The sequence below is a fragment of the Xanthomonas hortorum genome, assembly GCF_040279205.1.
In the GTDB taxonomy this organism is placed as follows: domain Bacteria; phylum Pseudomonadota; class Gammaproteobacteria; order Xanthomonadales; family Xanthomonadaceae; genus Xanthomonas; species Xanthomonas hortorum_F.
The window spans coordinates 1-43,450 of the sequence record NZ_JBEOLS010000044.1; the positions used below are offsets into that span (position 1 = coordinate 1).

The 43,450-nt window shown below is 63.8% G+C and carries 30 protein-coding genes and 1 pseudogene; 27 read left to right on the top strand and 4 right to left on the bottom strand.

The annotated features are described in order from the left end of the window. Positions 1–183 precede the first annotated feature (183 nt). Positions 184–1,041, bottom strand: a complete 858-nt coding sequence (locus ABS769_RS15825) for a 2OG-Fe(II) oxygenase (protein ID WP_317062317.1) — start codon at positions 1,039–1,041, stop codon at positions 184–186. A 187-nt stretch (positions 1,042–1,228) separates the two neighbouring features. On the opposite strand from ABS769_RS15825, the gene ABS769_RS15830 reads away from it, so the two are divergent. The 26 genes from ABS769_RS15830 to ABS769_RS15955 all read left to right on the top strand — a co-directional run bounded on the left by ABS769_RS15830 (position 1,229) and on the right by ABS769_RS15955 (position 37,177). Beyond that, positions 1,229–2,707: a hypothetical protein gene (locus ABS769_RS15830; protein ID WP_043889440.1), complete on the top strand. Its 1,479-nt coding sequence runs from the start codon at positions 1,229–1,231 to the stop codon at positions 2,705–2,707. Positions 2,708–2,785: 78 nt separating this feature from the next. After that, a complete protein-coding gene (locus ABS769_RS15835) occupies positions 2,786–5,455 on the top strand; it encodes a TonB-dependent receptor domain-containing protein (protein ID WP_317062316.1) in 2,670 nt (889 codons plus the stop codon). A gap of 158 nt (positions 5,456–5,613) precedes the next feature. Further along, a complete protein-coding gene (locus ABS769_RS15840) occupies positions 5,614–6,429 on the top strand; it encodes a type II secretion system protein N (RefSeq protein ID WP_317062315.1) in 816 nt (271 codons plus the stop codon). Then, positions 6,426–8,522: a type II secretion system secretin GspD gene (gene gspD, locus ABS769_RS15845; RefSeq protein WP_317062314.1), complete on the top strand. Its 2,097-nt coding sequence runs from the start codon at positions 6,426–6,428 to the stop codon at positions 8,520–8,522. The genes ABS769_RS15840 and gspD overlap by 4 nt, the downstream gene beginning before the upstream one ends. A 4-nt stretch (positions 8,523–8,526) precedes the next feature. Beyond that, complete coding sequence (gene gspE, locus ABS769_RS15850; RefSeq protein ID WP_317062313.1) at positions 8,527–10,014, top strand: type II secretion system ATPase GspE; 1,488 nt, start codon at positions 8,527–8,529, stop codon at positions 10,012–10,014. Further along, positions 10,001–11,197, top strand: coding sequence for a type II secretion system inner membrane protein GspF (gene gspF / locus ABS769_RS15855; RefSeq protein ID WP_317062312.1), 1,197 nt, complete (start codon positions 10,001–10,003; stop codon positions 11,195–11,197). The genes gspE and gspF overlap by 14 nt, the downstream gene beginning before the upstream one ends. Positions 11,198–11,225: 28 nt before the next feature. Then, positions 11,226–11,690, top strand: coding sequence for a type II secretion system major pseudopilin GspG (gene gspG / locus ABS769_RS15860; protein ID WP_317062311.1), 465 nt, complete (start codon positions 11,226–11,228; stop codon positions 11,688–11,690). 51 nt (positions 11,691–11,741) lie between these two features. Continuing rightward, complete coding sequence (locus ABS769_RS15865) at positions 11,742–12,200, top strand: GspH/FimT family pseudopilin (RefSeq protein ID WP_430544175.1); 459 nt, start codon at positions 11,742–11,744, stop codon at positions 12,198–12,200. After that, entirely contained in the window at positions 12,184–12,564 is a 381-nt protein-coding gene (gene gspI / locus ABS769_RS15870) for a type II secretion system minor pseudopilin GspI (protein ID WP_317062309.1), read from the top strand. The genes ABS769_RS15865 and gspI overlap by 17 nt, the downstream gene beginning before the upstream one ends. Then, on the top strand, positions 12,561–13,184 hold the full coding sequence (gene gspJ / locus ABS769_RS15875; protein WP_317062308.1) for a type II secretion system minor pseudopilin GspJ: 624 nt from the start codon (positions 12,561–12,563) through the stop codon (positions 13,182–13,184). Before gspI ends, gspJ begins: the two co-directional genes overlap by 4 nt. Then, positions 13,181–14,173 (top strand): type II secretion system minor pseudopilin GspK, encoded by a 993-nt coding sequence (gspK, locus tag ABS769_RS15880; protein ID WP_317062307.1) that lies wholly within the window; start codon positions 13,181–13,183, stop codon positions 14,171–14,173. The genes gspJ and gspK overlap by 4 nt, the downstream gene beginning before the upstream one ends. Further along, complete coding sequence (gene gspL / locus ABS769_RS15885) at positions 14,170–15,258, top strand: type II secretion system protein GspL (RefSeq protein ID WP_317062306.1); 1,089 nt, start codon at positions 14,170–14,172, stop codon at positions 15,256–15,258. Before gspK ends, gspL begins: the two co-directional genes overlap by 4 nt. Continuing rightward, positions 15,255–15,731: a type II secretion system protein GspM gene (gene gspM / locus ABS769_RS15890; RefSeq protein ID WP_317062304.1), complete on the top strand. Its 477-nt coding sequence runs from the start codon at positions 15,255–15,257 to the stop codon at positions 15,729–15,731. The genes gspL and gspM overlap by 4 nt, the downstream gene beginning before the upstream one ends. 32 nt (positions 15,732–15,763) lie before the next feature. After that, complete coding sequence (gspN, locus tag ABS769_RS15895; RefSeq protein ID WP_317062320.1) at positions 15,764–16,447, top strand: type II secretion system protein N; 684 nt, start codon at positions 15,764–15,766, stop codon at positions 16,445–16,447. Between the two features lie 725 nt (positions 16,448–17,172). Continuing rightward, complete coding sequence (locus tag ABS769_RS15900) at positions 17,173–19,881, top strand: TonB-dependent receptor (protein WP_317062302.1); 2,709 nt, start codon at positions 17,173–17,175, stop codon at positions 19,879–19,881. 198 nt (positions 19,882–20,079) lie between these two features. After that, positions 20,080–22,971: a beta-galactosidase GalA gene (galA, locus tag ABS769_RS15905; RefSeq protein ID WP_317062301.1), complete on the top strand. Its 2,892-nt coding sequence runs from the start codon at positions 20,080–20,082 to the stop codon at positions 22,969–22,971. Next, positions 22,968–25,391: an alpha-N-acetylglucosaminidase gene (locus tag ABS769_RS15910; RefSeq protein WP_350498200.1), complete on the top strand. Its 2,424-nt coding sequence runs from the start codon at positions 22,968–22,970 to the stop codon at positions 25,389–25,391. Before galA ends, ABS769_RS15910 begins: the two co-directional genes overlap by 4 nt. Continuing rightward, complete coding sequence (locus ABS769_RS15915; protein ID WP_317062299.1) at positions 25,388–25,516, top strand: hypothetical protein; 129 nt, start codon at positions 25,388–25,390, stop codon at positions 25,514–25,516. The genes ABS769_RS15910 and ABS769_RS15915 overlap by 4 nt, the downstream gene beginning before the upstream one ends. Beyond that, positions 25,513–26,685, top strand: coding sequence for an acyltransferase family protein (locus tag ABS769_RS15920; RefSeq protein ID WP_317062298.1), 1,173 nt, complete (start codon positions 25,513–25,515; stop codon positions 26,683–26,685). Before ABS769_RS15915 ends, ABS769_RS15920 begins: the two co-directional genes overlap by 4 nt. Positions 26,686–26,942: 257 nt before the next feature. Continuing rightward, on the top strand, positions 26,943–27,665 hold the full coding sequence (locus ABS769_RS15925) for a GntR family transcriptional regulator (RefSeq protein WP_172839323.1): 723 nt from the start codon (positions 26,943–26,945) through the stop codon (positions 27,663–27,665). A gap of 45 nt (positions 27,666–27,710) precedes the next feature. Beyond that, a complete protein-coding gene (locus ABS769_RS15930; protein WP_317062297.1) occupies positions 27,711–28,985 on the top strand; it encodes a sugar MFS transporter in 1,275 nt (424 codons plus the stop codon). Between the two features lie 40 nt (positions 28,986–29,025). Then, a complete protein-coding gene (locus ABS769_RS15935; protein ID WP_043889880.1) occupies positions 29,026–30,093 on the top strand; it encodes a LacI family DNA-binding transcriptional regulator in 1,068 nt (355 codons plus the stop codon). 5 nt (positions 30,094–30,098) lie between these two features. Continuing rightward, positions 30,099–31,127 (top strand): SIS domain-containing protein, encoded by a 1,029-nt coding sequence (locus tag ABS769_RS15940; protein WP_317062296.1) that lies wholly within the window; start codon positions 30,099–30,101, stop codon positions 31,125–31,127. A 2-nt stretch (positions 31,128–31,129) separates the two neighbouring features. Then, entirely contained in the window at positions 31,130–32,284 is a 1,155-nt protein-coding gene (gene nagA / locus ABS769_RS15945) for an N-acetylglucosamine-6-phosphate deacetylase (protein WP_317062295.1), read from the top strand. A 218-nt stretch (positions 32,285–32,502) separates the two neighbouring features. After that, a complete protein-coding gene (locus tag ABS769_RS15950) occupies positions 32,503–33,882 on the top strand; it encodes a S41 family peptidase (protein ID WP_317062294.1) in 1,380 nt (459 codons plus the stop codon). A 631-nt stretch (positions 33,883–34,513) separates the two neighbouring features. Beyond that, positions 34,514–37,177, top strand: coding sequence for a TonB-dependent receptor (locus tag ABS769_RS15955; protein ID WP_317062293.1), 2,664 nt, complete (start codon positions 34,514–34,516; stop codon positions 37,175–37,177). Positions 37,178–37,436: 259 nt separating this feature from the next. Here the strand turns inward: ABS769_RS15955 and ABS769_RS15960 are convergent, their stop codons facing one another. The 3 genes from ABS769_RS15960 to ABS769_RS15970 all read right to left on the bottom strand — a co-directional run bounded on the left by ABS769_RS15960 (position 37,437) and on the right by ABS769_RS15970 (position 42,780). Beyond that, complete coding sequence (locus tag ABS769_RS15960) at positions 37,437–38,675, bottom strand: multifunctional CCA addition/repair protein (RefSeq protein ID WP_317062292.1); 1,239 nt, start codon at positions 38,673–38,675, stop codon at positions 37,437–37,439. 783 nt (positions 38,676–39,458) lie between these two features. Continuing rightward, a complete protein-coding gene (locus ABS769_RS15965; protein WP_317062319.1) occupies positions 39,459–41,432 on the bottom strand; it encodes a transglycosylase SLT domain-containing protein in 1,974 nt (657 codons plus the stop codon). Positions 41,433–41,880: 448 nt separating this feature from the next. Next, positions 41,881–42,780 carry a hypothetical protein gene (locus ABS769_RS15970; protein WP_317062291.1) on the bottom strand — a complete coding sequence of 300 codons (900 nt, stop codon included), beginning with the start codon at positions 42,778–42,780 and terminating at the stop codon, positions 41,881–41,883. Between the two features lie 121 nt (positions 42,781–42,901). Here ABS769_RS15970 and ABS769_RS15975 point away from each other — a divergent pair. Then, positions 42,902–43,336, top strand: a pseudogene (locus ABS769_RS15975) (TonB-dependent receptor domain-containing protein); the annotation flags it as partial. Positions 43,337–43,450: the final 114 nt, after the last annotated feature.

The window sequence follows — 43,450 nt, forward strand, 5'->3', positions numbered from 1 at the left end:
GTCGCGGGACACGCCGCAAGTACGTCCATGTAGGCTCTTACGCGGCATCCATGCCGCGTAAGGTCCCGCGACGGTGGGCGGGCAAGGGCCAGTCGAGATGGTCGGTGTGCATGTTTTCAAGCAACCAGCAAACTGTCTGGTGCGGTGTCCCGCAAGCGGTGAGGGCACCGCGCGCTCGACTGACTAGGGCAAACGCACCGCGCGTTCGCGCAACCACTTGGTTGCGACCCACTTTTCGCCGGCCAATACTGGTGCGCCGGCATGCAGGCTGCGCGTCATCGGATGCGGGCGGTCGTAGCTGAAAAATACTGCGTTGCCTTTGACTGCGGCCACGTCCAGATGTGCATCGGGAAAGCGCGTGGCGCCGCCGCGTTCGGGCGTGTTGAGATACATCACCAGCGATGCGAGGCGTTGACCGCCGGCCTGCAACAACACCGGCGTGCCGGCGGCGGTTGGGTCGAAATAATCGTAGTGCGGCTGATATTCCGCGCCGGTGGCGTAGCGCAAGACCTGTAATCCTTCGCCGTGGTCTACCGGCCAATCGAGCAGGCGTGCGATGCGCGCTTCGATGCGCTGGCATAACGCGTCCTGGCCCAGTTGCAGACACATGCTGTGACTGGTGCGCGCGGCGTGCACGATCTGCGCGCCATTGTCGTTGTCCACCGTGCGCGAGCGTGCCAGGCGTGGTTGTGCCAGTGCGATCAAGGCATCGCATTCGGCATCGGACAGAAAATCACCCAGCACCACCACGCGCGGCAGCAGCAGGCTGACCAGTACACGCACTTGGCGGTCGCCCAGATCCAGCAGCGAGGCATCGTTGTCCTGCAACAGCGCAGGCACGCGCACCGGTACCGGCAGGCTGTTTGTCACTGCATGTTGCTGGATGTGCTCACGCAGCAATGCTTCTACCGCGTCGATGGCGTCCTGCTCGTTCCAGCCCTGATCCAGTAGCGGTTGTAGCGCTTGCTCGGGCGGTTGGCCAGCCATTGCATGCGCAATGATCCAATCACCCAGGGCGGCGGGAATAGTGGTCGATGTCATCACCCTACAGTGCATGCCAACGTGTGGCAGCTTTATGTCAAATGTGTCGCGGTAAGACAAATGCAACACATAGCCCCTATAAAAGTGACGGGGATCTTGAACGTGCTCGCCACTGCAGTGCGCGGAACGCCACCAATTCTTGACGACTCCTCTTCATACCGGACCTTTTGACCTGGAGATCAGCCGCATGGCCGTTCGCAACAGCAGCAAGACATTATTGATGACGTTTGGTACCGCACTGGCGCTGTCCGCCTGCGGTGGTGGTGCCGATCGCGTCGCTTCGCCTGGCGAGGGCGCGTTTCCGCCCGCACCGACACCCGCTCCTGCACCGACCCCGGCGCCCACGCCGGCACCGACGCCTGCGCCGGCACCGACCGGCCCGGCTGCGGATTGCCCGACCGGTTTTTCCAATGTCGGCACCATCGCCAACAACACGCTGCGCGCCTGCCAGTTGCCGGACACCATCACCGGCAATCTGGTTGTACCGGCACGTGCAGGAACTGCGTATTCGATCAGTGGCCGCGTCAACGTGGGGACCGACCGCGGCGGCAATGCCATTGCACCGGCTGCCGGCAGCGCGCAGGGCATCTTGACGATCGAGCCGGGCACGACCTTGTACGGCTCGTCGGGTAGCGATTACATCGTGGTCAATCGCGGCTCGCAGATCTTTGCCGAAGGCAGCGCGACCGCACCGATCGTGTTCACCGCGCGTCAGGCGCTGGACGGCACCGTCACCGCCAACACCATCGGCCTGTGGGGCGGCATTGTGGTGTTGGGCCGCGCGGCCATCAACAACTGCCCGGGCACCACCGTGTCAGGTACGCCGGAATGCCAGGCGCAGGTGGAAGGCACCAACGCGTTCTACGGTGGTAATAGCGTCACCGACAACAGCGGTTCCATGCGCTATCTGCGCGTGATGTATTCGGGCTTCGAAATCTCGCCCAACAACGAGCTGCAGGGCATCACCCTGGCCGGTGTGGGTAACGGCACGCGTCTGGATTACGTGCAGATCCACAACAGCTCCGACGACGGCATCGAATGGTTCGGTGGGTCGGTCAATGGCAGCCATGTGGTGATCACCGGTGCCGACGATGATTCGCTGGATACCGATGCCGGTTGGAACGGCGCCTTGCAGTTCGGCATCGTGGTGCAGCGCGCCGGTGGCGGCGATCGCATGAACGAGTGGAGCAGCCTGCGTCGCCAGCCGTATTCGCGTCCGAAGGTGGCCAACTTCACCTACGTGGGCAATGCGCGCGCCGGTGCGGCGATCATGCTCAACCAGGGCACGCAGGCCGCGTTCTACAACTCGGTGTTCACGCGTCCGGCGGGTGGCACCGGCGATGGCCTGGTGTGCTTCAACCTGGCCGATGCCGACACGCTCGGTACCTTCAATTCGGTGTTCTTCGCCTGCCCGACTGCGTTCGGCAGCGATGCGCGTGCGGCCACCCAGTTTGCGGCCGGTACCAACAACGTTGCCAACGGTGTATCCACGTTGCAGAACACCTTCGTCAATGGCGCCAACGAGACTGCCGTGCCGGCGTTCCAGGGCTTGAACGGGGTGAGCAGCTTCTTCCAGCAGGTGAACTACATCGGTGGCGTGCGTGATGCCAACGACACCTGGTGGCAGGGCTGGACCTGCGGTCTGACCGCCGATCGTCCCTGCTGAGGCACAGCATCACGCGGCGGCCCGACGGTCGCCGCGTGATGCGTCCAGCTTCATCTTTCAGTTGCCAGGGCTCCCACGATGCGAACCTCCGCTGTCGCCCGTCTTTCGCGGACGGGCCTGTCTCTTTCCATTTCCACCTTGCTGTTTTCCGGCGCTGCGCTTGCTCAGTCGACCACCACCGATGCCGGCTCCGCCAGCGGCAGCGCCAGTACCAGTACCAGTACCAGCACCACCAGTGCGCCCAAGCAACTCGACCAGGTCGTTGTGCGTGGCGAGTACATTCCCGAACCGATGCTGCAGACCTCGGAGGTGGCATCGTTCGTCACCCGTGAGGACATGGAGCGCACCGGCGACAGCAGCGCGGCGGTGGCGCTGACGCGTGTCACCGGGCTGAGCCTGTCGCGCGGCAAGTATGTGTATGTGCGCGGCCTGGGCGAACGCTATTCGTCGGCATTGTTCAACGGCTCGCCCTTGCCCAGCCCCGAGCCGATGCAGCGCGTGGTGCCGCTGGATCTGTTTCCCAGCGATGTGCTGGCCAGCGTGACCGTGCAGAAAACCTATTCGGCCGATTATCCGGGCGAATTCGGCGGCGGCGTGATCGATCTGCAATCGATGACGGTGCCGGATAAACCGTTTCTCTCGCTTACGGTGGGCGGCGGCGTCAATAGCGTCAGCACCGGCGAAAAAGGCCTGACCTATTACGGCTCCGGCGATGACGAGTGGGGCTACGACGACGGCACCCGCAAGCAGCCTGCCGCGTTGCGCGATGCGATCCAGAGCGGCCGGCGCGTCGACCTGGGCAGTTTCTCGCGCGAGGACATCCGCAGCATCGGCCGCAGCTTGAACAATGCCAACCTGTACGTGCTGCAGGAAAAGGACAGCATCGCCCCGGACGTCAATGTCGGCGGCAGCGCCGGCTACAGCATGGATGTGGGCGAAGCCAAGCTGGGCATCATTGCGGTAGCCAGCTACGACAACGAATGGCGCACGCGTACCGGCAAGCAGCAGGACGGCATCTTTGTCGGCGATACGGTCGAGTTCAATTCCAACTACGACTTCGCCACCACCCGCAACAACGTGCGCACCAACGGCATGCTGGGCCTGGGTTGGGAATACGGCCGCCACACCATCGGCTGGACCACCTTGTATGTGCACGACGCCTTGAAGGTGGCGCGTAGCCGTGCCGGCCGCGATGAGCTGGCCGGGTTCGATGTGCGCGACGACAACACCGAATGGTACGAGCGCCAGCTGATCAACAACCAGTTGCGCGGTACGCATGCCTTCGGCGAATACGATGATCTCAAGATCGAATGGCGTGCCGCAGTGGCCAATGCCAGCCGCGATGTGCCGTACGAAACCGGCATTCGTTACGAGTTGCTGGATGGCTACTGGGCGCACGATGCATCGCGCGTGCAGAACTACACCCGTTTCAGCAAGGTCGACGACAAGGTGGCCAGCGGTGGCGTGGATGTGACCTGGCGCCTGCCGATCGAGCACGACCTGACCGTCAAGGGTGGTCTGGCTTATCTGGACAACGACCGCACGGCGTGGAGCCGCGAATTCCGCTTCCTGGCGCTGGATGGCCCGCTGCCGTTCTACAACCAGTTCCAGCGTGTGGATTACCTGATCTCCGATTTCAACCTCAGCAACGATCTGCTGCGCCTGCGCGAGACCACCGGCAGCTTCGGTGCGGCCGCGTACGATGCGACCTTGAAGGTCAAGGCGGCGTATCTGCAGGCCGAAGGCGAGATCGTGCCGACGCTGCGCGCCACCGTCGGTGTGCGTTACGAAGACGCCACCCAGGCGGTGCATCCGTACGACATCTTCACTGGCGTGCGCCAGGACAGCGTGGCACCGCTGGAGAACAGCTACGCGCTGCCATCGGCCACGGTGACCTGGAACTTTGCCGAGAACCAGCAGCTGCGCTTTGGTGCGTCCAAGACCATCGCGCGCCCGCAGTTTCGCGAGATGGCGCCGCAGCAGTATCTGGACCCGGATATCGACCGCCAGTTCTTCGGCAACCCGTTCCTGGTCGATAGCGAGCTGGTCAACCTGGACGCGCGCTACGAGTGGTTCTTCGAGCCGGGCGAGTATTTCACCGTCGGCGCGTTCTACAAGAGCATCGACAAGCCGATCGAAGCCATCGTCAACGATGCGCCCGGCGGCGGCATCGTGCAGAGCTTCATCAATGCGCCCAAAGCCACGCTGTACGGCGTCGAGCTGGAAGCAAAGAAGTATCTGGACCTGCCGATCGCGGGCGACTGGTGGGGCGACAACCGGGTGTTCGTGTCTGGCAACTACACGCGCACCAAGTCGGAGGTGAGTGCCAGCGATGGCGACACCGTGCAGCCGTTCGGCTTCACCGCGCCGGTGCAGGCGACCTTGTTCATCCGCGATGGCTCGGCCTTGCAGGGGCAGTCCGACGACATCGCCAACCTGCAGATCGGTGTGGAAAGCGAAAGCACCCACAGCCAGGCCACGTTGATCGCCAACTATGTCGGCGAGCGGGTGTCGGCGCGTGGCCGCCCGGGACAACCGGATTACATCGACAAGCCGGGCACCTCGCTGGATCTGGTGATCAAGAAGGGTCTGGTGTGGTCGGGCAATACGCTGTCGCTGAACTTTGCGGCACGCAATCTGCTCAAGACCAAGTATCAGGAATACCAGAGCCTGGGCAGCAACCGGGTGGACCTGTACGAGTACCAGCCCGGCGTGACGTATGACCTGAGTGTGACAGCGCGCTTCTGATCCAACGCGTGCTGCTGTCACGCAAACGCCCGCTATGCATCGCATGGCGGGCGTTTTGCGTTTGATGGTGTGTCGCCGTGTGTCGGCATGTGTCATCGGTTTCTTCGAACTGACACATTGCTGCCGCATTCTGTCATCCGACCGCAATCCTGAGACGGATGTCCGCTTTGCAGCGCGCTTTGCCCTCCTTGAAACCCGTGATGACGCTGCGTGGTGTTCGCACTGCGGTGGCCTGCGTGCTGCTTGCGGTGTTGGCGCTGCAGTGCGCGCGCTTGCTGTGGGTGTTGATCACACCGATCGGGCCGTTGGGCACTGGCCAGGTCGCCACGGTAACTAATGCGGATCTGCCCGCACTGCGCCGCGATGTGTTCTATCGCAGTGTGCCCGAGAGCAACAGCGACGGCATCGTGTTGCATGGGGTACGCGCAGGCGGTACGCAAGCGGCCGCGTTTTTGAGCAATGGCGATGGCAAGCAAGGCGCGTATCGCGTTGGCGATGCCGTGGTGCCTGGCGTGGTGGTGCACGCGATCGCGAGCGATCACGTGTTGCTGCGTGCAAGCAACGGCGTGCGGCGTCTGGCGTTGGTGGAATCCACGGCGGCGGCGTCGAGTGCATCGCCTGCAGCGAGCGCGACAGCGGCGACAAACGCGGTACCTGCGGTGATGTCGAATGTCGGCACAGTGGCTGGCGTGGCCGCAGCCACGGCCGTTGACCCGCAACAACTGCTGACGACCGCCGGCCTGCGTGCAAGTACGGATGGCAGCGGCTTCACCGTGATGCCGCGCGGCGATGGCGCATTGCTGCGCCAGGCCGGCCTGGCACCGGGCGATGTGCTGACTCAAATCAATGGCCGCACGCTCGATGCCGAACACCTGCGCGAGCTGCAGGACGAACTGCGCGATGGCCAGGCGGCCACGCTGACCTACCGCCGCGACGGCCAGACCCACACCATGACCTTGAAGCGCCCGCAATGACTGCTGTTCGCCCTATATGGCTGCTTTCAGCCACGTTGTTGTTCGCACTGCCGGCCGTGCCGATGGTGTCGCTGCATGCCGCCGATGCGCCGGCCGTGCGTTTACAAGATGTGGACCTGCGCGCCTTCATCCAGGATGTGTCGCGTGCCACCGGCATCACCTTTATCGTGGACACGCGCGTGCAGGGCACCGTCAATGTGGCGCGTGCGCAGGCGATGTCGGAAGAGGATTTGCTTGGCATGCTGCTGGCGGTGTTGCGTGCCAATGGCTTGATCGCGGTGTCCAGTGGTCCTTCGACCTATCGCATCATTCCCGACGACACCGCAGCGCAACAGCCTGGCAGCGCAGCCAACGGCAACCTGGGATTTGCCACGCAGGTGTTCACCCTGCAGCGCGTGGATGCACGCAGCGCCGCGGAGATCCTCAAGCCGTTGATTGGGCGCGGAGGCGTGATCATGGCGATGCCGCAAGGCAATAGCCTGCTGATTGCCGACTACGCCGACAATCTGCGCCGCGTGCGTGGCCTGGTCGCGCAGATCGACACCGACCGCGCGGCGATCGACACGGTGACCTTGCGCAATAGCTCGGCGCAGGAACTGGCGCGCACGCTGACCTCGCTGTTCGGGCAGGCTGGCGAGCGCAGCAATGTGCTGTCGGTGTTGCCGGTGGAAAGCAGTAATTCGCTGATCGTGCGCGGCGATCCGGCGCTGGTGCAGCGCGTGGTGCGCACCGCGGTGGATCTGGACGGACGCGCAGAGCGCCGCGGCGATGTCAGCGTGGTGCGTCTGCAACACGCCAGTGCCGAGCAATTGCTGCCCGTGTTGCAGCAGCTGGTCGGGCAGACGCCAGGCAATGACGCGCAGCCTGGGCAGGATGCGCGCCCGACTGCCGTGGATGTGGCAGCCGCTGCCGGTGGTGCACAGACGCAGGTGATTGCACCGGCTGCCGGCAAGCGCCCGGTGATCGTGCGTTACCCAGGCTCCAATGCCTTGATCATCAATGCCGACCCGGAAACCCAGCGCGCCTTGATGGATGTGATCCGGCAACTGGACGTGCATCGCGAGCAGGTCCTGGTCGAAGCGATTGTGGTAGAGATCTCCGACACCGCCGCCAAGCGCCTGGGCGTGCAGCTGCTGCTGGCCGGTCGCAATGGCACCGTGCCGTTGATCGCCACGCAATACAGTGGTGCAGCGCCGGGCATCGTGCCGCTGGCCGCTGCGGCTGCCGGCACGCGCAGCAACAATGGCGAGGAAGATTCGGTGCTGGAGCAGGCGCGCAATGTGGCCGCGCAATCGTTGCTGGGGTTGAGCGGTGGATTGATCGGCCTGGCCGGGCAAAGCAATGATGCGGTGTTCGGCATGATCATCGATGCGGTCAAGAGCGACACCGGCTCCAACCTGTTGTCCACACCGTCGATCATGACGCTGGACAACGAGCAGGCGCGCATCCTGGTCGGCCAAGAAGTGCCGATCACCACCGGCGAAGTGCTGGGCGCGGCCAACGACAACCCGTTCCGCACCATCCAGCGCCAGGACGTGGGCGTGCAGCTGGAAGTGCGCCCGCAGATCAATACCGCCGGCGGCATCACCCTGGCGATCAAGCAGGAAGTCTCGGCGATTGCCGGGCCGGTCAGCACGCAGTCGTCGGAGCTGGTATTCAACAAGCGCCAGATCGAAACCCGCGTGGTGGTGGAAAACGGCGCCATCGTCGCGCTGGGTGGACTGCTCGATCAGAACGACCGCCAGACGGTGGAAAAGGTGCCGTTGCTCGGCGATGTGCCCGGCCTGGGCGCATTGTTCAGGCATAAATCGCGCAATCGCGACAAGACCAATCTGATGGTGTTCATTCGCCCGACCATCATCCGCGATGCGGCCGATGCGCAGCGCATGACCGCGCCGCGCTACAACTATCTGCGCGACCGCCAGTTGGCCGACGGCGATCCGGAAGCCGCGCTCGATGCACTGGTGCGCGACTATCTGCGTGCACCGCCGCCGCAGTTGCCGGCCGGGCCATCATCGGTGGCGCCAGCACCGCCACCAGCACCAGCACTAGCACCCACGCCTGCGCCCAGCGCACGTCCTTTGCAGCGCTGATGCCATGAACACCGCGCGCGCCAGCATTTCCTACGCGTTTGCCAAGCGCCACGGCGTGGTGCTGCTCGGTAGCGACAGCGCTGCGCAGATCGGCCTGCGCGAAGGTGGCGATGTGCAGGCCTTGATCGAGCTGCGGCGTGCGCTCGGGCTGCCGTTGCAGGTACGCACCTTGGCGCCATCGGTGTTTGACCGACATGTGTCGGAGATCTACGCCGATGCCGGCATGGAGCAGGGCGTGCAGGTGGAGGCGCTGGATCTGCACGGCAGCCTGGATTCGTTGATCGACGATATCCCCACTGCCGATCTGCTCGACAGCCAGGACGATGCGCCGATCATCCGTTTGATCAACGGCATCATTGCCGAAGCCGCGCGCCTGGGCGCCTCGGACGTGCATCTGGAATCGTACGAATCGCGCTTGCGCGTGCGCTTGCGCGTGGATGGCGTGATGCGCGAAGCGGCCACGCTGCCCGGACGCATCGCCCCGCTGCTGGTGTCGCGCGTGAAGGTGATGGCACGCCTGGATATCGCCGAAAAACGCATTCCGCAAGATGGCCGCGTTTCTTTGGTGATGGGCGCCAAAGCGTTGGATGTACGTGTCTCCACACTGCCTACGCGCAGCAGCGAGCGCGTGGTGCTGCGCATCCTGGACAAGGAGCAGGGCACGCTGTCGTTGGCGCAGTTGGGCATGCCGCCGGCGGTAATGCACACCGTGCAGCGCGCCTTGCAGGTGCCCAACGGCATCGTGCTGGTCACTGGCCCGACCGGCTCGGGCAAGACCACCACGCTGTATGCGGCGCTGAGCCTGCTCAACGATGGCTCGCGCAATATCCTCACGGTGGAAGACCCGGTGGAATACGCCATTGATGGTGTTGGCCAGACCCAGGTCAACGCGCGCGTGGGCATGACGTTTGCGGCCGGCTTGCGCGCAATCCTGCGGCAGGACCCGGACGTGGTGATGATCGGCGAGATCCGCGATACCGAGACCGCGCAGATTGCCGTGCAGGCCAGCCTCACCGGCCACCTGGTGCTGTCCACCGTGCACACCAACGATGCGGTGGGCGCAGTCACGCGGCTGCGCGACATGGGCATCGAACCGTTCCTGCTCGCGTCGAGCCTGCGGCTGATTCTGGCGCAGCGCCTGGTCCGTCGCCTGTGCACGCAGTGCCGCACACCGCGCCCGCTGGATGCCAACACGCGGCAGATGTTGCAGGCGCCTGACGATGCAACCATCTATGGCGCCGTGGGCTGCGCGGCCTGCCACCACAGCGGTTATGCCGGGCGCGTGGGCATCTACGAAGCCATCGCGGTGGACGACGCGATGCGCCGCCTGATCGGCGACAACGCCGACGAAGATGCCCTGGCTGCAGCGGCCTTCGCACGCGCAGCGCGCCTGGGCGATGCCGCGCGCGCGGCGGTGCTGCAAGGCCTCACCACGCTGGAAGAAGCGCTGCGCGTCACCCGCCAACAGGACGATGCGCATGCCACGGTTTGATTACACCGTGCTCGATCTGCACGGACACAGCCGCCAGGGCGTGATCAGCGCGGATACGGTGCAGGCTGCGCGTGCGCAACTGGAGCAGCGGCAGTGGGTGCCGGTACGCGTGGAGGCGGCGGTGGCGCCCAGCAGCGTGCGTCCGGCGCGTTTCAGCGGCAAGGATCTGGTGCTGTTCACCCGGCAACTTGCCACGCTGGTGGAAACCGCACCGCTGGAAGAAGCGCTGCGCACCATCGGCACGCAATCCGAGCGGCGCGGCGTGCGCCGGGTGACCAGCCAGACGCACGGGCTGGTGGTCGAAGGCTTTCGCCTGTCCGATGCGATGACACGCCAGGGCAACGCGTTTCCGCCGTTGTATCGCGCGATGGTGGCCGCGGGCGAAAGCGCCGGTGCGTTGCCGCAGGTGCTGGAGCGGTTGGCGGATCTGTTGGAGCGGCAGGCGCAGGTGCGCAGCAAGCTGCAGTCTGCATTGGTCTATCCGGCGGCGTTGGCGTTGACCGCCGGTGCGGTGGTGATCGTGCTGATGACCTTCGTGGTGCCCAAGGTGGTGGACCAGTTCGATTCGATGGGGCGTGCGTTACCGTTGCTGACGCGCATGGTGATTGGCGTGTCGAACTTTCTGTTGCATGCGGGCATTCCGTTGCTGGTGGCATTGGTCATTGCGGTGATCGCGGCGCTGCGGCTGCTCAAGCGCCCGGAGCTGCGCCTGGCCGCCGACCGCGCGGTGCTGCGTGCGCCCTTGCTCGGCCGGTTGATCCGCGATCTGCATGCCGCACGCATGGCGCGCACCCTGGCCATCATGGTCAACAGCGGGCTGCCGTTGATGGAAGGTTTGATGATCGCCGCGCGCACCGTCGACAACCGCGCATTGCGGCTGGCCACCGACAACATGGTCACCGCGATTCGTGAGGGCGGCAGCCTGGCCGCGGCGATGAAGCGGGCGGGCGTGTTTCCACCGACGCTGTTGTACATGGCCTCCAGCGGCGAAAACAGCGGGCGCCTGGCGCCGATGCTGGAACGCGCCGCCGATTATCTGGAGCGCGAATTCGAGTCGTTCACCACCGCGGCGATGAGCCTGCTGGAGCCGGCCATCATTGTGCTGCTTGGCGGCGTGGTGGCGGTGATCGTGCTGTCGATCCTGCTGCCCATCCTGCAATTCAACACCCTCGCGCTTGGTTGAGCGCGGCCGCCTATCCTTGGAGATCCTCATGCAGTCCATCCATCCTCGCGCACGCTTCGGCTCGCTCACATCGTGCGGGCGCATGCGCGGCTTCACCCTGGTCGAGTTGATGGTGGTGATCGTCATCATCGGCCTGCTTGCCACCGTGGTGATGATCAACGTGATGCCCAGCCAGGACCGCGCCATGGTGGAAAAAGCGCGTGCCGACGTGGCGGTGCTGGAGCAGGCGCTGGAAACCTATCGCCTGGACAACCTCGGCTACCCGAGCACCGAGCAGGGCTTGCAGGCACTGCTCAACGCGCCGAGCGGATTGACCCGGCCGGAGCGGTATCGCCAGGGTGGCTATATCCGTCGCCTGCCGGAAGATCCGTGGGGCCATGCGTATCAGTACCGTCGCCCGGGCCGTAGTGGTGGCTTCGATGTGTACTCGTTCGGCGCCGATGGCGTGGAAGGCGGCGACGCCGACAATGCCGATATCGGCAACTGGCGCTGAGTTGCAACGGTGCTCGCGCAAACGGCCACTGCAAGACAATCACCGGTGCGCATGTCGCCTGCGCGCACGCGCGGCTTCACCTTGCTCGAACTGCTCGCGGTGCTGGTGATCACCGCACTCGCCAGCACCTTGGTGGTGATGACCTTGCCCGATACACGGCGCGATCTGCACGACCAGGCCGATGCGTTGGCCAGCGCCCTGCTGCACGCACGCGACGAGGCGATCCTGAGCCTGCGCATGGTCGAGGTGACTGTCGATGCGGGTGGATATGCATTCCGACGTCAGGCGCAGCAGCGTTGGGTGCCACTGGATGAAAAACCTTTCGCCGCACTGCGTTGGCCAGCTGGCGTGCAGACCGCGTTGCCGGTTGGCGGCACCCAAGTGAGCGTGCGTTTCGATCCTACCGGCGCGGCCACGCCGCAACGCATCGCGCTGGCCCAAGGCCAACAACAGGTGCAGGTCCTGGTGGATGCAGCCGGCGTGGTGCGGGTCGATGCGCCACAACGCTAATCGCCATGACAGCGCTGGATTCTCGCTGCTCGAACTGATGGTCGCGCTGGCGATCTTCGGCATGGCCGTGGTTGGCTTGCTGAATTTGTCCGGCGAAAGCACGCGCACTGCCGTGGTGCTGGAAGAGCGTGCGTTGGCTGCGGTGGTTGCAGAGAATCAGGCAATCGAAGCGATGCTCGCGCCCACGGCCACAGCGCTGGCACCGGCGAATGGGCAAGAGACCTTGGGTGGCCGCAGGTGGGACTGGCAGCGAAAGTCGATGCCGGCCGGCGGCGCAGGCATTGTGCGGATCCAGGTGCAGGTGCGGGCCGCAGCCCAGGCGCAGGAAATCGCCAGCCTCAGCGTCTTGCGGAGCGCCGAATGATCCGCGCACGTCGTGCCGCACTGTGCACCCGTGGCAGTGCCGGCTTCACCTTGATCGAGCTGCTGGTCGCACTGGCGGTGTTCGCACTGGTGGCGGTCGCGGCAGTGGTGGTGATGCGACAGAGCATCGATCAGCGCGATGCGGTACGTGCGCGCCTGCAGCAGATTCGCGAGTTTCAACTTGCGCATGGTCTGCTGCGTAGCGATTTGCAGCAGGCCGCTGTGCGGCGCACGCGTAACAGCGAGGGCAGTGCTGCACGCACCGCGTTCGTCGCAAGTCCGCCCGGTGCGCCCGGGCCCTTGTTCGGTTTTGTGCGGCGCGGTTGGAGCAACCCGGATCAGGCGCCGCGTGCGTCGTTGCAGTATGTGGAGTACCGCGTGGTCGATGGACGCCTCGAGCGCAGTGCACGCCCCGCACTCGATGGCGCAGTTGCCGGCACGCCGCAGGTGGTGCTGCGTGGCGTGCGCTCGGCGGTGGTGGGGTTTCACTATCGCGCGCAGTGGAGCGATGGCTGGAGCGGCGGGCTCGAGGCACTGCCGGATGCGATCTCGCTGGAGCTGGACCTGGAGCAATGGGGCCGCGTGCGTCAGCTGTTCGTGCTGCCGGAGGGGCGCGGGTGAAAGCTTTGAACGCAGGTACGCAGCAACGCGGCGTCGCACTGCTGACGGTGTTGCTGCTGGTCGCAGTGATGACGCTGCTGATGGTGGCGGTGCTGGACGATCTGCGCTTCGGTCTGCGTCGTAGCGGCAATGGCGAGGCGATGACGCAGGCGCAGTGGTACGCGCTGGGCACCGAAACCATTGCGCGGCAACGTCTGCAGGCATTGGCCAGGCGCGACCCGATGCGCACCACGCTGGAGGGCGGCTGGAACGATCAACCGATCACCTTCCCGCTGGACGACGGCGCGGTGAGCGTGCGTCTGCGCGACCGCGGCGGCTGCTTCAATCTCAACAGTGTGGTCGCCGGTGCTCCCGAGCAATGGCAACGCAACGACGAGGGCGCACGCCAATACATCGCGTTGCTGCAGGTACTCGGCATCGCGCCGCAACAGGCGCAGGCCTTGAGCGATGCGCTGGTGGACTGGATCGACAGCGACAGCCGGCCCGGTGCGCAAGGCGCTGAAGACGATCGCTATCTGCAATCGGCGGCGCCGCTACGCACCGCTGCAACCTTGTTGGCGGGCGTCAGCGAACTGCGCGCCATCGTCGGCTATACCCCGCAGGTCATCGCGCAGTTGCGGCCGTATGTCTGCGCATGGCCGGAAGGGCGCTTGTCGCCGATCAATATCAATACGCTAGGCCTGGACGATGCGCCGGTGCTGGTGGCGCTGACCGAAGGCGCGCTGGAATTGCCGGCTGCGCGACGCGTGATTGCCGCGCGGCCTGCCGGAGGATGGCGCGATGCCAGGACGTTCCTGAGCCTGCCTGCGCTGATCCAGGCCGAGCCTTCCAATGCAGTGCTGGAACAGATCGAACTACGCACCCGTTATTTCTCCCTCTACAGCCAGGTCGACCATGCAGGCGCGCAGGTGATGCTGGATGCCTTGCTGCAACAAGACCCTGCGGGGCGCGTGCGGCTGGTGGCACGCCAATGGAGTTCCGACGAATGAGTACCACCTTGCTGTTGCTGACCACCGATGCCACTGCGCAGGCTATCGCCGTGCGTGTGGATGCGCATGGCCAGGTGCTGTCGCAACGCGCAGCCAGCGCGCCGTTCGAAGCGTCTGCACGCTGCGTGCTGCTGGTGCCGGGCGTGGACGTGCAGTTGCGCTGGCTGAAATTGCCTGGCCGCAGCACCGCGCAATCGATAGCCGCCGCACGCCTGCAACTGGCCGACCATCTGGCCGTGGAGACGCAGACCTTGCATGTGGTGATCGCCAAGACTGCCGAAGCCGATGGTACGCGCCTGGTGGCTGCGGTGGAGAGCGCGGTGATGCAGCAGTGGCTGGCGCGCGCAGCGCAGCTAGGCGTCGTCCCCGATGCCGTGGTGCCCGACTGTCTGCTGCTGGAACCTGGCGCTGACGGTGCGGCGGCAGTGATGGACTGGGATGGCCGTTGGCTGATCCGTGCCGCAGGCCTGGCCTGCAGCCTAGAGCCCGAGGTTGCACGCATGCTGCTGGGCGAGCGCGCACCGGTACAGCCACCAACGCCTGATCCTGCGCTGGCGATCGCCTGCTTTGCGCGATGCGCCACACACGCGCCGATCAATCTGCTGCAGCAGGCATTCGCCGCAAAGCCGGCCACCGCGCAGATGGTCACGCCGCGTCGTCTTGCGGCATTGGCCGCGCTGGTGTTGCTGTCGCCACTGCTGCTGATGCTGGCGCAGACACTGCGCTACGAGATCGGCGTGCGCATGCTGCAGTCGCGCGCCGCCGCACAGTTGGGCGTGCACGACACAGCGGCGATACCGGCAGCGCTGCAGGCACGTCGGCATGCGGGTGCGGCGGTCGATACCCTGGCGGTGCAGCTCGGCACCTTGTTCGCCGCAGTCGATGCGATTCCCGCTGCCGAACTGGATCAGCTCGACTATCAATCCGCACAGCCGTTGCGGGCCACACTGCTGCATACCGATGCCGCCAGCGTGCAGCAGTTTTCCGCGCGGCTGGCAGAGGCCGGATGGAAAGTGCAACCAGGCACCAGCCAGAGCGAAGACGATCGCATGCGCACGCCGTTCGTAATGGAGCCGCTGCGATGAATGGAGGTTTGCAACGCGGCCAGCAATGGTGGCAGACACGTGCGCCACGCGAACGGGTGATGCTGGGCGTGATGTGCGCCGCAGTGGCCGCGTTCGTCGGGTGGTATGCGCTCTACATGCCACTGCGGCACTGGCGTGCGCAGGCACAAGCGCGCTATGCAAATGCGGCGCAGTTGGTACTCGATGCGTCTGCGCAGAAGTCGGCAACCAAGCGCCCCACCGCACCGGGCAAAGCCGCGCTGGCGGACATCATCGCAAGCAGCGCACGCGATGCCGGTGTCGGCATCACCTCGCAACAGCGCAGCGCTTCGGGCCGGTTGGAGGTGCAGATCGATGCGGTGAGCGCCACCACCTTGTTCGCCTGGCTGGAACGGCTGCGGCAAGCGCATGGCCTGGCACCGACGCAGCTGAGCATCGTGCGCGACCAGGGCCAACTGCGCGTACGCTGCCGATTTGCGGAGCCCGCACCGTGACGCGCACGCGTTGGATCCTGGTATTTCTGCTGATGCTGTTGGTCGCGCTACTGGCATGGCTGCCACTGCGCCTGGTGCTGCCACGCGAGGGGCTGCCGTTTTCGGTGCTGGAAGTGGATGGGCCGGTGTGGGCCGGTAAGTTGCGGCAGGTGCAATGGCAGGGCATCGCATTCGGCGATGTCGCGGTGCGGCCACGCGTCTGGCCGTTGTTGCGTGGCGAGCGCCAGGTGCACCTGCAGGCCACGCAGCTGCAAGTTCTGCTGGTGGATGGCACGCAACACGGCATTCGCGATGCGCAGGGGCAGTTGTTGGTACGCCAGCCTGCTGGGATGACCTTGATCGATCTGGCATTGGAACTGCAGCAGGTCGAGCTGCTGTTCGATGCCACCCGCTGCGTGCACGCACGCGGGCGGGTCAGCCTGCAACTGCTGCCGAGTGGGGCGGGCGAGCTGCCGGGCCTGCCGCCGCTGCGGTTATCCGGGCAACCGGTGTGCGTGGATGACACGGCGGTGCTGACACTGCTGCCGGACGCCGCGCTGCCTGCAGGCGTGCAGGCAAACGCGCAGCTGCAACTGTGGCGCGACGGACGCTGGCAGCTGCAGTCGCGCGTCGATCCCGGTCAGGACGCGGTGTTGGGCGTGGGCCTGCAACTGCTGGGCTTTGCCGCCACGCCTGAGCGCACGTTGTTGCGCATCGATCAGGGGCAATTGCGCTGAGCGCGGCTTTGCGGGCTGCGCGCCAGGTAGGCTGTCTTCTGCACCATTAGCGTGCATGCGTGATGGCTTGTTGCTTCGTCCAGGCCGATTTGATGGCGCGCATAGCTAGCCTGCTGACAACGTTGTCGGCGTAGCGCCGCCTGTAGTCATTGCAACAGTCAGCTGGTTGCGTTGGTGAGACATTGACGCCGCTTTCGACACGCAGGAACGCCTGAATATGGACTGTGACGCAGCTTCCAGCGAATGCGGTACGTCTGGCACAGTCGCCTGGAACAAAATTGGTCTGGTAATAGCGAATTGGTCATTGACTGGTCCTGTGACAACGATACCCGGGATGCACCCGAATGATCCTGAGCGCATCCACAAAAACCCCTGGGTAAAGGACTTGGCTCTAGTCACGAGGAGCGATCAAACGCTTTCGACAGTGACTGTTGACAGAATCTTTTAAAGACCATAAGAATCAAATCCACTGAATTGGTATTTGCCAGTCAGGGCCGTTGATCAGCAATAGCACGCGATGTCCGTCCTGGGAGGGAGGCGGCATCGGCACCCACGGGGGGCCGTACGGGGTGTTTCTCAAACAACAGATCGCAGGCGGTCCCGTATGTCCGGGACTGGGGGCCTGTGCGCGTGTGGGTGGGTTGCCCAACGCCGGGATCTATCATCGCTGATCGATCGGAATGCCAGTCGCGTCGTCGTCCAGCCATTCCACCTCAGGATCTCCCATGTCACCTGTCTCGCGTGCCTCGTTGCGTTGTTGTTCGCCTTCCTCGCTGTCCATCGCCATCGCGCTGTCGCTGCTTGCCTGCGGCGCCAGCGCGCAGGCGCAGGAGTCGCCGCCTGCAGACGCTGCGCAGATTTCCCAGCTCGATACGGTCAAGGTCACCAGTTCGTACCAGAAGAGCCTGATCACCGCGATGGACAACAAGCGCGACGACGTGCGCATGACCGATGGCATCTCGGCGCAGGACATCGGCAAGTTCCCTGCCGAGAACATCGCCGAGGCGATCCAGCGCATTCCCGGCGTGCAGATCTCCACCATCAACGGGCGCGGTTCCACCATCAGCGTGCGTGGCCTGGGGCCGCAGTATTCGGCCACCATCATCAACGGTCAGGTGATCAAGAGCGCCGATTTCACCGATGGCTTCCGCTACGACATCATCCAGCCGGAAGTGGCCGCCGGGATCGAGGTGATCAAGTCGCCGTCGGCCGACATGGATGCCGGTGGCTTGTCCGGCACGGTCAACATCAACACTACCAAACCGCTGGACTACAAGCAGACCAAGCTGCTGTTTTCGGCCAAGGCGCAATACGCTGAATTTGCCGGCGGTGCGCCCACGCCCAAAGGCGTGCTGACCTATATCGACCAGTTCAAATTCGGTGGCGGCGATCTGGGCGTATTCCTCAGCGCCGGGTATCAGAAGCTCAAGGATCGCGCCGATTATCTGTGGATCGACCGCTGGTATACGCAGCAAACCGACGCCGGCACCTTGTACATTCCGCGCCGCCCGCGCTACCGCTCGATCGAGCGCGAAACCACCCGCAAGATGTTCAACGGCGGGCTGCAGTGGAAGCCCAGCGACAGTCTGGAAATGAACCTCACTGCGCTGTATTCGCAGGACAAGACCGCCAACGACATGAACCAGCTGGTGTACTCGTTCGAGCGCAACCCGCTGACCGTGTTGCAGACCAATGGGCTCACCGCCACGCAGGTGTCGGCGTCGGACTACTGGCTGGAAAACAACCGCCAGATCGAACAGCACGATCTGTCCACGCGGCTGCTGACCTACGACTTCAAGTGGAAGGGCGATGCCTGGACCTTGAGTGGCGCGGCCAATTACACCGAAGGCAAGACCGACGAAAACGAGCGCGCGGCGATCCTGGGCCGCAAGCCGACCTCGACGTTGCTGGACACCTCGAATCCGGATGCGATTTCGCTGATCACCGATGCCGACGCCACCGATGCCAGCGCCTGGGACAAGGCCAATCTGGTGCGTAGCGAATATCCCAATGGCGGCATCCAGTCGCTCAGCAACAAGGAATGGTCGTTGCAACTGGATGCCGAGCGTTATCTGGACCTGGGGGCGTTGAACGCAGTGCGCTTCGGTGCCAAATACCGCCGCGAAACCTTCGACCGCGATGTGCGCCGGCGCGATTTTCTGTATTTGCTCAGGACCGGTGCCGTGTCGGGCTTCGACATGTTCCCGGAACTGTCGGCCGCCAACAGCACGGTGAGCAACTTCCTCGACGGACAACTCGCCTCGCAGGACAGCTGGGTCACCCCGGACATCGCGGCCTACGCGCGCTCGCTGGCGGCTGCCGGCATCACCGTGCCGGTGCTGTTCGCCCCGCAGAGCAGCTACAGCATCGAGAACGACATTTCATCGGCCTATGCAATGGCCCGCATCGATACCGACATCGGCAGCATGCGCCTGCGCGGCAACGTGGGCATGCGGTATGAAAACACCAAACGCACCACCGACACCTATCTCACCCAGGCGCAGGCAGCCAGCGACGACGCCAACGTGGTGATCGGTACCGCGCGCGCGCCGTACGACTATTCCAACTGGTTGCCCAGCCTGAATCTGGTGCTGGACATGCGCGAGGACCTGCTGCTGCGCTTTGCCGCCGCCAAGGTGCTGGTGCGGCCGATCCTGGACAGCAATACCGCCATCGCTTCGACGATCTCCACCGGCACCAATACCGGCGGCACCACCACGTTCATCGTCACCCAGGGCCAGACCGATCTGAAGGCATTGACCGCCGACCAGGCCGACCTGAGCCTGGAGTGGTACTACGGTAACGGTGGCGCGCTGACCGTTGCCGGGTTCTGGAAGAACATCAAGAACGGCACCTTCAACAGCATCGTCTGCCCGGGCGCGTTCAACGGCACCGCACTGTCCAGTAATGCGGCCGGCGACTGCGTGGACGGCGGCGGCAACATCTACGAGATCACCGCCACCACCAACGATCCGAGCAAGGTCAAGATCCGCGGTTACGAGCTGGGCTGGACGCAGTCGCTGGATGCGTGGCTGCCGATTGATGGCTTCGGTGTGACCTCCAACTTCACCCGGGTGATTCCGCAGCGCGATACGGCATTCCAGATCCGCAATCTGTCCGAGCAGACCTGGAACGCCACCGCATACTGGGAAAGCCAGCATTATTCGGCACGCGTCTCGCTCAACCATCGCAGCGAGTACGAGCAGGACAGCAGCGACAGCTTCTTCGCGCGCGAAGGCCACACCATGAAGGCGCGCACGCAGCTGGATGCGGTGCTCGGCTATCAGGTCAACGACAAGTTGAGCTTCCAGCTGGGCGGCCTGAATCTCACCAACCGCACCGAAGAGGCCTACAAGGACATCACCAGCCGTTGGCAGATGACTGGCGTTACCGGTCGCAGCTACTACCTGTCGATGCAGTGGGACATGCTTTGATGGCGGGGGAGGGGGCGCAGCGCCACCGTGCACGGCTGCGTGCTACAGCACGCATTGGATGCAATGCTGCAGCTGTTGTGGAAGCGCAGTTCAAAGATGCTGCGGGTGTTGTGGAAGCGCAGTTCAAAGATGCTGCGGGTGTTGCTGCTGCGCGTCGGTCGCAGGGCACGTACGCAATGCTGTTGATCGGGCACTGCCATGCGCAGACGTGACTTCCTCGCCGGCAGCGTCTGTGCCTCGTTGCTCGGGGTTCCGACGCTGACTCCCGGCATGGCGAGCGCTGCAACTGCAGGCTCTGGTGTTACCGGAAAGCCGCGTCCCACTCCGCCGCCATCGGTCAAAGATGGCAGTGGCCAATGGCTGGATCTGGATGAGGGCTGGCGGTTCCATGCCGGCGATCTGCCGTTCCCGCGTCTGCTTGCGCAGGACGAGACCTACGACAACGCCAAGGCCGGCCGGGCCTGGGGCGCGGCCGCGCCGGACTTCGACGACACCGGTTGGCGGCAGCTGCAACTGCCGCACGATTTTGTGGTGGAGCAGGCAGTGCGCGCCGACGCCAATATCGCGCAAGGCTATCGGCCGCGCGGTATCGCCTGGTACCGGCGCACGCTGCGGCTGGAAGAGTCCGTGCGCGGCCAGGCGGTGGAGCTGCGTCTGGACGGCATCGCCAGCCATGCCACCGTGTGGGTCAACGGCATGCTGATGGCGCGCAGCTGGAGTGGCTACAACGGGTTGGTGATCGATCTCACGCCGGTCGCGCGCTACGGCAACGCCTTGAACAGCATCGCCATCCGCGTCGATGCCGAAGCCATGGACGGTTGGTGGTACGAAGGCGGCGGCATCTACCGGCACACCTGGCTGGTGTTGCGGACGCCGTTGCACATCGCTGGCGATGGCCTGGCAGCGGTGCCGCGTGAAGGCCCGGGCGATGTCTGGCAGGTGCCGGTGGAGCTGGATCTGGTCAACAGTGGCGAGCAGCCTGCCGAGGCCTGGGTAGATGTCGAACTACGCGATGCACGTGGTGCTGTGATGGCGCATGGCGAGACGCAACTACGCGTCGCTGCATTCGGCACTGCGCAAGCAAAAGCGAGCGTATCGGTCGCGCAGCCGCAGCGCTGGAGCGTGGACACGCCGGTGCTGTATCGCGTGGTGGCCAGCGTGCGCGGGGAAGACGGCCGCAGCGATCATGCCGAGTGCGAGATCGGTTTTCGCAGCCTGCGCTTCGATGCCGACCACGGCTTTTTCCTCAATGGCCGCGCGCTCAAGATCAAGGGCGTGTGCCTGCATCAGGACCATGCCGGCGTCGGTGTGGCGCTGCCCGATGCCTTGCATGCGTTTCGCCTGCGTCGCCTGAAATCGATGGGCTGCAATGCCATCCGCCTGCATCACGCGGTGGCGCCGGAACTGCTGCAGGCCTGCGACCGGCTCGGCATGCTGGTGATGGCCGAGAACCGCCTGTTCAACCCCGCACCCGAGTACGTGGCGCTGTTGCAAACGATGGTGCGCCGCCAGCGCAACCATCCCAGCGTGTTTGCGTGGTCGCTGCTCAACGAAGAGCCGCTGCAGGGCACCGCCACCGGCTACGCCATCATCGCGCGCGCCGCTAGCGCCGTGCGTGCGCTCGACGACACCCGCCCGATCACCGCCGGCATGAACGATGGCATGTTCGCCACCCGCGGCGCGGCCGATGTGGTGGACGTGCTCGGCTTCAACTATCGCCAGTACAACTACGACCGTGTGCATGCCGCGCGCCCGCGCACGCCGATGCTGTCCAGCGAAGACACCAGCGCGTTTCAAACGCGCGGGGCGTGGTTCACCGACATGGACGCACACGTGGTGGCCGGAGACGACAGCTTGGCCGCCGACTGGGGCAATACCCATCGCCGCGCCTGGCAGCTGATTGCCGAGCGCCCGTTCGTTGCCGGCAGCTTCGTGTGGACCGGCTTCGATTATCGCGGCGAACCCACGCCGTTCGAATGGCCGTCGGTGGGCTCGTTCTTCGGCATCATGGACCAGTGTGGATTTCCCAAAGGAGCGTATTGGTTGCGGCGCGCGTTGTGGATCGACGATGCGCCGGTGCTGCATCTGTTGCCGCACTGGAACTGGCCAGGCCGCGAAGGCCAGCCGATCAAGGTGATGGCGTTCTGCAATGCCGCGCAGGTGGAGCTGTGGCTCAATGGCCGCTCGCTGGGAAAACAGGCGGTGGATCGCGCACAGATGAATCAATGGCAGGTGCAGTACGCGCCAGGCGTCCTCGAAGCGGTGGCTTGGCGCGATGGTCGCGAGGTGGCGCGCACGCGCGTGGAAACCACCAGCGCAGCGGTTGCGCTGCGATTGACGCCCGACCGCGCGCAACTACGCGGCGATGGCCGCGACGCGCAGCCGGTGACCTTGGAAGCGGTGGACGCGCAAGGCCGCCACGTGCCCGATTGCAATGCAACGCTGACACTGCACATCAGCGGCAGCCGGTTGCTGGGCGTGGGCAATGGCAACCCGAATGCGCACGCACCCGATGAGGCCACGCAGGTGGCCTTGTTCAACGGGCTGGCGCAGGCCATCGTGCAGGCCGGCCGCGGTGCCGGCGTACTGCGCCTGCAGGCGCGTGCATCAGGACTGCAAGAAGCGGTGGCCGAGATCGCCTGCACGGCGGTGCCGCTACCGGCGTCTGTGGCAGTGGCCGCGCCGGTGATGGTGGTCGAAAGCTGGCGCCACACCGCCGCCTTCGCGCAGCCGCCGGCACCGGATCTCTCGCGCCGCCCCAACGACAACAACAGCTGGAGCAATACGTTGCCCGGCACGCTGGAAACCGCGCCCGAACGCGCCGGCTACGTGTTGTACCGCACCCGGTTCACGCCGTGGCAAGGCGTGCAGGCCCACGGCGGCGTGCTCGATCTGGGCCGCCTCAGTGGGCCGGCGCAGGTCTTTCTGGATGGCAACGCAGTGACGCAAGCTGCGGCTGGCACGCCGATCAAGTTGGCGCTTGCGCCGGCGACAGGCGCGCGCACGCTGGCGGTGATCCTGCAGGTCGCTGCCGATCAGCCGTTTGGATTCCACGACGTCGTCACCGTGCATTATCGGAACTCGCCATGATTGCCTTACCGTTTTTCCCGTCGTCGCCCGTGCGGCTGTTCGCCGGCGCAGTGCTGAGCGCGTTGGTCGCCGTTCCCGTCACCGTGCTGGCCGCACCGCCCGCACAGGCGGTGCTGCAACGCCTGATCGGCGCACGCGCCGCCCAGTTCGAGATGCGCGTGGCGCCGCGCGGCGACGGCGCGGACTGGTATCGCATCGATGCCGGCGGCGACACGGTGCGCATTGCCGGTTCCTCGCAGGTGGCCTTGGCGCGTGGCGCCTACGCCTATCTCGGCCAGGCCGGTGCGGCCTCGATGAGCTGGGAAGGCGACCGCGTGGCGCTGCCGGCGCAATGGCCGGCCTACAGCAGCGGCCAGGTGCGCACGCCGTTTGCCCATCGTGCCTATCTCAATACCTGCACCTACGCCTACACCACGCCGTTCTGGGACTGGCCGCGCTGGCAGCGCGAGATCGACTGGATGGCGTTGCACGGCATCGACATGCCGCTGGCGATGGAAGGGCAGGAGGCGATCTGGCAAGCGCTGTGGCGCGAGTTCGGTGTGGGCGATGGCGCGCTGGCGGAGTATTTCTCCGGGCCGGCATTCACCCCGTGGCAGCGCATGGGCAATATCGAAGGCTATCGCGCGCCGTTGCCGCAGCAATGGATCGACAGCAAGCGCGTGCTGCAGACGCAGATCCTCACGCGCATGCGCGAGCTGGGCATGCAGCCGGTATTGCCGGCGTTTGCCGGCTACGTGCCCAAGGCGTTCGCGCAGGCGCATCCGAACGCACGTATCTACCGCATGCGCGCCTGGGAAGGTTTTCACGAAACCTATTGGCTGGATCCGCGCGATCCGCTGTTCGCCAAGGTCGCGCGGCGGTTCCTCGAGCTGTACACGCAAACCTACGGCGCAGGCGAGTTTTATCTGGCCGATGCCTTCAACGAGATGCTGCCGCCGGTGGCCGACGACGGCAGCGACGTGGCCGCCGCCAAGTACGGCGACAGCATCGCCAACTCCGATGCCGTACGCGCCAAAGCAGTGCCGCCTGCGCAACGCGATGCGCGCCTGGCCGAGTACGGTCAGGCGCTGTATCGCTCCATCGCCCAGGTCAATCCGCAGGCCACCTGGGTAATGCAGGGCTGGCTGTTCGGTGCCGACCGCGAGTTCTGGCAACCGCAGGCGATCGCCGCGTTTCTGGGCAAGGTGCCGGACGCGCGGTTGATGGTGCTGGATATCGGCAACGACCGTTATCCCGGCACCTGGAAGGCCTCGCAGGCCTTCGACAACAAACAATGGATCTACGGCTACGTGCACAACTACGGCGCCAGCAATCCGCTGTACGGCGACTTTGCGTTTTATCGGCAGGATCTGCAGGCCTTGCTGGCCGATCCGGACAAACGCAATCTGCGCGGCTTCGGCGTGTTTCCCGAAGGCTTGCACAGCAACTCGGTGGTCTACGAGTATCTCTACGCGCTGGCCTGGGAAGGCCCGCAGCAGTCTTGGTCGCAGTGGCTCACGCAGTACACGCGCGCCCGCTACGGACACAGCGATGCGGCATTGCTGCAGGCCTGGTCGGATCTGGAAGCGGGCATCTACCAGACCCGCTATTGGTCGCCGCGCTGGTGGAACAAGCGGGCCGGCGCGTATCTGCTGTTCAAGCGGCCGACTGCCGACATCGTCGGCTTCGACGATCGCCCCGGCGATCCGCAACGCCTGCGCCGCGCCATCGACGCGCTACTGCAGCAAGCCGACCGTTACGCCGACGCACCGCTCTACCGCTACGACCTGATCGAAGACGCGCGGCATTACCTCAGCCTGCACGCCGACCGTCAACTGCAGGCGGTGGTGCAGGCGTACGGCGCCGGCAACTTCGCACGCGGCGATGCGCTGTTGGCGCACACGACGCGATTGGTGCAAGAACTCGATGCACTGGTCGGCGGCCAACACGAAACCCTCGCCGACTGGACCGGCCAGGCGGCCGCTGCCGCGGGCGAAGATGCCGCGTTACGTCGCGTGTATGTCGGCAACGCACGTGCGCAGGTCAGCGTCTGGGGCGGCGATGGCAATCTTGCCGATTACGCGTCCAAGGCGTGGCAAGGCATGTACGCGGAGTTCTATCTGCAGCGCTGGACGCGCTTTCTGAGCGCCTACCGTGCTGCACGCAAGGCGGGCACGCCGTTCGACGAAGCGGCCTTCAACAAACAGCTTGCAGCGTGGGAGCGTCAATGGGCCGAGCAGGGCACGGTGCCGAAGCGTCAGCCACCACGCGATCCACTGACCTCGCTGCGCACGTTGCTGGCGCAGGTGGATGCGCACGACGATGTGCCGAGCGCTCTGCAAAGCGACATGCAAAGCGAGGTGCAAGAAATTGCGCACGGCGCCATGCACGGCGCCATGCACGGCACCACGCACGGAACTTTCCAAGGTGCCGCCCAATGAGCGGATCCGTCTTGCGCTTCGTCAGCATGCATGACCGCTGCAGCGGCGATGCAATCACGCAAGCCATCGGCATCAAACGCACACCTCGCACCCACCTGCAGTGCCTGGGCAAGGAACTGCAATGAGCGAACAAACACCCGCTGCTACAGCGATCACTGCATCGCCAACGCTAACGCCAAAGCGCGAACGCTTTCTATCGCTGGACGTCTTCCGTGGCCTGACCATCTTCCTGATGATCCTGGTCAACACCGCCGGGCCGGGTGCGCAGGCGTATGCGCAGCTGACCCACGCGGCCTGGTTCGGCTTCACACTCGCCGATCTGGTGTTTCCCTCGTTCCTGTTCGCAGTCGGCAGCGCGATGAGCTTCGCGCTGGCGACAGACACGCCGCATCGGCCGTTTCTCGGCCGCGTGGGCAAGCGCGCCGCGCTGATTTTTCTATGCGGCGTGCTGATGTACTGGTTTCCGTTCTTCCATCTGCAGCCCGGTGGGGGATGGGCATTCACCGCGATCGATCAACTCCGCTTGACCGGCGTGCTGCAACGCATCGGCTTGTGCTATCTGCTTGCGGCGTTGCTGGTGCGCTATCTGCCGCCACGCGGCATCGCGCCAGCCTGCGTGGCGCTGCTGCTGGGCTACTGGGCGCTGTTATACGTCTTCGGCCAGCCCGGCGCCGAGTTGAGCAAGACCGGCAATGCCGGCACCCGGCTGGATCTGTGGCTATACGGGCGCGCGCACCTGTATCGCAAAGACAACGGCTTCGACCCGGAAGGCCTGCTCGGTACGCTGCCGGCCACGGTCAATGTGCTGGCCGGGTATGTGACCGGGCGCTTCCTGCAGCGCCGCGGCAAGACCGCTGCAGCCACGCGCACGCTGCTGCTGGCCGGCGTGGGCCTGGTGCTGCTGGCGCTGCTGTGGAACCCCGCCTGGCCGCTGTCGAAAAAGCTCTGGAGCGGGTCGTTCGTCGCCTGCACCGTGGGCCTGGATCTGCTGGCGCTGGGCGTGCTGGTCTACCTGCTGGAGCTGCGCGGCTGGATCGGCGGCAGCGACTTCTTCACCGTGCTGGGGCGCAACCCGCTGGCGATCTATCTGTTCTCCGAATTGTTCGTGGTGGTGCTGCGCCTGCTCCCGGCCGGCAGCTCCGGCCAGGACCTGTACGCCTGGGCCGGTATCCGCGTCTTCCAGACCATCGCGCCCGGCCCGCTCGGCTCGCTGCTCTGCGCACTGAGTTACACGCTGCTGTGCTGGGGCGTGGGCTGGTGGATGGATCGGCGGCGCTGGTACCTGCGGTTGTGAGGCCACGGCGCGTCAAGTGATGGTATGGCTGCCGATGCTTGCAGGTTGTCGCCGCCAGGTCCTGCCAGCGCCGGCCGCCGCGTGACGCGCGGAACCTTGCGATTCGCAGGTCAGTGCGAGCTGTCGCCGGGATCGGCACCGCACAGATGCGCTGCGGCAAAATTGGTACTATATTGGACCTAACGAATCCAAGTCGGTCCGGAGGACAAGCAATGGCCAAACCCAAGGCGGCACCCCGGAACGATACCGATCCCCGGGTGGACGATCTGGCGTTGGACGCGTCCGCGCCGACCCCGTTGTATCTGCAACTGGCAGGCAAGCTCACCGACGCCATCCGCGGCGGTGAGTGGAAGGCCGGCGAGGCGCTGCCGGCCGAGCGCCAGCTGTGCGAGCGGCTGCAGATTTCGCGGGTGACCCTGCGCCAGGCGGTGGACGTGCTGGTCGAACAAGGCCTGGTCTCGCGCCGTCAGGGCGCCGGCACCTTCGTCACCGCGCAGATCCAGCATCAGCTCAGCGGCCTGACCAGTTTCAGCGAGACTCTGCGCATCAAGGGTTACGAGCCGGGCACGCGCTGGCTGGAGCGGCGGCTGCGTCCGGCGCATGGCGAAGAAATCCTGCGGCTCGGTCTGTCGCCGGATGCAGCCGTGGCGTCGCTGACGCGCTTGCGCAGCGCCGACGACCGCGTCATGGCCTACGAGCACGCGGTGCTGCCGCAACGCATCGTCGCCGACCCGCAGCAGATCGGCGATTCGCTCTACAGCTATCTGGATGCGCAAGGCACCCCGGTGGTACGCGCGTTGCAGTATTTCCGCGCGATCAATCTGCCTGCGCGGCTGGCCGAACACCTGCGCATGAAGACCGGTGAGGCGATCCTGCATGTGGTGCGCGTGGGTTATGCGCGCGATGGCAGCGCGATCGAATTGACCGACACCTATTGCCACAACGACTTCTACGATTTCGTCGCCGAACTGCGCCGCTGATTCCACCCGGCGTCCCCCAACGACAACCTCAGAGCCAGCCGATCCATGACTACTGCCAGGCCCGCAAATCCCGTTGTCTCGATCGCCATCGTCGGCGTGCTGTTTTTCATCATCGGCTTTTTCACCTGGATCAACGGGCCGCTGATCACCTTCGTGCGCTTGGCGTTCGACCTCAACGAGGTCAACGCGTTTCTGGTGCTGATGGTGTTCTACCTGTCGTATTTCTTTCTGGCGCTGCCCTCGTCGTGGATCCTCAAACGCACCGGCATGAAGAAAGGCCTGGCGCTGAGTCTGGTGGTGATGGCGGTGGGTGCGGCGGCGTTCGGCCAGTTCGCCACCCAGCGCTGGTATCCCGGTGCCTTGGCCGGCCTGTTCGTGATCGGTAGCGGCCTGGCGCTGCTGCAGACCGCGATCAACCCGTACATCAGCATCCTCGGCCCGATCGAAAGCGCGGCCCGGCGTATCGCACTGATGGGGATCTGCAACAAGATCGCCGGCATCCTGGCGCCGATCCTGATCGGCTCGCTGGTGTTGCACGGCATCGGCGATCTGTCCGAGCAGGTGGCCAGTGCCAATGCCGCGACCAAGGAAACCTTGCTCACTGCGTTTGCCGCCAAGATCCATGCGCCATACCTGGTGATGTCCGGCGTACTGTTGCTGTTGGCCATCGGCGTATTGTTCTCGCCGTTGCCCGAACTCAAGGCCTCCGAGGCCAATGCAACGCCCGGCGCTGCCGGCGTGCAGAAATCCAGCATCTTCCAGTTTCCGCATCTGTGGCTGGGCGTGTTGTGCCTGTTCGTGTACGTGGGCGTGGAAGTGATGGCCGGCGATGCGATCGGCACCTACGGTCACGGCTTCAATCTGCCGTTGGACAGCACCAAACTGTTCACCTCCTACACGCTGGGCGCGATGCTGGTGGGCTATATCGCCGGCCTGGTGCTGATTCCGCGCGTGATCTCGCAGGCACGCTACCTGAGCGTGTCGGCGGTGCTGGGTGTGCTGTTCTCGCTCGGTGCCTTGCTCACCCACGGCTATGTGTCGGTGGGCTTCGTTGCCGCGCTCGGGTTTGCCAACGCGATGATGTGGCCGGCGATCTTCCCGCTGGCCATTCGCGGGCTCGGCCGCTTTACCGAAATCGGTTCGGCACTGCTGGTCATGGGCATTGCCGGTGGCGCAATCATTCCGCAGCTGTTCGCCATTCTCAAACAGCACTACGACTTCCAGGTCGTGTTCGCTGCGCTGATGGTGCCGTGCTATCTGTACATCCTGTTCTATTCGCTGCGCGGTCATCGCGTGGGCCTGCCGGCCCAGGCCAAGTGAGCGACGCGGCATGATGCGTTCCGACGAACAAGGTACATCCATGCGCAGGCCCACCATCAAAGATGTCGCCGAGCGCGCCAAGGTCTCGTTGAAGACCGTGTCGCGGGTGATCAACAACGAGCCATCGGTGATGCAGGCCACGCGCGCGCGCGTGCTGCGCGCCATCGCCGATCTCGACTACGAACCCGATCCGTCCGCACGCAATCTGCGCAGCGGTACGCCGTTCGTGATCGGTCTGGTGTACGACAACCCCAACCCGTACCACATCATCGCCATTCAAAATGGCGTGCTGGCCGCGTGCCGCGAAACCGGCTTCGGTCTGCAGATCCATCCCTGCGATTCCACCTCGCCGTTGCTGGCCGAAGAATTGGCCGAATGGGTGCAACGCTCACGTCTGGCCGGCGTGGTGCTGACTGCACCGATGTCAGAGCGCCCCGAGCTGATGGCCGGGCTGGCCGCGCGCGGTATCAAGAGCGTGCGCATCATCGCCGCTACCGACGACCCGGGCGATGGCCCGTGTGTGTACATCGACGACCGCGCTGCGGCGTATGAGATCACCGAACATCTGGTGCAACTGGGCCATCAACGCATCGGCTTCCTGTGGGGCGGCCCGCAGCATCGCTCCAGTGGCGAGCGCTACGCCGGCTACGAGGCCGCGCTGAAGGATTACGGCATCACCCTGGACAAGCATCTGGTGATTCCCGGCGACTACACCTTCGACGATGGCTTCCGTGGCGCGCGACGGCTGTTGTCGCTGCGCGAACCGCCCACCGCCATCTTCGGCAGCAACGATGAAATCGCCGCCGGCGTGCTGGCGGCGGCCAAATCCACCGGCATGAACGTGCCGTATCAACTCTCGATCGCCGGCTTCGAAGACAGCCCGTTTTCGCGCCAGTCCTGGCCGGCATTGACCACTGCCAAGCAGGCCACCGACGACATTGCGCGGCATGCCGCACGCCTGTTGATCAGCCAGCTGCGCAGCGATGCCTACGACGACCAGCCCGCGCAATTGCAAAATCGCGGCTTCGTGCCGCAACTGGTCGTGCGCGGTTCCACTGCACCGGCGCAACCGCCGGCCGCCAAATCCTCTCCCACCGAATCCGTCTGAGCCCGATGAGCCTTCCCCTCGAAACCGATACCTTGATGTTCCGCGAGGCGGCGCAGACCGCCGACGTGGTCGCCGCACAGTTCGCCCGCAACGCCAACACCATCGCCGCACTTGCGCAGTCGCTGCGCGAGACGCCGCCACCGTTCGTGGTGACCTGCGCGCGCGGCAGCTCCGATCACGCAGCGACTTACGCCAAGTACCTGTTCGAAACCCAGCTTGGCATCGTGACTGCCTCCGCTTCGCCATCGGTGGGCTCGGTCTACGCAGCGCCGCTGCAATTGCGCGGCGCGCTGTACATCGTGATTTCGCAATCGGGCAAGAGCCCCGACCTGCTGCGCAATGCCGAGGCCGCAAAGTCTGCCGGCGCGCGCGTGGTCGCCCTGGTCAACGTGGAAGATTCGCCGCTGGCGCAATTGGCCGAGGTGGTGATTCCGCTGGGCGCAGGCCCGGAAAAAAGCGTGGCCGCCACCAAGAGCTATCTGGCTTCGCTCGCCGCAGTGCTGCACCTGGGCGCGGTATGGAAGAACGACCCCGCATTGCTGGCCGCGCTGGATGCATTGCCGCAGCAGTTGCGCAACGCCTGGCAGGCCGACTGGTCCGCACTGACTGCAGGGCTTGTGCCCGCACACAACCTGTTCGTGCTCGGCCGCGGCCTGGGCCTGGGCGCGGCGCAGGAAGCGGCCTTGAAGTTCAAGGAAACCTGCGGCCTGCACGCCGAAGCCTATAGCTCGGCCGAGGTCAAACACGGCCCGATGGCGCTGGTGGGCCCGGGCTTCCCGGTGCTGGTGTTTGCCCAGCCGGACGAAACCGGTGCCGGCACGCGTGCGCTCGCCACCGAATTCCGCGCGCGTGGTGCACAGGTGTGGCTGGCCGCGCCCGATGGCGACCTGCCGCTTGCCGATGCCGCACATCCTGCCAGCGCACCGCTGCTGACCGTGCAGAGTTTCTATCGCGCCATCAATGCGCTTGCACTGCAGCGTGGCCACAATCCCGATTTGCCGCCGCATTTGAACAAGGTTACGGAAACGGTTTGAACATGGATGCTTCCCCGATTCAAGCGTTGTGCAATGCACGCGTGCTCACCGACGACGGCCTGCAGGATGGGCTGGTTGTCTTGCTGGCGGGCACGCAGATCCAGGCGGTCGTGGCGGCCGACGATGCGCGTGTTGCGCAGGCGCACACACGTGTGGATCTGGGTGGCGCCACCTTGTTGCCGGGCTTCATCGACATCCAGGTCAATGGTGGTGGCGGCGTGTTGTTCAACAACGCGCGCGACCCGCAGGCACTGGCCACGATCGCCGCGGCGCATCGCCGCTTCGGCACCACAGGCATGTTGCCCACGCTGATCAGCGACACTGCCGAGGTGATGGCCGAGGCGATCGACGCCACGCGTCAGGCGATCGCGCAAGGCGTGCCCGGTGTGCTCGGCATCCATCTGGAAGGCCCGTACCTGAGCCCGGCCCGCAAGGGCACGCACGACGCGCACAAGTTCCGCCTGCCCGACGCGCACGAGATTGCGGTCGACACCTCGCTGGACAACGGCGTCACCCTGATCACGCTCGCACCCGAGCGCGTGCCGTTGGACGACATCCGCGCCTTCGTTGCCGGCGGTGCGATCGTGTTCGCCGGCCACACCGCAGCGACATACGAGCAGGCGCACGCCGGTATTGCTGCCGGCGTCAGCGGCTTCACCCATCTGTACAACGCGATGTCGCAACTGACCGGGCGCGAACCCAGTGCTGTGGGCGCCGCGTTGGAAGACCCCAACGTGTGGTGCGGTGTCATCGTCGACGGCGTGCACGTGCACCCTGCCAGCCTGCGCGTCGCGTTGGCGGCCAAGCCGCGCGGCAAGGTGTTGCTGGTCACCGACGCCATGCCGATGGTCGGCGCCGACAGCCCCAGCTTCGATCTGTATGGCGAAACCATCACCGCCGTGGACGGTGTGGTGCGCAATGCCGACGGCGCACTGGCCGGCTCCGCGCTGGACATGGCCACCGCCGTGCGCAACAGCGTGCAATGGCTGGGCGTTGACCTGGCCGAAGCCGCGCGCATGGCGTCCACCTATCCCGCGCAGTGTATCGGCCTGGGCGATCGCCTCGGTCGGATTGCGCCGGGCTATCAAGCCGATCTGGTGCTGGTGGATGCGGATGTGCAGGTGTTGGCGACCTGGGTGGCCGGGCAGCGCGAGTAGGCGTATCGGTCAGGACGAATACGCTAGCCAAGCGGGGTCGATGACCGCGCGACGCGGTATGTGCTGTCCGACTACCGCGGTTGTTACGCGCGATCTGCAGCCACGTTGCCACCAGTCGCCACGTCCGGCGGGTTGGAGGTCGCAGCTCGCACACGGCGATACAGCGCATGCAATGGCTGCTAAGGTTGCGTCTGACCTCAGGTTGCCACGAGTGACGGATGAAAAACGCATGGATGCGATGGTGGCTGGTGCTGAGTCTGTTGTGCAGCGTGCATGCGATGGCAGCGATTCCAAACTGGTACGCGGCTGCAGGTGGTACTGATTACCAACTGACTGCGGTGCAAGGCGACCTGCAGTCTGGTGAAGGTGCGCAATTGCGTCTGACCGCAGTTGCCGGGCGCACTGCACCGTTCGGTGCTGCCTCCGCACAATTGGACGCTGTTTCTTTGCGCGGCCAGGGGTTGCTGTTGTCCGGTGTATTGGCAACCTCCAACGCATCGCAGGGCGCCACGCTATGGATGCGCGCCGATGACGCACATGGCAAACGCCTGGCGTTCGAAAGCTCACAGACCGACCCGGTCGGCGGTACGACGCATGCAAGCCGCTCCATTGCGCTGCAGGTACCGATGGATGCGCAGAAGGTTTTCATCGGTGTTGTGCTGCGAGGCGATGGAGCGCTTGACGTAAGCCAGTTGCGTTTGATTGCAAAGCCGCTGGCTGATGCGGCATCGGCAAGCGCGATCCTGGATGTCGCCATCCCCGCGATCCGGGAGCACGCCTTGCACAGCGCCCGCATCGACTGGACCACGCGTGAGCCGCAGCTGCGTGCGCAGGCTGTAAACATGCGCGAAGTGGACGCCTATGTCGTCATCGATGCATTGGTCGCACAGCTCGATGACGGCCATAGTTTCCTGATGCGTCCTTCCGGGCGACGTAACGTGGAAGCCGTTGCACAACGCAAGCCACTCGCCATGCAGGCGCGTCTGCTGTCATCAGGCATTGCTTATCTCGACGTCCCCGGTCTGATGACATCCTCCAAAGAAGTCATCAGTGCTTACGAGACATCGCTTACAACGGCGCTGGATCAAGCTGCCGCACAGGCCAGCTGTGGCTGGATCGTCGATTTGCGCCACAACACCGGCGGCACGATGTGGCCAATGATCAACGGGCTGCATGCGCTACTGGGTGATGCAGTGCTCGGCAGCTTTGTCGATGCGGCAGGCAGGCAATCGCCTTGGCGGGCGCGGTCTTCGCCACGCCCGACTACCCCGCCCAATGGCCTGCAGACAGATCGCCCGGTTGCCGTCTTGATCGGCCCGAAGACGGCGAGTGCGGGCGAGATGGTCGCGATCTCCTTTCGCGGCCGTGCGAACACGCGTAGCTTCGGTCAGCCAAGCGCTGGCCAGACCACCGGCAATCGCTCTGTGGAACTGCCTGGCGGCGCTGTGCTTGCGATTGCCAGTAGCCACACGCAGGATCGCAGCGGGCGTCGTACCGACGGCCGGCTGCAACCGGATGTCTTGCTCGACCCGCAGATCGAAGCGACCCAGGCGGCAGCACGCTGGTTGCGTACGCAGGGCTGCGCGCCGTCGAAGTAATCGCTTGTTGGCGAACGCCTTGTGGGCTGTGTTGGTCGCTGTTGTAACTCAAAGAAGTTTGCGTATGACGTCGCGCCGTACGTGATGCAACTTACGAGATTTGCTTCATCGGTGTTGCTGCATCTACATGTGCATGTGCCCGCAACAATTCTTTAGCGTAATTGGAATGCCTTTGTAGCGAAAATTCTCCACAAATGCGCGCCACATCCAAGCATGCAAACGCTTTGCATCGCAACATCTGCGAGCGCAGCCTTATGGCATCAGGGCTCTATGCGCAGTGGTCTGCCCGCACACCAAAAAGAATGCGATGGCGATCACGTCGTCATTCCGTTATCTGCGTTGAATTCGACGAATTACACATAAATCAGGCTGTTCGTGTCGTTGAGTTGACAGCGCGGCTTGCGGGAGGCACCTTCGTTGATAACGTTGTCAGCGAACAGGAGCACACTCCGAATTCATGCAGACGTTGCCGCCGATCATGCATCGGTCTGCCGTCTTGACCCGCACGCCACTAGGCAGTGCGGGACGCTGCTCGCATCCGGCACAGGGGACGGAGTGCGGGCATGGCACGCGCATCGCGCGTTCTTGCGCAACTCACCGGTTGCGACGTATCAGCCTAGAGGTCCACGCAATGGTGTATCCCCGTGTGTTCGAGTTATCCGGTCATGTCCTGTGTCACGCGCGCGCACCGCGTCGCTCGCCACTGAGCGCAGCGGTCCGTGGTTTGCTGTTGGGTGGCGCGGCGTTTGCCAGCACTGCGGTACTTCCCGCATTCGCGCAGGAACAGCCTGCACCCGCCCAGCAACAGGCACCCGCGCAAACCAATCCATCGGTCTCCACCTTGGATGAAATCAAGGTGGTGGGTTATCAGGCCAGTCTCGGCAAGGCGCTCAACGTCAAGCGCAATGCCGATGCGATCGTCGATGCGATCAGTGCCGAAGACATCGGCAAATTCCCCGATACCAACGTCGCCGAATCGTTGTCGCGGCTCTCCGGCATCACCGTGGATCGGCAGTTCGGCGAAGGCGAAAAAGTCAGCATCCTCGGCACCGATCCTGCGCTCAATCGCGTGCTGCTCAATGGCCAGACCATTGCCTCCACCAGTTGGGGCGGCGACCCCAACGACCCGGATAGCCGCTCGTTCAACTACAGCACCCTGGCGCCGGAAGTGGTTGGTTTGATGGAGGTCTACAAGACTCCGGAAGCACGCATCGACGAAGGCTCGATCGGCGGCACCGTGATCGTGCATACGCGCAAACCGCTGGATCTCGAGCGTAATACGCTGACCGGTACGGTGAGCTACGGCTATAACGATCGCTCCGAAGACCCCAAGCCGAACGTATCGGCGTTGTACAGCTGGAAAAACCAGGATGAAACCCTGGGTGTGCTCACCTCGGTGATGCATTCGCAGCGCGTGTTGCGCCGCGATGGTGTGGAAATTTTCGGCTACGACAACGTGGAAGGCGCAGGGTTTCCGCCGGGTGTGGTGGGCAATAACACCGGTGTGTTTCCGACCTCGATCAATACCGCGTTGTTTCAGCAGACGCGCAAGCGCGATGGTGTCAGCGCGGCGCTGCAATGGAAGCCGGATGCCGACTTCGAGCTCAATCTGACTGGTTTGTACGTCAAGGAAAGTTTCGACAACTACAACCAGAGCCGCTACGGCTACTGGGGCTCCAACCCGGGCGATGCGCAGGCGCTGGGCTTCGAAAACGGCGTGGCCACCTCGGGTACGTTCGGCGATCAATCCACCACGTTCCTGGACGGTTATCTGCGCAACAGCGATGTCACCACGGGCAGCATCCACTTGCGTGCCGACTGGCATGGCGATGGCTGGAATGCATCCAGCCAGGTGGGTTACACCAGTTCGCAAGGCGGCGCCGAGCGCATCTACGGCATCCAGTTCCGCAATCTTGCCGGCTACAGCTACAACATCGACGGGCGCCGCACCGCGATGGACTACAGCACCGACCCCACCAACGCTGCGGCGATGCAACTCAATAATGCATCGGCCAGCCACAGCCCGCAGTACGACAAAGAGCGCTATCTGCAGCTGGACTTCGATCACGCGGTGGAGTGGGGCCCGTTTACGCAGATTCTGACCGGCATCAAGCTCACCAATCACGCCACAGGGCAATCGGCGTACAGCCGCACCTGGACGCCGAACGATGGCAGCACGCTCGCCGCATTCTCGCCGGGCACCACGCCGTCGGGCTATCTGGATGGCATATCGACCAGCACCGATATGCAGCAGTGGTCGACGATTAACAGCGGCGCGATCAGCCAGTACATCAGCAGGCTGGAAGGCGATGACGGGCTGCCGATCAGCTACGCCGGCAACTACAGCATCGAAGAGCAAAACCGTGCGTGGTTCCTGCAAGCCAATTTTTCCGGCGAGCGGTATCGCGGCAACATCGGCGTACGTTATGTGCATACGCGCGATTCCACCGACGGTTTCAGCTATGCGCCGGGCGGCAGCTACACGCCGGTCAACTTCCTCAACAGTTATGGCAAGTGGCTGCCGGCCTTCAATATCGCCTACGACCTGCGCGACGATTTGATGGTGCGCTTTGCCGCCTCCAAGGTGATCGCGCGGCCGCGCTACACCAACATGACCCCGTACGTGGCCACCGACGACACCACGCTCACCGCCTCCACCGGAAATCCCGGTCTGAGCCCGTACGAGTCGACCAATCTGGGTGCATCGCTGGAGTGGTATTTCTCCGACAGCAGCCTGCTCAGCAGCGAATTCTTCTCGCGCGACATCTCCAACTACATCCTGACCACGGTGGAAGACCGGGTGTTCTTCAACAACGCCACCGGCGGTTCGAGCACGTATCAGACCTCCGTGCCGACCAATGCCGGCGATGCCAAGGTGCGTGGCGTTGCGCTCAACCTGCAGCACAACTTCGGCAACGGATTCGGTGTGGTGGCCAACTACACCTATTCCGATTCCAAGACCGATGGCGATTACAGCCTGCCGTACAACTCGCGCAACGCGTACAACATCAGCCCGTACTACGAGCAGGGCAAATGGAGCGCGCGGGTGAATCTGGGCTGGCGCTCTGAGTACTTCACCCAGATCGGCCGGCTCAACGGGCAGCAGATGACCGACGCATTTACCCAGGTGGATGCATCGTTCGGCTACCAGGCCACCGAGCGCCTGCGCGTGGCGCTGGAAGCCACCAATCTGCTGGACGAAACCTACTTCAGCTACATCGGCAACAAGAACCAGCCGTACTACATCTACAAGAACGGTCGTTCTTTCATGTTGAGTCTGAATTTCAAGCTGTAATGCGTGCGGGTTAGAGGAGGCGCGCACAGGGCGCGTGGATGGCATCGATGCTTATGCCACTACGCGCCCGGTGTGCTTCGTGCAGATCCCGCGCTTCTTCGCGTCGCGCAGGGCGTTGCGCCTGGCGAGTCATGCGTCTCACGCGGTGCAATCAGCGGCGTAGGAGCGCACCTGGGTGCGACGAGGCTTTCACAAATGATGCTGGCCTAGCTCACCGATCCACCGGCACAGCGCCGCTCCCCCAATAAGCAGCGGCTTCTTACTCCACGCGCTTTAAAACGCGCGCAGCGGCAATCGCGGCAATCCGTGCCTTCGCCAATGCCTCGCCGATCTGCGGGCCTTGCAAACCTTCTGCAGCCAGGTCGCGTGCGTTGATTGCGAGCGCAGCAGCAAGCAAGCGCTCGAGTTCTTCGCCCTGCGGATAGGCTGCGTCTTCACTGCCCAGCCGGCCACGCTTGTCGGCTTCGCAGACCAGGGCGAGCTGTGCGACGCGCTCGGGGTGGCGGAAGGCATCGCAGCGCATCAGCAGTTCGTGCACGGTGCGGTCGCGCAGTTCGGGCAGGCGATGCACGTTCAAGTGTTCGCGGCAGGCGGTGACGGCAAGCTGGCGATACTCCTGCGGCACCTTTAGGCGTTCGCACAGGGCTTGCAGCGGGGCGACGCCACGTTGTTCGTGCATGATGTGGCGTGGCCATTCGTCGGGTGGTGTGAGTGCTTTGCCCAGATCGTGCGTGAGCGCGGCAAAGCCCACTAGCGCATCGCCCGGCGCTAGCCGCGCGGCCATGTCGCTGACCATTTCCTGGTGGATGCCGGTATCCACTTCAGGATGAAACTCGGCGCGTTGCGGTACGCCGTACAGCGCGTCGATTTCCGGCAGGATGACGCGCAGTGCATCGGTGTCGTGCAGGGTGCGCAAAAATGCAGAGGGCTGTGCGCTTGCCAGTACGCGACGCAACTCCTGCCACACGCGTTCGGGCACCAGGCTGTCGAGTTCGCCACTGGCGGCCATCTCGCGCATCAGTGCCGCGGTCTCTGGCGCGACAGTGAAACCAAGCGGTGCCAGGCGTGCCATGAAGCGGGCGGCGCGCAACACGCGCACGGGATCTTCGACAAAGGCCGGGCCCACGTGGCGCAGCACGCGCGCTTGCAGATCGCGCGCGCCGCCGTACGGATCGAATAGCTCGCCAGTGTCTTCGTCGCGTGCGATCGCATTGATGGTGAAGTCGCGTCGCAGCAGGTCTTCTTCGAGCGTCACCGACGGGTCGGCATCCACTACGAAGCCGCGATAGCCGCGCCCGGACTTGCGCTCGGTACGCGCCAACGCATATTCCTCACCGCTGTGCGGATGCAGAAATACCGGGAAATCCTTCCCAACCGGTTTGAAGCCCAGGCGTTCCATCTGCGCCTGATCGGCACCGACCACGACCCAGTCGCGGTCGCCAGCGGGCTGACCAAGCAGGGCATCGCGGACTGCGCCGCCAACAAGATAGATCTTCATCGCTACATGATGCCCGATGCGATGCGCGAGTCGAAACAACGCGAACTGATTGTGGTTGGCGTCTGGCTGGGCTTGGGTGGCCAAGTGATGCCAACACGTAAATTTCAGCGTATCGCAGCGATTGGTCGGTGCGGATAGATCAGTCGTAGAGCGGGGAGCGGCTGATCTTTTGATTGGCTGCATGGTCCTTGCCCGCCCACCATCGCGGGACACGCCGCAAGTACGTCCGTGTAGGCTCTTACGCGGCATCCATGCCGCGTAAGGTCCCGCGACGGTAGGCGGGCAAGGACCAGTGGAGATGGTCGGTGTGCGAGGTGCAAGCAATGCATGAAATGTGCCGTCTAGTTAACGGCGCGCCCAATCAGCTTCCCAAGACAAGCCGAGAAACAAGCGGGCTTCCAACAAGTGACCTACAACCTTCTAAGCGTCCCAAGGCAGACGTAGCGATAGCCAGGTTTTGACCCGACCACCGACCAACTTCCTGGTGCGGTGTCCTCGCCGATTGCGGGACCGTGTGGCGGCATGGATGCCGCCACCGAGCCTGCAGGGACGGGTTCACGGCGTGTCCCGCGAGCGGTGAGGGCACCGCGCCCTCGACCGAAGCTTTTGACTGCACCCAACCTGCGCGATGACCCTCGGTTGCATTGAAACATCAGAAGATGTTGATACAACAGTCGTCAGCAAAGAATGTCTGACTCGCACCTTGTTGGCCGGGGCAAACACACGCAACGTCGCAAGCACAAAAACCTAGTCCCGCAGCCGTGCTTGTCAACCAACCGGAGCTCAGTCCTGCGCCGCATTGTTGGCAGCCTGGCCCGGCGTGCATACCGGCTTCAAGCGCTTGTCCACCAGCTTGCCCATCAGACGATCGCTCAGCGGCAGCATGTCGCCGTTGAGCTGCCAGTCGTAGATCACGCTGAAGGCCAGCACGCGCGCAACGTACTCGCGGGTTTCCTTGTAGCTGATGGTCTCTATCCAGAAGTCTGGCTCGAAGTTGGGCCGTTGCGATTGCCAGCGCCCGGTCGGCCCGGGGCCGGCGTTGTAGGCGGCGATGGTGAGGTAGGGCAGGCCGTAGGTGTTGAGCAACTGGCGTAGATAGGCGGTGCCGATGGCGATGTTGGTGTCCGGCTCGTACAGGCTGGTGGCGCCTGCGTAACCGGGCAGGGCGATGCCCTTTGCTACGGCCGCGCCGGTGCCCGGCAATACCTGCATCAGGCCCATCGCATTGGCCGGCGAGCGGGCGCGTGGATTGAAGATGCTTTCGGCACGGATTTCCGCTGCCACCCACGCCGGGTCGATCGCGTTCTTTGCCGCTTCGCGGCGAATGCTCTCATCGTGATGCAGCGGAAAACGCAGCGAATAAAGCCGTTGTTCGTCCGGCTGCTTGCCGAGTGCGAACACCGCGCGATCGAACCAGCCGTTCTCGCTGGCTACTTGCACCGCCAGACGGCGTTGGGTGTCGTCGAAGCGGGTTGCGGCATCGTTCCACTCGGCCACCGCCCAACCGGGGCGGTCGATCTGGAACAGGGCGATTGCACGGATCAACGCTGGATCGCGCGCAACGGCGGCCTTGGCCTGCGGGCTGTCCTTGGGCTCCCATGGACACAGCCGGTACGGCTGCTGCAGGCGATCGGCGGCCAGGAAGCCGTGGAAGGTCGGCGACTGCGCGGCCGCGCGATACAGCGGCTGTGCGGCAGCGGCAGCACCGGTTTTCTCTGCCAGGCGCGCCTCGAAATACTGCCATCGCGAATCGCTGCGCTGGGTGGCCGGCATCTTGCGGATCGCGGCCAATGCAGCCGGCCAGTCGCCACGCGACATCGCCTCGCGCGCACGCCATTCGTGCAGGCGTTCGTCATAGGCGGCATCGGGGACCGCGTTGAGGCGACGTGCCGAATCCGGCAGATACGAGGCCACTGTCCACAACGCAATCTGGTACAGCACCTGGCCACGCTGCGCCTCGCTGAAGCCGAGCGCGGCAGCCAGCTGCGGCAGCTGCTGCTCGGCCGCGTCCGGGTCGCTCTTGGCGAGCTTGGCCAGGCCATCGACAGCGATGCTGCGGCTGCGCTCGGTCTTGGGCCAACCCAATGCGCGCGGGTGCACCTTGTCCAGAAACGCAGCGTAGTCGGTGGCCAGCGCCAGATCGGCGGCTGGCAGGCCGCGCGCGGCGGTGCGCATCACCGTAGGCAGCTGCGCATCGGCGGCCGCTTCCACGCGTTCCCAGCGCAACGCGGGGGTGAGATCGCCACGCGACTCCAGCCCGGCGACCGCCGGGTCGCAGGCATCGGGCAGCGCCTTGCCGTTGCGCCACAGCGTGAGCGCATCGCGGCTCCACTGTGCATCCAGCTTGCCGGTGGCCTGGCGCGCGGTGAGCTGCGCGCAGCGCAGGCCGAGGTTGTCGGTGGGCTTCCAGTTGGCCAGCAGCGTGGTCCAGTCCTGACGCCGCGCCACCGCCGGCAACCAGGTGCTGCGGAAGCTCTCGGCCACCGGCTGGCCCGCGTAGCGCTTCAGGAAGCTCTGCGCCTGCGCGTTGGAGACGTTGTCGATGCTGCGCTTGAGCGTGGCCAATTCCAGCCAGCCGTACAGCGGATGGCGATTCAATGCGCTGAGCTGAGCGGCATCGGATTGACCGCGCTCTGCAGCGGCGATGGCATCGCGCATGGCAGTCAGTTGCGGGTCCAGGCTCTGGGCATGCAGCGCAGTGCTGCCAAGGCACAGCAGGCCGACGAAAACAGAAGTAAGAGAGAAAGAATAGATCATCATGCGATCATACCTAAAATCGCAATATATAGTGGCATATTTTTATTTATGAAGACCCTTATTTTAGGGGGAACTATTGGGCCGTCTTGATTATCAAGTGTTAAGATATACCGGATCCCGGGTGGCATTGCATTATTCTAATGTTTTGAAATTAGTGGCTGAGAATTTCTGCGCTAGTTTAATATGGCAATGCATCTATAAGTTGAATGAGTCTATTTTGTAAAATTTGTGAGTCTAGATGACTTCCTGCGGAATTTACAAAAAGCGCGCTACAGAATTCACTGATTAAGTCTAGTGTAATTTAATTGGGCGGATAAGATCGGGGTCGCTGCGCGTAATTGAATAATTGGCCGGCTAAAAAATTCTGAGCCGCAAATGAGCGGCCCAGAACTTAAGTTGATCGAAAAAGGTTGTAGAAATTAATTATATTTATTCAATAAGGTCTCCCTTACTTCGCCTTGCAGGTTAAGTTGGCACCGTCCCACCCGCATGCCATACCTGTGCTAGATGACGAACCGTTTGATACAGGAACACCATAAATGCCTGCACTCCCCTGCCAACTACCAAAGGATCCTCCACTCGAAAAACGGTACTCCCCTGCATAACCTCCTGCAGTATCGGGGTTTGCGATGTTTGCATCAGGGAGTAGATTGCCAACGTCATCTCTACTTTCTCCGTTGACATATCTTGCCTCGGTAATTGTTGATGGGTCTATGGTATAGACTGTCCTTGTTCCATTTTGCCAAATAATGAGAAATCTATAGGAGCCGACGCCTATGGTTGATCCTCCAATACTAAGTATGATGGATTGAAGCTGGAAGGCGAGACTATCCCACGTTGGATTGCCGGTAGTTGCACCAGCTAGCTCGCGAGCTAAAGCTTGGCCAAGTAGGCCGCGAACTGATGCTGAATTAACAACTTCATAGGCATTGGAGTTTCTGAAGGCGTCCGGAAATTGGATTGGATTAGAGTAGTTGGGGTCGCCAGGCCGTAATATTATGTTTACACTGCCAGAGTCAGTTGCTACCACAAAATCTCTGGACTTCATATTTTTTTCAGTTATCGCTGATGGCCCTGAAATGCTCATGCCTCTAAGGAATGATTGGTTAATTGATTCGGGAACTTGGTTGGTTACGGCTCTATACCGTTTCAACTCCCGATCATATTCCACTTCATAAGCGTATAGTTTCTGACTATCGTAGTCGAGCACTAGGGTATATCCAGTGCCTGAGTTTATTGCTGCGTCTTTAGGCGAAAAACAGTAATTGCAAACCACCACACCAGCAGCTTCCGCGCTGGTGCTGGCGAGGAGTGAAAATAGCACTACAGAAAACGCTAAAATTTTCATAAAAATCCTTTTCTAACAGGCCCCTGTATAGGTATTAATACAGAATAAATTAAGATTAATTTGTGATGAAATTCACACTCGGTAAGCTTGTTGGATGCGTATTCGATTGGCGATTTTCCGCAGGCGAAGTCCAAACAACCAGGCCGCGCCCGAGCCGATCTTTCTCGGCCCCGATGCCGGTACCGGCAATCCGCTGGCCGACAACATCGTGATTTCCGCGCTCAATCCCTTCAATCCGTTCGGCTTCGAGTTGAACTCGGCGACCAACCTGATCCAGATCGGCCGTCGCCCGGTGGAGGGCGGGCCGCGTCGGTTCGAGCAGCAAGTCGACACGCAATACTTCGGCACCGGCCTGGTCGGCACCTTCGAAGGCGCGTCGCGCACGTGGTTCTGGGACGTCAACGGCATGTACAGCAAGAACAAGGCCGAGCAGACCAACTACGGTAGCTACAACCTGTTCAACATCAATCTGGGGCTGGGCGATCCGGCTGCATGTGCGGCCGTGGCCGGCTGCGTTCCGTTGGATATCTTCAGCGGCGCCGGCGACGTCCCCCCGCCCTGAGTAGCGGCCTGGTTTAGAGTCCGGGGCTGATGATATCGGTGTTTGCCAGATGTTGGGCATACGCAGCCGGGGTCATGCCGCAGATTGCTTTTTTGGGTCGGTCCTCGT

Coding starts and splice junctions, on each gene's coding strand:
- ABS769_RS15825 (WP_317062317.1), bottom strand. CDS start 1,041: ATGACATCGACCACTATTCCCGCCGCCCTGGGTGATTGGATCATTGCG.
- ABS769_RS15900 (WP_317062302.1), top strand. CDS start 17,173: ATGTCACCTGTCTCGCGTGCCTCGTTGCGTTGTTGTTCGCCTTCCTCG.
- ABS769_RS15835 (WP_317062316.1), top strand. CDS start 2,786: ATGCGAACCTCCGCTGTCGCCCGTCTTTCGCGGACGGGCCTGTCTCTT.
- ABS769_RS15960 (WP_317062292.1), bottom strand. CDS start 38,675: ATGAAGATCTATCTTGTTGGCGGCGCAGTCCGCGATGCCCTGCTTGGT.
- ABS769_RS15830 (WP_043889440.1), top strand. CDS start 1,229: ATGGCCGTTCGCAACAGCAGCAAGACATTATTGATGACGTTTGGTACC.
- ABS769_RS15915 (WP_317062299.1), top strand. CDS start 25,388: ATGAGCGGATCCGTCTTGCGCTTCGTCAGCATGCATGACCGCTGCAGC.
- ABS769_RS15920 (WP_317062298.1), top strand. CDS start 25,513: ATGAGCGAACAAACACCCGCTGCTACAGCGATCACTGCATCGCCAACG.
- ABS769_RS15965 (WP_317062319.1), bottom strand. CDS start 41,432: ATGATCTATTCTTTCTCTCTTACTTCTGTTTTCGTCGGCCTGCTGTGC.
- ABS769_RS15940 (WP_317062296.1), top strand. CDS start 30,099: ATGAGCCTTCCCCTCGAAACCGATACCTTGATGTTCCGCGAGGCGGCG.
- galA (WP_317062301.1), top strand. CDS start 20,080: ATGCGCAGACGTGACTTCCTCGCCGGCAGCGTCTGTGCCTCGTTGCTC.
- ABS769_RS15955 (WP_317062293.1), top strand. CDS start 34,514: ATGGTGTATCCCCGTGTGTTCGAGTTATCCGGTCATGTCCTGTGTCAC.
- ABS769_RS15840 (WP_317062315.1), top strand. CDS start 5,614: ATGTCCGCTTTGCAGCGCGCTTTGCCCTCCTTGAAACCCGTGATGACG.
- gspG (WP_317062311.1), top strand. CDS start 11,226: ATGCAGTCCATCCATCCTCGCGCACGCTTCGGCTCGCTCACATCGTGC.
- ABS769_RS15935 (WP_043889880.1), top strand. CDS start 29,026: ATGCGCAGGCCCACCATCAAAGATGTCGCCGAGCGCGCCAAGGTCTCG.
- ABS769_RS15950 (WP_317062294.1), top strand. CDS start 32,503: ATGAAAAACGCATGGATGCGATGGTGGCTGGTGCTGAGTCTGTTGTGC.
- gspL (WP_317062306.1), top strand. CDS start 14,170: ATGAGTACCACCTTGCTGTTGCTGACCACCGATGCCACTGCGCAGGCT.
- nagA (WP_317062295.1), top strand. CDS start 31,130: ATGGATGCTTCCCCGATTCAAGCGTTGTGCAATGCACGCGTGCTCACC.
- gspF (WP_317062312.1), top strand. CDS start 10,001: ATGCCACGGTTTGATTACACCGTGCTCGATCTGCACGGACACAGCCGC.
- gspI (WP_317062309.1), top strand. CDS start 12,184: ATGCGCCACAACGCTAATCGCCATGACAGCGCTGGATTCTCGCTGCTC.
- gspJ (WP_317062308.1), top strand. CDS start 12,561: ATGATCCGCGCACGTCGTGCCGCACTGTGCACCCGTGGCAGTGCCGGC.
- gspE (WP_317062313.1), top strand. CDS start 8,527: ATGAACACCGCGCGCGCCAGCATTTCCTACGCGTTTGCCAAGCGCCAC.
- ABS769_RS15865 (WP_430544175.1), top strand. CDS start 11,742: ATGTCGCCTGCGCGCACGCGCGGCTTCACCTTGCTCGAACTGCTCGCG.
- ABS769_RS15930 (WP_317062297.1), top strand. CDS start 27,711: ATGACTACTGCCAGGCCCGCAAATCCCGTTGTCTCGATCGCCATCGTC.
- gspM (WP_317062304.1), top strand. CDS start 15,255: ATGAATGGAGGTTTGCAACGCGGCCAGCAATGGTGGCAGACACGTGCG.
- gspN (WP_317062320.1), top strand. CDS start 15,764: ATGCTGTTGGTCGCGCTACTGGCATGGCTGCCACTGCGCCTGGTGCTG.
- ABS769_RS15970 (WP_317062291.1), bottom strand. CDS start 42,780: ATGAAAATTTTAGCGTTTTCTGTAGTGCTATTTTCACTCCTCGCCAGC.
- gspD (WP_317062314.1), top strand. CDS start 6,426: ATGACTGCTGTTCGCCCTATATGGCTGCTTTCAGCCACGTTGTTGTTC.
- ABS769_RS15910 (WP_350498200.1), top strand. CDS start 22,968: ATGATTGCCTTACCGTTTTTCCCGTCGTCGCCCGTGCGGCTGTTCGCC.